Annotated in this window: 57 protein-coding genes (2 of these 57 running past the window's edge); 30 read left to right on the plus strand and 27 right to left on the minus strand. The window is 52.7% G+C overall.

Annotated features, from left to right (window positions below; all coding sequences use genetic code 11):
• Positions 1–276, plus strand: the end of a protein-coding gene (locus UNDYM_RS25915) for a reverse transcriptase family protein (RefSeq protein ID WP_162043717.1). Its footprint begins 1,068 nt before the window's first position; only the last 276 of its 1,344 coding nucleotides appear in the window; the start codon falls outside the window, past its left edge; it ends in the stop codon at positions 274–276.
• Positions 277–283: 7 nt separating this feature from the next.
• Here the strand turns inward: UNDYM_RS25915 and UNDYM_RS25920 are convergent, their stop codons facing one another.
• A complete protein-coding gene (locus UNDYM_RS25920; protein ID WP_162043718.1) occupies positions 284–655 on the minus strand; it encodes a DUF423 domain-containing protein in 372 nt (123 codons plus the stop codon).
• Positions 656–792: 137 nt separating this feature from the next.
• Between UNDYM_RS25920 and UNDYM_RS25925 the strand changes: the two genes are divergently transcribed.
• Both UNDYM_RS25925 and UNDYM_RS25930 read left to right on the plus strand, forming a co-directional pair.
• Entirely contained in the window at positions 793–1,251 is a 459-nt protein-coding gene (locus tag UNDYM_RS25925; protein WP_162043719.1) for a MarR family winged helix-turn-helix transcriptional regulator, read from the plus strand.
• Entirely contained in the window at positions 1,248–1,742 is a 495-nt protein-coding gene (locus UNDYM_RS25930; RefSeq protein WP_162043720.1) for an SRPBCC family protein, read from the plus strand. The genes UNDYM_RS25925 and UNDYM_RS25930 overlap by 4 nt, the downstream gene beginning before the upstream one ends.
• Before the next feature lie 73 nt (positions 1,743–1,815).
• On the opposite strand, the gene UNDYM_RS25935 is transcribed toward UNDYM_RS25930, so the two are convergent.
• A complete protein-coding gene (locus UNDYM_RS25935; RefSeq protein ID WP_162043721.1) occupies positions 1,816–5,400 on the minus strand; it encodes an indolepyruvate ferredoxin oxidoreductase family protein in 3,585 nt (1,194 codons plus the stop codon).
• 391 nt (positions 5,401–5,791) lie between these two features.
• On the opposite strand from UNDYM_RS25935, the gene UNDYM_RS25940 reads away from it, so the two are divergent.
• Genes UNDYM_RS25940 through xerC form a run of 4 tightly spaced genes read left to right on the plus strand, consistent with a single transcriptional unit; the run spans position 5,792 to position 10,625 of the window.
• Positions 5,792–8,122: a methyl-accepting chemotaxis protein gene (locus UNDYM_RS25940; RefSeq protein WP_162043722.1), complete on the plus strand. Its 2,331-nt coding sequence runs from the start codon at positions 5,792–5,794 to the stop codon at positions 8,120–8,122.
• A 46-nt stretch (positions 8,123–8,168) separates the two neighbouring features.
• The gene (gene dapF, locus UNDYM_RS25945) at positions 8,169–9,029 is read left to right on the plus strand and encodes a diaminopimelate epimerase (RefSeq protein ID WP_162043723.1); all 861 of its coding nucleotides are present in this window, start codon (positions 8,169–8,171) and stop codon (positions 9,027–9,029) included.
• A complete protein-coding gene (locus UNDYM_RS25950; protein ID WP_162043724.1) occupies positions 9,029–9,688 on the plus strand; it encodes a DUF484 family protein in 660 nt (219 codons plus the stop codon). Before dapF ends, UNDYM_RS25950 begins: the two co-directional genes overlap by 1 nt.
• Before the next feature lie 7 nt (positions 9,689–9,695).
• A complete protein-coding gene (gene xerC, locus UNDYM_RS25955; RefSeq protein ID WP_162043725.1) occupies positions 9,696–10,625 on the plus strand; it encodes a tyrosine recombinase XerC in 930 nt (309 codons plus the stop codon).
• A gap of 12 nt (positions 10,626–10,637) precedes the next feature.
• On the opposite strand, the gene UNDYM_RS25960 is transcribed toward xerC, so the two are convergent.
• The gene (locus UNDYM_RS25960; RefSeq protein ID WP_162043726.1) at positions 10,638–11,699 is read right to left on the minus strand and encodes an OmpA family protein; all 1,062 of its coding nucleotides are present in this window, start codon (positions 11,697–11,699) and stop codon (positions 10,638–10,640) included.
• 176 nt (positions 11,700–11,875) lie between these two features.
• Positions 11,876–13,852 (minus strand): PhoX family phosphatase, encoded by a 1,977-nt coding sequence (locus UNDYM_RS25965; protein WP_162043727.1) that lies wholly within the window; start codon positions 13,850–13,852, stop codon positions 11,876–11,878.
• Positions 13,853–14,272: 420 nt separating this feature from the next.
• On the opposite strand from UNDYM_RS25965, the gene UNDYM_RS25970 reads away from it, so the two are divergent.
• The 11 genes from UNDYM_RS25970 to UNDYM_RS26020 all read left to right on the plus strand — a co-directional run bounded on the left by UNDYM_RS25970 (position 14,273) and on the right by UNDYM_RS26020 (position 24,230).
• Positions 14,273–14,773, plus strand: a complete 501-nt coding sequence (locus UNDYM_RS25970; RefSeq protein ID WP_232063597.1) for a Fur family transcriptional regulator — start codon at positions 14,273–14,275, stop codon at positions 14,771–14,773.
• Positions 14,774–14,826: 53 nt separating this feature from the next.
• Positions 14,827–15,915 (plus strand): GTP-binding protein, encoded by a 1,089-nt coding sequence (locus UNDYM_RS25975; protein WP_162043729.1) that lies wholly within the window; start codon positions 14,827–14,829, stop codon positions 15,913–15,915.
• Between the two features lie 205 nt (positions 15,916–16,120).
• Positions 16,121–16,525, plus strand: a complete 405-nt coding sequence (gene dksA / locus UNDYM_RS25980; RefSeq protein WP_110256573.1) for an RNA polymerase-binding protein DksA — start codon at positions 16,121–16,123, stop codon at positions 16,523–16,525.
• Between the two features lie 273 nt (positions 16,526–16,798).
• Complete coding sequence (locus tag UNDYM_RS25985) at positions 16,799–17,173, plus strand: hypothetical protein (protein WP_162043730.1); 375 nt, start codon at positions 16,799–16,801, stop codon at positions 17,171–17,173.
• Between the two features lie 110 nt (positions 17,174–17,283).
• Positions 17,284–19,323 carry a TonB-dependent receptor gene (locus UNDYM_RS25990; RefSeq protein ID WP_162043731.1) on the plus strand — a complete coding sequence of 680 codons (2,040 nt, stop codon included), beginning with the start codon at positions 17,284–17,286 and terminating at the stop codon, positions 19,321–19,323.
• Between the two features lie 296 nt (positions 19,324–19,619).
• Positions 19,620–21,011, plus strand: a complete 1,392-nt coding sequence (locus UNDYM_RS25995) for a hypothetical protein (RefSeq protein WP_162043732.1) — start codon at positions 19,620–19,622, stop codon at positions 21,009–21,011.
• A 177-nt stretch (positions 21,012–21,188) separates the two neighbouring features.
• A complete protein-coding gene (gene hslV, locus UNDYM_RS26000) occupies positions 21,189–21,725 on the plus strand; it encodes an ATP-dependent protease subunit HslV (protein ID WP_162043733.1) in 537 nt (178 codons plus the stop codon).
• Between the two features lie 13 nt (positions 21,726–21,738).
• The gene (hslU, locus tag UNDYM_RS26005; protein ID WP_162043734.1) at positions 21,739–23,076 is read left to right on the plus strand and encodes an ATP-dependent protease ATPase subunit HslU; all 1,338 of its coding nucleotides are present in this window, start codon (positions 21,739–21,741) and stop codon (positions 23,074–23,076) included.
• Between the two features lie 32 nt (positions 23,077–23,108).
• On the plus strand, positions 23,109–23,300 hold the full coding sequence (locus UNDYM_RS26010) for a hypothetical protein (protein WP_162039170.1): 192 nt from the start codon (positions 23,109–23,111) through the stop codon (positions 23,298–23,300).
• 19 nt (positions 23,301–23,319) lie between these two features.
• The gene (locus UNDYM_RS26015) at positions 23,320–23,829 is read left to right on the plus strand and encodes a GAF domain-containing protein (protein WP_162043735.1); all 510 of its coding nucleotides are present in this window, start codon (positions 23,320–23,322) and stop codon (positions 23,827–23,829) included.
• Between the two features lie 221 nt (positions 23,830–24,050).
• Complete coding sequence (locus UNDYM_RS26020) at positions 24,051–24,230, plus strand: hypothetical protein (protein WP_162043736.1); 180 nt, start codon at positions 24,051–24,053, stop codon at positions 24,228–24,230.
• 18 nt (positions 24,231–24,248) lie between these two features.
• Here UNDYM_RS26020 and UNDYM_RS26025 read toward each other — a convergent pair whose 3' ends face one another.
• The 5 genes from UNDYM_RS26025 to UNDYM_RS26045 form a co-directional block, all read right to left on the minus strand.
• The gene (locus UNDYM_RS26025) at positions 24,249–25,253 is read right to left on the minus strand and encodes an NAD(P)H-dependent glycerol-3-phosphate dehydrogenase (RefSeq protein ID WP_162043737.1); all 1,005 of its coding nucleotides are present in this window, start codon (positions 25,251–25,253) and stop codon (positions 24,249–24,251) included.
• 117 nt (positions 25,254–25,370) lie between these two features.
• Positions 25,371–25,820 (minus strand): SH3 domain-containing protein, encoded by a 450-nt coding sequence (locus UNDYM_RS26030; protein ID WP_162043738.1) that lies wholly within the window; start codon positions 25,818–25,820, stop codon positions 25,371–25,373.
• Between the two features lie 61 nt (positions 25,821–25,881).
• Positions 25,882–26,358: a protein-export chaperone SecB gene (gene secB / locus UNDYM_RS26035; protein WP_162043739.1), complete on the minus strand. Its 477-nt coding sequence runs from the start codon at positions 26,356–26,358 to the stop codon at positions 25,882–25,884.
• Positions 26,359–26,521: 163 nt separating this feature from the next.
• Entirely contained in the window at positions 26,522–26,788 is a 267-nt protein-coding gene (gene grxC / locus UNDYM_RS26040) for a glutaredoxin 3 (protein WP_162043740.1), read from the minus strand.
• A 14-nt stretch (positions 26,789–26,802) separates the two neighbouring features.
• Positions 26,803–27,210 carry a rhodanese-like domain-containing protein gene (locus UNDYM_RS26045; RefSeq protein ID WP_162043741.1) on the minus strand — a complete coding sequence of 136 codons (408 nt, stop codon included), beginning with the start codon at positions 27,208–27,210 and terminating at the stop codon, positions 26,803–26,805.
• Positions 27,211–27,307: 97 nt separating this feature from the next.
• Here UNDYM_RS26045 and gpmA point away from each other — a divergent pair, with 97 nt between their 5' ends.
• From gpmA to UNDYM_RS26075, 6 genes are all read left to right on the plus strand, one after another.
• The gene (gpmA, locus tag UNDYM_RS26050) at positions 27,308–28,054 is read left to right on the plus strand and encodes a 2,3-diphosphoglycerate-dependent phosphoglycerate mutase (RefSeq protein ID WP_162043742.1); all 747 of its coding nucleotides are present in this window, start codon (positions 27,308–27,310) and stop codon (positions 28,052–28,054) included.
• Between the two features lie 10 nt (positions 28,055–28,064).
• Positions 28,065–29,408: a murein hydrolase activator EnvC gene (locus tag UNDYM_RS26055; RefSeq protein WP_162043743.1), complete on the plus strand. Its 1,344-nt coding sequence runs from the start codon at positions 28,065–28,067 to the stop codon at positions 29,406–29,408.
• 14 nt (positions 29,409–29,422) lie between these two features.
• The gene (locus UNDYM_RS26060; RefSeq protein WP_162043744.1) at positions 29,423–30,943 is read left to right on the plus strand and encodes a S41 family peptidase; all 1,521 of its coding nucleotides are present in this window, start codon (positions 29,423–29,425) and stop codon (positions 30,941–30,943) included.
• A 60-nt stretch (positions 30,944–31,003) separates the two neighbouring features.
• Entirely contained in the window at positions 31,004–31,762 is a 759-nt protein-coding gene (locus UNDYM_RS26065; protein WP_162043745.1) for a HesA/MoeB/ThiF family protein, read from the plus strand.
• Between the two features lie 69 nt (positions 31,763–31,831).
• A complete protein-coding gene (locus UNDYM_RS26070; RefSeq protein ID WP_162043746.1) occupies positions 31,832–32,476 on the plus strand; it encodes a glutathione S-transferase family protein in 645 nt (214 codons plus the stop codon).
• A gap of 9 nt (positions 32,477–32,485) precedes the next feature.
• Positions 32,486–33,280 carry a spermidine synthase gene (locus UNDYM_RS26075; RefSeq protein WP_232063598.1) on the plus strand — a complete coding sequence of 265 codons (795 nt, stop codon included), beginning with the start codon at positions 32,486–32,488 and terminating at the stop codon, positions 33,278–33,280.
• On the opposite strand, the gene UNDYM_RS26080 is transcribed toward UNDYM_RS26075, so the two are convergent.
• The 12 genes from UNDYM_RS26080 to pabB form a co-directional block, all read right to left on the minus strand.
• Complete coding sequence (locus UNDYM_RS26080) at positions 33,277–34,482, minus strand: VWA domain-containing protein (RefSeq protein ID WP_162043747.1); 1,206 nt, start codon at positions 34,480–34,482, stop codon at positions 33,277–33,279. The two genes, UNDYM_RS26075 and UNDYM_RS26080, sit on opposite strands and share 4 nt — an antisense overlap.
• Entirely contained in the window at positions 34,479–36,788 is a 2,310-nt protein-coding gene (locus UNDYM_RS26085; protein WP_162043748.1) for a DUF5682 family protein, read from the minus strand. Before UNDYM_RS26085 ends, UNDYM_RS26080 begins: the two co-directional genes overlap by 4 nt.
• Before the next feature lie 54 nt (positions 36,789–36,842).
• Complete coding sequence (locus UNDYM_RS26090) at positions 36,843–37,934, minus strand: AAA family ATPase (RefSeq protein WP_162043749.1); 1,092 nt, start codon at positions 37,932–37,934, stop codon at positions 36,843–36,845.
• A complete protein-coding gene (locus UNDYM_RS26095) occupies positions 37,931–39,538 on the minus strand; it encodes a DUF5691 domain-containing protein (protein ID WP_162043750.1) in 1,608 nt (535 codons plus the stop codon). Before UNDYM_RS26095 ends, UNDYM_RS26090 begins: the two co-directional genes overlap by 4 nt.
• A complete protein-coding gene (locus tag UNDYM_RS26100; RefSeq protein WP_162043751.1) occupies positions 39,535–40,893 on the minus strand; it encodes an SWIM zinc finger family protein in 1,359 nt (452 codons plus the stop codon). The genes UNDYM_RS26095 and UNDYM_RS26100 overlap by 4 nt, the downstream gene beginning before the upstream one ends.
• Positions 40,894–41,102: 209 nt before the next feature.
• On the minus strand, positions 41,103–41,507 hold the full coding sequence (locus UNDYM_RS26105; RefSeq protein ID WP_162043752.1) for a VOC family protein: 405 nt from the start codon (positions 41,505–41,507) through the stop codon (positions 41,103–41,105).
• Positions 41,508–41,534: 27 nt separating this feature from the next.
• Positions 41,535–41,900 carry an SLOG family protein gene (locus UNDYM_RS26110; protein WP_162043753.1) on the minus strand — a complete coding sequence of 122 codons (366 nt, stop codon included), beginning with the start codon at positions 41,898–41,900 and terminating at the stop codon, positions 41,535–41,537.
• Between the two features lie 24 nt (positions 41,901–41,924).
• Complete coding sequence (locus UNDYM_RS26115; RefSeq protein ID WP_162043754.1) at positions 41,925–42,728, minus strand: ABC transporter ATP-binding protein; 804 nt, start codon at positions 42,726–42,728, stop codon at positions 41,925–41,927.
• Positions 42,728–44,557, minus strand: coding sequence for an ATP-binding cassette domain-containing protein (locus UNDYM_RS26120; protein ID WP_162043755.1), 1,830 nt, complete (start codon positions 44,555–44,557; stop codon positions 42,728–42,730). Before UNDYM_RS26120 ends, UNDYM_RS26115 begins: the two co-directional genes overlap by 1 nt.
• Positions 44,557–45,606 (minus strand): branched-chain amino acid ABC transporter permease, encoded by a 1,050-nt coding sequence (locus UNDYM_RS26125; protein WP_162043756.1) that lies wholly within the window; start codon positions 45,604–45,606, stop codon positions 44,557–44,559. The genes UNDYM_RS26120 and UNDYM_RS26125 overlap by 1 nt, the downstream gene beginning before the upstream one ends.
• 97 nt (positions 45,607–45,703) lie before the next feature.
• Positions 45,704–46,867: an ABC transporter substrate-binding protein gene (locus UNDYM_RS26130; protein WP_162043757.1), complete on the minus strand. Its 1,164-nt coding sequence runs from the start codon at positions 46,865–46,867 to the stop codon at positions 45,704–45,706.
• A gap of 248 nt (positions 46,868–47,115) precedes the next feature.
• Positions 47,116–48,996 carry an aminodeoxychorismate synthase component I gene (gene pabB, locus UNDYM_RS26135; RefSeq protein WP_232063599.1) on the minus strand — a complete coding sequence of 627 codons (1,881 nt, stop codon included), beginning with the start codon at positions 48,994–48,996 and terminating at the stop codon, positions 47,116–47,118.
• 227 nt (positions 48,997–49,223) lie between these two features.
• Between pabB and UNDYM_RS26140 the strand changes: the two genes are divergently transcribed.
• Positions 49,224–50,507, plus strand: coding sequence for a sensor domain-containing diguanylate cyclase (locus UNDYM_RS26140; RefSeq protein WP_162043758.1), 1,284 nt, complete (start codon positions 49,224–49,226; stop codon positions 50,505–50,507).
• 36 nt (positions 50,508–50,543) lie between these two features.
• Here UNDYM_RS26140 and UNDYM_RS26145 read toward each other — a convergent pair whose 3' ends face one another.
• From UNDYM_RS26145 to argB, 5 genes are all read right to left on the minus strand, one after another.
• A complete protein-coding gene (locus UNDYM_RS26145; protein WP_162043759.1) occupies positions 50,544–50,987 on the minus strand; it encodes a DUF962 domain-containing protein in 444 nt (147 codons plus the stop codon).
• A 40-nt stretch (positions 50,988–51,027) separates the two neighbouring features.
• A complete protein-coding gene (locus UNDYM_RS26150; protein ID WP_162043760.1) occupies positions 51,028–51,801 on the minus strand; it encodes a helix-turn-helix transcriptional regulator in 774 nt (257 codons plus the stop codon).
• 81 nt (positions 51,802–51,882) lie between these two features.
• Positions 51,883–52,458 carry a nucleoid occlusion factor SlmA gene (gene slmA / locus UNDYM_RS26155; protein WP_162043761.1) on the minus strand — a complete coding sequence of 192 codons (576 nt, stop codon included), beginning with the start codon at positions 52,456–52,458 and terminating at the stop codon, positions 51,883–51,885.
• A 121-nt stretch (positions 52,459–52,579) separates the two neighbouring features.
• Complete coding sequence (locus UNDYM_RS26160; RefSeq protein WP_162043762.1) at positions 52,580–53,278, minus strand: pyrimidine 5'-nucleotidase; 699 nt, start codon at positions 53,276–53,278, stop codon at positions 52,580–52,582.
• A 33-nt stretch (positions 53,279–53,311) separates the two neighbouring features.
• Positions 53,312–54,244, minus strand: coding sequence for an acetylglutamate kinase (gene argB / locus UNDYM_RS26165; RefSeq protein ID WP_232063121.1), 933 nt, complete (start codon positions 54,242–54,244; stop codon positions 53,312–53,314).
• Between the two features lie 100 nt (positions 54,245–54,344).
• On the opposite strand from argB, the gene UNDYM_RS26170 reads away from it, so the two are divergent.
• From UNDYM_RS26170 to UNDYM_RS26190, 5 genes are all read left to right on the plus strand, one after another.
• Positions 54,345–54,929: a sigma-70 family RNA polymerase sigma factor gene (locus tag UNDYM_RS26170; RefSeq protein WP_162043763.1), complete on the plus strand. Its 585-nt coding sequence runs from the start codon at positions 54,345–54,347 to the stop codon at positions 54,927–54,929.
• Positions 54,926–55,156 (plus strand): zf-HC2 domain-containing protein, encoded by a 231-nt coding sequence (locus tag UNDYM_RS26175; RefSeq protein ID WP_162043764.1) that lies wholly within the window; start codon positions 54,926–54,928, stop codon positions 55,154–55,156. Before UNDYM_RS26170 ends, UNDYM_RS26175 begins: the two co-directional genes overlap by 4 nt.
• Complete coding sequence (locus UNDYM_RS26180; RefSeq protein ID WP_162043765.1) at positions 55,153–55,374, plus strand: cysteine-rich CWC family protein; 222 nt, start codon at positions 55,153–55,155, stop codon at positions 55,372–55,374. Before UNDYM_RS26175 ends, UNDYM_RS26180 begins: the two co-directional genes overlap by 4 nt.
• A gap of 81 nt (positions 55,375–55,455) precedes the next feature.
• Complete coding sequence (gene folE, locus UNDYM_RS26185) at positions 55,456–56,163, plus strand: GTP cyclohydrolase I (protein WP_162043766.1); 708 nt, start codon at positions 55,456–55,458, stop codon at positions 56,161–56,163.
• A 12-nt stretch (positions 56,164–56,175) separates the two neighbouring features.
• Positions 56,176–56,601 (plus strand): BLUF domain-containing protein, encoded by a 426-nt coding sequence (locus UNDYM_RS26190; RefSeq protein ID WP_162043767.1) that lies wholly within the window; start codon positions 56,176–56,178, stop codon positions 56,599–56,601.
• Between the two features lie 23 nt (positions 56,602–56,624).
• Here the strand turns inward: UNDYM_RS26190 and UNDYM_RS26195 are convergent, their stop codons facing one another.
• Positions 56,625–56,938 carry the 3' portion of a DinB family protein gene (locus UNDYM_RS26195; protein ID WP_162043768.1) on the minus strand. Its footprint extends 196 nt past the window's final position, so only the last 314 of its 510 coding nucleotides appear in the window; its start codon lies beyond the right edge, outside the window; the stop codon is at positions 56,625–56,627.

Consider the following 56,938-nt stretch of genomic DNA (forward strand, 5'->3'; position numbering starts at 1 on the left):
CGCATCATGCGGGCCTCAACCAGACAGCAAGTCACCGGCATCGTCGTCAACAACCACTGCAATATCAAACGCAGCGATTTTGATACCCTGAAAGCTACACTGACTAACTGCCTGCGCCACAATCCAGCGTCACAAAACCGTGAAGGCCATGCCGATTTTCGCGCTCATCTGGCAGGCAAGCTGGCCTATATGCGCATGATCAATCCGGCGCGCACGGCGAAACTGCAAGCCCTGTTTGAACAGATCAACTGGTCAGACACGCCAGTGATGACTTGACTTTGGCTTAGCGACGGATTGCCGCCCAGGCAAGCATCGCCCATCCTGCCAGGAATGCCACCCCACCTATGGGTGTAACCGCCCCCAGTATGCGTATGCCAGTTAGTGCCAGCGCATACAGGCTACCACTGAAAATGATGACTCCTGCCAGCATGGCCCAGGCCGCCTTGCGCAACAGGGTATTATCCTGTTGCTGCAACATGATGCCCAGCGCCAGCATGCCCAGGCCATGCACCATCTGGTAAGTCACTGCCGTTTGCCAGATAGCCAGCATATCGGCACTCAGCATTTGCTTCAAACCATGGGCACCGAAGGCACCGGCAGCAACGCCTGTGAACATGAGGATGGCAGAAATGGCGATGAGGGAACGTGCCTGCATGATGTGCGTCCAGAGAATTCAGTAATGCACAATTGTAAGTCAAGATGAAATATGCTGATGCCAGCGCACTTTTTACACTTGAAATGGTTCGTTTTGACGAACCTGCATTTTGTTAACTAGACTGGGACTTGTTGACCATGGACAAAGCCGAATTCATCTATCGCATACAGTCAGCGTATCCGCGCATCTACCACGCCTGCCACGCAGACCACCAGCCAACACCGGCCAGCGGAGTGGCGATATCGCAGCGGGATGCAACGATACTGGCGCATTTGAATTCGACGGAAGCCATGACCCAGGCGCAACTGGCCAGGCATCTGGGGATCACCAAGTCAACCATGTCAGAAGCGGTTAAATACCTGATGGCTCAGGGCTTGCTGGAAATGGAGGTCGCAACAGACAGGCGTGCCCATCTGTTGCGGCTGACAGAAAAAGGCAAAGACGTAATGAGTAAAAGTTCAGTGCTGGAAACAGACAAACTGGCTGCCGTATTGGCTGAAATGACGGCAAAAGAAATGGAACAGGCGATTGCCGGGCTGGAATTGCTGGCGCAAGCCTGTTTCAGATTAACGACAAAGAGAGAGGATACCGGATGAAGTTTGCAATGATTGCTATCAGCGTCATCGTCGTGATCGGACTGATCGTATTCACCATGGGCATGCTGGCACCTAAAGACCACAAGCTGAGACTGAGTCGGGATTACCCGATTCCTGTCACCAGCCTGTATCAACTGGTACGTGATTACGAAGCCTACCCAGGCTGGCGCACGGGTATCAAATCCATGCAAAAAGATGGGGAGCTGCGCTACATAGAAGAATCAGGTCACGGCAAAATCCCTTACCGGATTATTGAAGACACAAGCAATCAGTTGATTATATCGAAGATCGATGACCCGAGCTTGCCGTTTTCCGGCACCTGGACATTTGAGTTTAGCGACAAGAATGGCCATAGCCAGTTGCGCATCACTGAAGCTGGCAGTGTGCCCAATCCCTTGATGCGCTTCTTTGCCACCTATGTGTTTTCGCATGAGAAAACCATGCAGACTTATCTGGACGATGTAGAAAGAAAATTCAAACAAAAAACCTGATCATTGCTGCAAATAAAACGGGCCGCCCGAAGGAGACCCGTTTTATCTTCATGCAAATTTAAATCAACCTACATCAGGCAGCTTTTTGCGCTGACTGTGCCGTATTGAATTCAGCAATCAGCGTTGCCTCTTTGGCCTTGGCAGCTTTGAAATGCCTTTCCTTGACATGACCATAACCGCGTATGTCTTCAGGGATGCTGGCGATTGCTACTGCCTTGGACAAATTATCGGCATTCAGCAAAGGCAGCAATTTGTTCAGGGTTTGTTTGTACTCGACTGGCAAAGCGCGTTCCATCTTGCGTTCATCGGTGTAACCGAAGATATCAAATGTGCCGCCACGCAGGGACTTGAACTTGGCCAGTACGCCAAAAGCTTTCATCATCCACGGGCCAAACTGCTGCTTGATCAAATGGCCCTTGTCATCACGCTTGGCCAACAGTGGCGGCGCGAGGTGGAAGTTGATGGCGTAGTCGCCTTCAAACATGTCGGCAATTTTCTTTTGGAATTTGCCGTCAGTGTACAGACGCGCGACTTCATATTCGTCTTTGTAAGCCATCAGTTTGAACAGATATTTTGCTACCGCTTCTGTCAGGCGCAAAGGCTTGTTGCCATCGACGATTTTGCTTTCTGCGGCTTTGACTTGCGCAACAAACTCTCTGTACTGGCTGGCGTAAGCGGCGTCCTGATAATCAGTCAGGAAAGCCACGCGCTTGTTGATGGTGTCATCCAGTGTAGGTGCGCGTTTCAGTTCTATGACTTGTGCTGGTGTCACCAGACGCTGTACGGCTGCCAGGTCATGCGCAGCCAGACGGCCCCAGTTGAATGCCTGTTTGTTGAAGTCGATAGATACGCCATTGAGTTCAATCGCACGCATCAGGGCGACTTCTTCCAGCGGTACCCAGCCTTTTTGCCAGGAATAACCAAGGATGAACATATTCGTCGCAATATTGTCACCCATCAGCGCAGTAGCAATTGACGCGGCATCGATCAGATCGACACGGTCGGCACCGCAGGCTTTGCGGATATCGCCTTCGGCTGATTCAGCCGGGAATTGCCAGTTAGGATTCTTGATGAAGGTCGAAGTTGGCGAACCATTGGCATTGATGGCGGCGTGGGTACGGCCCTCCCCCATGCGTGACAAGGCATCCTTGCCAGCCGTCACGATCAGGTCACAGCCTATGACCAGATCAGCCATGCCTGTGCCTACGCGTGTCGATTGTATGTCGTCCGCATGGTCAGCCAGACGCACGTGTGACATCACCGCGCCGCCTTTTTGCGCCAGGCCTGTCATGTCCAGCACGGAACAGGCTTTGCCCTGCAAATGCGCCGCCATGGCCATGATCTGGCCGATGGTGATAACGCCAGTACCACCGACACCGGTAACCAGTACACCGAAAGGTGTCTTGGTATCAGGCAGGGCTGGATAAGGCAGTGTATTCACATCGAGTGCATTACCTGGTTCAATTTTTGTTTTTGCCGGTTTCTTCAGTTTGCCACCTTCGACGGTGACAAAGCTGGGGCAGAAACCTGTGACGCAGGAAAAGTCCTTGTTGCAGGAAGACTGGTTGATCTGGCGCTTGCGACCGAATTCGGTTTCCAGCGGCTCGACTGACAGGCAGTTGGATTGCACCGAGCAATCGCCACAACCTTCACAAACGGCTTCATTGATGACTGCACGTTTGGCAGGGTCAGGGAAGCCAGGTTTGCCATCCTTGTCTATCTTTTTCCTGCGGCGGCGTTTTTCAGACGCGCAGGTCTGATCATAGATCATCGCAGATACACCCTTGGCCACGCGCAGTTCGCGCTGTACGGCATCGAGTTCGCTGCGGTGGCGCACGGTCACACCAGCAGCCCATGGATAATTCGCGCCATATTTTTCTGGCTCATCAGTGACGACGATGATGGGGCTGACGCCTTCCGCCGCGATCTGGCGCGAGATCATGCCAGGGTCCAGTGGGCCATCGAATTCCTGGCCACCTGTCATGGCAACGGCATCATTGAACAATATCTTGTAAGTGATATTGACTTCACCGGATACCGCAGCACGTATCGCCAGCAAACCCGAGTGATAGTAAGTACCATCACCCAGATTACAGAACACATGATTCTCAGTCGTGAATGGTGCCTGACCTACCCAGGTCACGCCTTCAGCGCCCATGTGGGTGAAGGTGGAGGTTTCGCGGTCCATCCAGGTCACCATGTAATGGCAACCGATACCGGCCAGAGCACGGCTGCCCTCAGGTACTTTGGTGGAGGTGTTATGCGGGCAGCCGGAACAGAAATGCGGCACGCGGTCTTTGTTGGGATCAGGCTTGGAAACGGTATTGAGCATCGCCTCCTTGGCTTCCAGATAAGCCACGCGTTCTTTCACGCGTTGCTCTACCGGGTGACCGGCGAAGTAGCGGCTGATACGCGAGGCAATCGCACGGGCGATTTGCGCCGGGCTCAGTTCATAAGTCGCGGGCAGCAGCCATTCACCATGGCCAGAACCATGCAGGTTGCTCCACTCGCCACTGTCATCGAACTTGCCAACCACGCGTGGGCGGACTTTGTCTTCCCAGTTGTACAGCTCTTCTTTCAAAGCGTATTCAAGGATCTGGCGTTTTTCTTCAACCACCAGGATTTCTTCGAGGCCGGTAGCGAATTCGCGTACGCCTTCAGATTCCAGCGGCCAAGTCAGGCCTATCTTGTACAGGCGTATGCCTATGTCCTTGGCAACCTGTTCATCGATGCCCAGGTCGGCCAGTGCCTGACGGGTGTCGAGGTAGGATTTACCGGCAGTGATGATGCCTATCCTGGCATGTGGACTGTCCCAGATGATTTTATTGAGCTTGTTGGCACGCGCATAGGCCAGCGCCGCATACCATTTGTAGTTATTCATGCGGATTTCTTGCGCCAGCACCGGGTCTGGTGTGCGTATGTTCACGCCATCGGCGGGCAAGACAAAATCCTCAGGAATAATCGGTTTTACGCGGTCAGGGTCGATATCGACGACAGCACCAGATTCGACGATGTCAGTCACGCATTTCATCGATACCCACAGGCCGGTGTAACGCGACATGGCGATGCCGTGCAGGCCATAGTCCAGATACTCTTGCACGGTGGATGGATACAAGACCGGAATACCACAGGCTTTGAGGATATGTTCACTCTGATGCGCTGCTGTGGAAGACTTGGCAGCATGGTCATCACCGGCCACGACCAGTACACCACCGTGTTTTGAAGTACCTGCCAGATTCGCATGCTTGAACACGTCACCACAACGGTCCACACCCGGGCCCTTGCCATACCACATGGCAAACACACCATCATATTTAGCGCCAGGGAACATATTCACCTGTTGCGTACCCCAGACTGTCGTGGCCGCTAGGTCTTCATTCACGCCCGGGTGAAATTTGACGTGGTGTTTGGCCAGATGTTTTTTTGCCTTGGCGGCAGTCAAATCGACATTGCCCAAAGGTGAACCGCGATAACCGCTAATATAGCCGCCAGTATTGAGGCCAGCTTTTTCATCGGCCTGACGCTGCAACATCATCAGACGTATCAGGGCCTGGGTGCCAGTCATGAAGGCGCGACCGCGCTCCAGCGTGAATTTATCGTCCAGGGAAATATTGTTGTCGATCAGCGCCTGCTGCTCGGCTTTGAGGGGTGCATTCATGGGGTCTCCGTGCTTTTTTATCGTTTGGCAATGGTGTGCGCAACAAAACAGAATCACCTTGTGAGTGAATCATATACTTATTAGTGTAGCTTGGTATTGTAATGGGTATGCGATCTCAAGCTACCATGATACGGGTCGCACATTAACATGCTGTATTGCCAGTCCCAATGGACAGTACCTCACAAAAAGACCAGTACAGTATGACTGACACTTTCCAAAAGTGTACTGGCCGGTCTGGATACAATCAAAATTTTGCTTTTTATGCATTTGATTTCTATCGTATCAATGACTGGAATCTGGGAGAATAGGTTTTATTAAAAGCAGCCACAAGATAGACGGGGACTGCGCCGCAGGAGCGGTTTTGCGTCAGACCACAAAGGCAAGGAAAATCATGTCCGGGAACAAAGCAACACTGATAGATAAGATCATGTATCCCTGCACAGTCTTGATGAGCAAACTCAGTTTGCGCACCAAGTTGCTGGGTATATTTATTATTTTGCTACTACCTTTGTTGTTTTTTGCCAGCCTTTCCCTGAACCAGATACGAATTGATGCCATCAATGCCCACAGCGGCCTGGCCGGTGTGGAGGCAAATGGCCTGGTCATGAACGTAGTCATCCAGACCCAAAAGCACCGTGGCCAGGTCAATCTCAAGCTTGCCGGAGATAAGCTGGATGATGATCTGGCAAAAACCCGGACTGAGCTGAAAAACAGCCTGGCCCAGCTCGACCAGTTCTTGCTTAATCATGCAGACCTGGGCCTGCAAGGTCCATGGAAAGCCAGTGCCGATGAACTGCAGCAACTGGCTGCGGGCCAGACTGCCGCCAATGTCAAAGACAGTGTCGCCCAGCACAGCCGCCTGATCAGGCAAAGCCTGCAATTCTCTGCCCTGCTCAGTGAAAAAACTGGCTTGCTGACGGATACCCAGAGCGCTAACTTTCTTTTGCTGGATATCTCCCTGCGCAAGTTGCCTGTATGGATAGAGCATGTGGCGCTGTTGCGCGGCCTGGGTGCCAGTTATATCAAGACAGGGACTATGGAGTTCCCGGAAAAAGCGGGCGTAATCTCTCGCCTTGATGCCTTGCAGGCAGCAATGAATGGAGTGACCGATCTCGATGAGGCAATGAAACGGGCGGGTGTCGATGTCAGCACTGCAGAACAGGCAGCTATCGAAGCAGCCCAGTCCTTTGCCGCACTCGCCAGGAAAAACCTGCTGGCAGAAAGCATCAGTGGTGATGCCAGTGCCTATTTTGCCCAAGGCACGCAAGCCATAGAGAAAACCCTGGCATTACAAACCCAGATGCAGGCCAAACTGGCAGGCATATTAAGAGACCGCAGCAGCCAGATGGACTTGTATCAGAACCTGGTCAGCCTGGGCACGGGGGTAATCGTCATCCTCAGTTGCTATCTGGCGCTGGGGTTTTACCGTGGCTTCATGTCTGCCCTGAACCAGGTCGGGCGCTCTGCCCATGCAGTAGCCGCTGGTGACCTGACCAATCATATACGTATCACCGGCAAGGATGAACTGGCAAAAACCGGTAACTTGCTCGATAGCATGAATGGCAACTTGTCCAGACTGGTGGCGAATGTGCGCAGCAATGCCAGCATGGTGGCGCAACTCGGTGAGGGCCTGGCGACCAATATCAATGACCTGACCGTCAGGACTGAGCAACAGGCATCGAGCCTGGAAGAAACATCGGCCAGCGTCGATGACCTCGCCGATACCGTCAAAAAGAATGCCGACAGCGCCAGGGCGGTCGATAACCTGGCAGCAAATCTGCGCCTGATCACAGAATCGACAGGTGACGACATGCGCGCCGCCGTCGATTCCATGAATGGCATACACCAGAGCGCCCGCAAGGTGCAGGAAATTGTCAGCCTTATCGATGGCATTTCTTTCCAGACCGATATCCTGGCCCTGAATGCGGCGGTGGAAGCCTCGCGCGCGGGTGAGCATGGCCGTGGTTTTGCCGTTGTTGCCAGCGAAGTGCGCAGTCTCGCACAACGCAGTGCCGACTCTGCGCGTCAGATCAGGCGCCTGATTGATGATTCTGTGCAAAGGGTGGATCAGGGTGTGAACCAGATCAGCAATGTCAACCAGACCCTGAGCGAGATAGTCACCGGCATCCGTGACCTGGCAAATAACATCAATGCCATCTCTGTAGCATCAAGCGAGCAAAGCAATGGCCTGTCACAAATCTCAGAAGCCTTGCGCCATCTGGATGATATTACACAAAGCAATGCGCAGATGGCGGAGCAGGCCAAACATGCTTCCATCAGTCTGGAAGAGAGAGCGCAGGCACTCACCAGGTCCGTCTCTGCCTTCAAACTGCTGCAAGGGACGGCAGATGAAGCTTATGCCCTGGTCAAAAAAGCTGTACCTCTTTACCATTCCAGGGGCAGACCTGCCCTGCAAATCATCACAGCCGATGCTGAAAAGCAGTATGCAGACCGCGACATGTATGTGTTTGCCTTTGACCGTAATGGTCAATATCTGGCTTTTGCAGGTAATGCCGCCAAACTCAAGGTCAACCTGTTTCATGTCGATGGCCTGGATGGCCGCAAGCTTGTCAGTGATGCATTTTCCCTCCCCGCAACTGGCGGCTGGGTCAGTTACACCATTGTCAATCCCGTCTCCAAAAAGACGGAAGCAAAGATCTCTTATATAGAGGCAGTAGAGGATAATCTGGTGCTTGGCTGTGGCGTGTATCAGGTTGAGTAATGCATGGAATGCCATGACCTGTGCTGTCTGAGGCTATAATCGCAGCATGAAACTCAAATTCACCAAAATGCATGGCGCCGGTAATGATTTTGTCGTTATCGATGCGATTAACCAGCACATCAATTTCACTCCTGCCCAGTGGCGGCTGATTGCTGACCGCCGCTTTGGCATAGGAGCAGACCAGATCCTGGTGGTAGAACGACCAGAAAGCCAGGACGTCGATTTTCGCTACCGTATCTATAACGCCGATGGTGGCGAGGTCGAACAATGTGGCAATGGCTCGCGCGCTTTTGTGCAGTTTGTCATCGAAAAAGGCCTGACCGACAAATCGACCATACGTGTGCAGACCATGTCCGGCATCATAGAGCCGCGCATGGGGGCAGATGGCAAAATCACGGTCAATATGGGCGCCCCCATACTGGAAGCAGCGCAGGTGCCATTCAATGCCGAAGGTCTGGAGTCCAGGCCTGAAGGACATGACAGCTTGTGGCCACTGGACATCAATGGCAAACAGGTCTGGATCTCTGCCGTTTCCATGGGTAATCCGCATGCAGTGCAGGTGGTAGCCTCGGTCGATGACTTCCCGGTCGCTGTCGATGGCCCGCTGATAGAGCACCATCCCCGCTTCCCACGCCGCGTCAATGCTGGCTTCATGGAGGTTGTGGATCGCCAGCACATACGCCTGCGCGTGTTTGAACGCGGTGCCGGAGAAACCCTGGCTTGTGGTACCGGTGCCTGTGCCGCTGCTGTAGCTGGCCTGCGCCGGGGCTTGCTGGATAGCCCGGTACGTGTCAGCATGCGCGGTGGTGAACTTTCCATCGCCTGGGAGGGTGAAGGCCAGCCAGTATTCCTCAGCGGTCCGGCAGTGACCGTCTTTGAAGGCGAAATTAATTTAACAGAAACATAATGAATTCCACTGATATCGCCACCTACCTGATACAGCATCCGCATTTTTTTGAAGAACATGCAGAATTGCTGGGTTCCATCAAACTGACCAGCCCTGTCATGGGTCGCGCCATTTCCTTGCAGGAAAGGCAAATGGAAGTCGTACGCGAAAAATATCGCAGTCTGGAATTGCGCATGGCAGATTTGCTGCGCATCGCCGAAGAAAACCATGACATCAGCCAAAAGTTCCAGAGCTGGACGCGCGCTCTGCTGCTGGCCCGCAATGACGTCGATTTACCCCATGTACTGACCCAGGGTTTGCAGGATATTTTCGACCTGCCGCATGCCACCCTGCGCCTGTGGGGTGTGGCTGAGGATTTTGCCCATACCTGGTTTGCCAGCACCACCAGCGATGATGCACAGTTGTTTGCCAAGGGCCTGACCACGCCTTATTGTGGCAAGAACCATGATTTTGAAGCTGCTGGCTGGATAGAGACAGACCAGCCGGTTGAGTCACTGGCCATGCTGCCCCTGCGTTTGTCTGGCAATGGCCCGACTTTTGGTTTGCTGGTACTGGGCTCACCCGACCCCAACCGCTATACCAAGGACATGGCAACGGATTTCCTTAGCAAGATTGCCGACACCAGCAGCGCTGCGCTGAGCTGCCTGGTGGATATCTAAGCATGACATGAATACGCAAGACGATTATCTGAGTCTTTATCTGGAAGTCTTGCGTAGTCAAAGACAATTATCGCAACACACGCTGGACAGTTACCTGCTGGATTTACGCGAGCTTATCAAACTCGCTGACCAGGCCGGGAAAACCGACCTGGCCAGCCTGACTACCCATCATATACGCCGCTTCGCTGCCCAAATGCATGCGGGTGGGCAAAACGCCCGCAGCATTGCACGCAAACTGTCGAGCTGGCGCGGCTTTTACCGCTGGCTGACAGAAGAACGCGATCTGGCCGCCAACCCGGTTGAAGGCGTGCGCGCTCCCAAGAAAAGCAAACCTCTGCCCAAAGCCCTGGGGGCAGATGATGCGGTGCGCCTGGTGGCCCACAAGGGCGGTGACCAGCCTACCGCACGCGCCAACCGTGCGATGTTCGAACTCTTGTATTCCAGTGGTTTACGGGTATCTGAGCTGGCCAGCCTGGATGTCGCGGCTGTCACAGAATCAGGCTATAGCTCGGCGGGCTGGGTAGATATGCAGGAAGCCGAAGTCCGCGTCACCGGCAAAGGCGGCAAGCAACGCATAGTCCCGGTAGGCAAACCCGCGCTGGATGCATTGCATGACTGGCTGGCGATACGCGCAAGCCTGGTCAAGGCTGACCCGCACCCGCTGTTTTTAACAGAACGCGGCACCCGCATTTCCACTCGCCTGATACAACTGCGCCTGAAAGCACATGCGCAAAGCCTGGATATCCCGGCGAATGTGCATCCACACATGTTGCGGCACTCATTTGCCTCACATGTCTTGCAATCTTCCGGTGATTTGCGCGCCGTCCAGGAAATGCTGGGCCACAGCTCTATCGCAGCAACCCAGGTGTATACTTCTCTGGATTTCCAGCATCTGGCCAAGGTCTACGACCAGACGCATCCACGTGCCAAGAAATAAGCGGTAATTAGCTTAACGTAACACCATTTCTACACGCCTGTTTTTGGCACGGCCAGCATCTGCAGCATTGGAAGCACGCGGTGCCAGTGGGCCTACGCCTTTGGCAATCAGACGCGCATCGGCAATGCCATAGCCTTTGAGAGCATCGACCACCGCCTGAGCGCGCTTGCCTGACAGCGTCATATTGTAGTCAAGCACACCCTGGGTGTCGGTATGGCCGACGATATACACGGCAGCGCTATTGGCTTTCAGGTATTTAGCCATCTCATCAAGCTGGAGTTTGGATTCTGGTTTGATGACGGCTTTGTCGGTATCAAAATACAGGCCATAGAAACTGACTGCACCATTTGCGGCCAGTTCCTTGCTGATGGCGTCGGCATCAACGGTGACTATATTCTGTTCCATGGCTTTTGGTTCCAGCACTTCTACCAGCACAGTAACCCTGTCATTGAGGCTTTCACTCAGGTCCCCCATGCTGCCACCAGAATTGAGTGCAGCATACACCCCTACATAAGTCGTCGCTGCACCAGTTCCCTTTTGCAGCAGTGCATAACGGATGTCCTTGGCGCCATCGAAAACGCCCTGAACATAGCGATTCCGATTTACATCATAACCCTCGCCCTGCACATGGGTACGTTTCTCATTCCAGTTGTATTTCAGGCTCTTGAAGGATGGGCCGCAGCTATCGTTATCACATTGGAATATGGGTTTGAAGCCTTTGCTGCTGAGGCTATCACTAAAATTACGGAACACTTCCAGCGAAGACCGTCCTTTGGGAGAAACATAGACAGTACGCGTCAGCGCACCCTCAGCTTTTTGTACCTTGGAAAATTTCTTGTTGCTGCTGTAATCTGGCTCCGTCGCCGGGCCAGCCGCAAAGGCAATCTCATCATAGGCTTTTTGCGTCTGCAGCAAAATACTGGAGCCCTGGTAACGGCCAGTCAGGGGATGGTCCTTGGCATTCGGTGCATCCTTCGTCAAGACTTTTTCATAGGCAGGATTGACGGCTGCCAACACCATGGAACTGGCAAACAGGGAAAGGACCAGCAGGGATGACTTCAGCGCATTGTGCATGATATTCCAGGCTCCTGAGAAATGACATTTTCAACAATAGCTTGTTAATGTAGCACAGGATTTTTCTGGAAAGTGGGTAGTGATACCTGCCAGCAAACTTAGTTACAAATTCAGCGCCAGGAAAAGAAAAAGCAGCGAATCCGCTGCTTTTCCTGATTCAACAACAAGACTCTTTTTTATGCTTTAGCCAGCTTGACACTGCTGACATCCGCTGTCAGGTAACCGACTGCAGAAGCGAAACGGTCTTTGTAGTTGGCGCGTACCAGTGGGTCCAGCGTCGGTTTGACGATGGAATGGATCGCCAGCCAGTCACCTGCGTGCTGGAAGTTGCTTGTGATATAAGTCCAGCCATTCAGGTCATCGACAACTGACAAACCAGTTGCTTCAGCGCCCGAAGGCATGGAGGCAACACGTGACAACTTCTTGGTATCGACGTTATAAGCCCAAAGGAAGTTATTCACGTGGTAGCTGCTGTCTTCACCGATAAACAAAGTACGCAGTTTTTCTGAGAACTTCAGATTGTCAGGTGCACCGATCTTGTCTGGATTAGCCAGGTTACCCAAGGCATCGGCAGCGATATCCTCACCGATCAGCAGGGTCTTGGTCACGGTTGGTACCCATTCACTATTGATGGCAGTGCCAGCCGTATCTTTCTGACCGCCAGCCAGGGTGTGCGCCAATACTGCACCGGCATTTACGGCTTTTTCCAGTGTCACGCCAAACGCTTCATTCCAGGCGGCATTGCCACGTACCATGGAGCTTTGCATGTTTTGCAAAGCTGAGTAAGCGATCTTGTCCTTGGCATTGACTGTCGTGCCTTCAAGCTTGGTCAGGGCCATGCTGCCACCCATGTAAGCTGCGTAGCGGTGGGTTTCCAGGAAGGCTGCTGCTTTTTCCATGCCTGGTTTGATCTTGATCCACTGCACTTTGCCACTGTAGTAAATCTTGGTGAAGCTCGCATCTTTAGGATCGGCTGTTGCCACTTCCATGATGTCGGCAGGCTTCAGGGTGTTGGCCATGGCTTCGATTTCTGCACTGGTGGCAGAGCCGAGCTTGATCCAGGTCAGAGCAGCACCAGCAGCAGCTGGGTCGATAGAGAAACCGGCACCGATTTTGGCAACATACAGGGAACCGGAAGACAGGTCTTTTTCTTTGTCGGCCACGAAAATGAAGATGGCACCGTTAGTCGCATCATCACCCATCAGTGCAGTACGGTTGTCAGGCATGACTTGTACCAGTTCATGCGACAGGCGGCCCATGCAGTAATGTTTTTTCGCTGTGCCAGTACCGTCAGGATTGACAGTGATTTCTGGCATGTGACCATAGTGGTAAGGATTAGCCTTATTCTCGTCACCAAACAAGTTCGCGCTATAGGCCTTGAACTGGGTATTGGTGGAAATCGTGAATGCGTCCGGCTCATATTCTTCACTCGACAGATGAGTGCCCCATGGGGACAAGCTCGCACCGCAAGTGATCCACAGGCCGTTGACCTTGGACATATCGACATTGTGATATTTCACAAGGGACAGTTTGCCGGTAGCCTGGTCTTGATCCAGTGTCAGTACGGCGATAGGGGAAGGCAGTTTGCCGTACATGTCGGTCGTACCATCTTGTGCCCAGGTGGTGTATTCAAACTGCACGACAGCGAATACTGCCTTGCCCTTGATACCTGTGACTGTCGGGTTTGCTACTGACAGCAGCGATGTACCATCAGGAGAGTCAGAGAAGAACTGGCGTTCTTTGCCTGGCACTGTTTTGTCGATGATAGGTTTGTTATTGATATCGTAGTAGCCGCCCGCCAGGATAGTGCCGCCGCTGCCATTTGGCACCAGGTCGCCAGTCAGGAAGAAAGGCTGGTAAGCCAGTTTGAAAGTTTGCGAACTGTTGTCGCTGAAATTGACGCTCAGTGTCGAACCCACAGTCGTGGTCGCCATTGCTGCTGCGTTTGCCAGAGATGGTGCTGGCATCGCAGTAAATTCTGCACCAACAAAATTCGCTGCGACTGGCGTTACCGTCGCAGGAGTTGCTGCTGTCGAGCTACCGCCACATGCACTCAGCAATGAGGCCGTGGAAAATGCGCCCAGCGGCAGCAAAGGAGCGCCAGCGAGGAATTTAAGTGCCTGACGGCGACCGGCTTGAGGTTGATCTGACATGATTCGAATTCCAAAAGTTGATTGCGACAAAATGAGCCAACCGGAGACTACTGGTCACCAATTGCGCGCCTGAATTTGCGATTAAAACCTTGCTATGGGTATGGGCAAGTTCGGGCAGGAGTATAAGAAGTGAATATGACAGGCAAGTGAAACGCGGGATTTTTTCTTTACAACACTTGCGCCAGGCACCCAAATCGCTTGCTACTCCTGGCCGGAAAATTCTTTGCACAAATCCCGCGCTGCTCTCTTCCGGCATCGCTGGCCAACACTTTTGCAACTGAATTGCATTTTTGAGGCATAATAAGCATATATAGAAGGCAGACGAGAGACGGTGTGTGGACTTTACTTAGACAGTAATTAGACCGTACTTAAACCGTAAGCAGCACGTTCTTGTCCCTGCCAGCAAACGATGGAATGACTATGAAATCACCCTCTACCAGAGCCAAACCGGCAACAACTGCCCATCATCATGGCGCAGCCTCGACACTGTTGTCGGGGGCTGGCGTGCGCGTAACCGATGCGCGCCTGAATGTCTTGTCTGAACTCTTGTCCAGCCACCGCGCACTGTCGCATCTGGAAGTGCAGGATGCCTTGCCCGACATGGACAGGGTCACCCTGTACCGCGCACTGGATTGCCTGACCGATGCCGGGCTGGCACATAAAATTTCTGGCGATGACAGGGTATTCCGCTACAGCACGGGTAGTGAGACTGCGGGCAACAAGGACCATCCAGCCCAGCATCAGCACGGACATTTCAAATGCACCCGTTGTGCCAGAGTATTTTGTCTGGATGATGCCAAACAGCCGCCAGGCTTGCGCGAGCAATTGCAGGCAACCTTGCAGACGACCCTGGGGCGCGGCTTTCAAAGTCACGATATAGAGCTGACCATCAAAGGCTGGTGCGCCGACTGCGCCAAATAGGCGAGCTTACGTAAATCTGTAGATCAACTATATTGAAGTATTAGAGAAAAATCATGGCACTAATCCCTACCACTATCCTGACCGGCTTTCTGGGTGCAGGTAAAACCACGCTGCTGAACCGTATCCTGCAGGAAGATCACGGATACAAGATTGCCGTCATCGAGAATGAATTTGGCCAGGAAAACATAGACAATGAAATCCTGGTTCAGGACAGCAATGAGCAGATCGTGGAAATGAATAATGGTTGCGTCTGCTGCACGGTGCGCGGTGACCTGATCGTTGCGCTGAGCAAGCTGATACAGCAAAAGAATGAAGGCAAACTGAGTTTTGACCGCGTCATCATAGAAACCACAGGCCTGGCCAACCCTGGCCCGGTAGCACAGACTTTTTTTGTCGATGAAGAAGTCGGCACCTATTACATGCTTGATGCGGTGGTCACGGTGGTTGATGCCCGCCATGGCATGCAGCAACTCGATGAACATGAAGAAGCCCAGCGCCAGGTTGGCTTTGCCGACAAAATCCTGTTATCGAAAACTGATCTGGTTGATGGCGGAACAGTGGCTGCACTGCGCGCCCGTCTGACCCGCATGAACCCGCGTGCACCGATTACCGTTGTCGACTTTGGCAAGATCGCCATCAGCGAAGTGCTGGACCTGAAGGGCTTCAACCTGAATGCCAAGCTGGATCTCGACCCCGACTTCCTGCGTGCTGAAGAAGCAGAACATGAGCACGATCATGAAGCTTGCGATGCAGATTGCACGCATGAACACCATCATCATAAAGAACATACTGAGCACGGTGACCATGCCCCGCAGGTACATAACCACCATCACGCCCATCATTCTGACGATATCGCCGCCTTTGTGTTCAAGAGCACGCGCCCTTTCAATACGGGGCAGCTTGATGAATTCCTCGGTGGTCTGGTGCAAGTCTTTGGCCCACGCATGTTGCGCTATAAAGGTGTATTACTGATGGAAGGCGCAGACCGCAAGGTCATTTTCCAGGGGGTGCATCAAATCATGGGGACCGATGTGGGTGCCAAGTGGGGAGAAAACGAATTACGTGAAAGCAAGATGGTATTTATTGGCAAAAATCTACCTAAAGACATATTTATTCAAGGTTTGGAGCATTGTTTGGTATAAACTAGCGGGCTATTGAAGTCAGACCTTGTCTGTCGTGCAAGTGGCATTCATGCAAATGTCATTTACTTTATCAATAAGGGGAGGATAATTGTCTGGGGCAAACTTGTTTCAGATTTGTTCTATGTATTAACCCGTCGTATCGAAAGTTAGCGAAGTGGCAACTAAATCATCTAAATCGACTGCTACAGTCAGCGCACCCGAAGCTCTGCTCACCGAGGAAGAAATCCTCAAGATGGGCGAGAAGGACTATATGAACGCTGCACAACTGGCATTTTTCAAGGCCCGTTTGCAGCAGCTTGAGAAGGATTTATTGAAGAACGCCGACGAAACCACCGAGCATCTTCGTGAAACCGTATTAGTACCAGACCCGGCAGACCGTGCCACGATAGAGGAAGAACATGCGCTGGAATTGCGCACCCGCGATCGTGAACGCAAGCTGCTGAAAAAAGTACAGCAATCCATCAATAGTATTGATGAAGGCGATTACGGCTGGTGCGAAGAAACCGGTGAACCAATTGGCGTACCACGCCTGCTGGCGCGTCCAACAGCGACCCTGTCTCTGGAAGCACAGCAAAGACGTGAAATGAAACAAAAGCTGTACGGTGACTGAGCTTTAGCATCAATCTCCAGCGCTTCTGATTCGCAAAAGCGTGCGGTGGCAACTGCGCGCTTTTTTATTGGAATTGAATGCAACCATGTTGCATGCGATTGAACTTTTATCAGATAATTGTTTCCAAGCCATGCAAGACCGTGCCATCCGGCTGTCATAATGCGGGTGTATTGTCGGTTTTTTGCTACAGATATTGATTAATTTTTGACCTGAATTTGACCCGGTATTTACTGGAAATGTAATCCCAAGATGTTACGCCCCACCCAGAACAGTATGAAAAACAGCAAACGATGGTTGCTGTGTGTTCTGCTGCCTGCGCTGTTATTTACGCAATGGCTGGGGCTGGCACATCGTATCTCGCATGCGGGCGGTGCCAGCAGCCAGGTAGTTACTGGTGTCTTGCCACAAACTGCACAACTGGGGACCTTCCTTTTCCAGTCCGGCAGCCAGGATGAGAATGGCAACACCCTGCACTCCTGCGCCTTGTACGATGCCGTCAGTGCCGCTGAATTCCTGCAACATATACCAGATGCCATAGAGCTGCTGGCTGGTAAGGCTGTCCTTGGCCCCAGCCCTGCGATGCTGAGCTGGCATGCCCTGCTCCAAGTCTCTTTTTCTTCGCGCGCCCCGCCTTCCCTGTTTGCCTGACCAGCGCCAGAACGGACTGAACTGTGCATCTGGCTATCCGGTTTTCCAGATGCTTTTGGCGTCTGGAATATCGCTGCTCTTTGTTTTTTATATCGCAAACAGGAAATAACATGGTTTTTCAACGCACTCTGATCACCAGCGCAGTGCTGGCACTTTTGACGCCTGTACTGACACCCGCCTCTCAGGCATATGCCCAGACAAGCCCCACCAGCGACTCCGCATCTGGCACCATCAATACAGTTACCGTCACTTCCAACCCGATCAGCTCTGACGAGAATATGCAAGTGCTCACTCCAGCCAAGATATTGTCAGGCCCAGAGCTCAGGGCCAAGGTTGGCACTTCACTCGGAGACACCCTGGGGGCTGAACTCGGCGTATCTGCATCCGGGTTTGGTGCCGGTGCCTCCCGCCCCATCATCCGTGGCCTGGAAGGCCCACGTGTCAAGATCCTGCAAAATGGCATGGGTGTGGCTGACGTATCGAGCTTGTCGAATGATCATGCGGTCGCCAGCGAAAGCGCGACTGCCCAGCAGATAGAAGTCTTGCGCGGCCCTGCTGCCTTGCTGTACGGCAGTGGTGCGATTGGTGGCCTGGTGAATGTCATCGACAACCGCATACCAACTATCCTGAACAGGAAAATGACAGGTGAAGGCGAAGTTCGCTTCGGCAGTGTCAATTCGGAAAAGAGCCTGTCATTCTCGCTGGATGGTTCCAGCGGCGTGATCGGCCTGCATGCAGACGGTGCCAGCCGTGAAACGGGCAACTATAAAATACCGGGCAATATCTCTTTGAGCGACCCGGGCTCAGGCAGTGGCCGAGTGCCATCCAGCTTCACCCGTGAATCTTCACTGGCTTTGGGTGCGTCTGTCATACAGTCCTGGGGTTATGTCGGTGCCGCAGTCCAAACCCTGAATGACCATTACGGCATACCAACGGCAGAACGCTCCTTCATCGACTTGAAGCAAAACCGCCTCGACATTGATGGTTTGCTCAATTCGCCATTGAGCGGTTTCGATACGCTCAAATACAAATTTAGTGCCACCGACTATAAGCACACAGAAAAAGCCGAGGACGGCACACCCGTCACCGACTTCAAGAACCAGATGCTGGAAAGCCGCATTTTGCTGTCCCACCCATCCTGGGCGGGCTGGCAGGGTAGCTGGGGCCTGCAGACTGAGCAGGTGAAATTCTCTGCCTTGTCTGCCACGACTGGCCGCGCCGATACGGTGCCAAGTACCAAGTCCAATTCAGTTGCCCTGTTCTTTGTCGAGCAAAAGCAGATTGCCGATGTCATGGCCAGCACAGGTATGCGCTTTGAAAATGTGAAGCGCACACCGGATGCAAGTACAGGCCTGAAGGCGCGTGAATTCAATTTATTCTCGGCTTCTGTTGGTGGCTTGTGGCAATTCGACAAATCTTATGGTGCGGGCCTGAGCCTGTCATGGGCGCAACGTGCCCCGGCGACAGAAGAATTGTATTCCGCCGGGCCACATGAATCGACTGCCACTTTTGATATCGGCAACGCCGACATGAAAAAAGAGGCCTCGCGCAATCTGGAGTTCAGCATACAAAAAACCCATGGCGTGCTGCGCTGGAAGATCAATGCCTTCCTGAACAAGGTCAATAATTACATCTATGGCCATACCAATGGCATCAAGGTGGATGAAGCAGGCATCCCTGATGCTGACGCAGAATTTACCTTGCGCAACTGGTCGCAGGCATCTGCCACCATACGTGGCGGTGAAGCCGAGATCAGTTACAACTTGCTGGGCGAAGGCTGGTCGGGCCGCGCTTTTGCCGATTATTCGCGTGGCAGCCTCGACAATATGGGCAACCTGCCATTACAACCAGCTACACGTGCCGGTTTTGATCTCGGTTACCGCACTGGTGCATGGCGTGCTGGCGTGGATGTCCTGCATGCCTTGCGTCAGGACAGGTTGGCCAGTTTTGAAGGTTTTGTTACACCGGCGTATACCAAGGTCGATGCCAGTCTGACTTATACCCATCCTTACCAGAATATGCAGCTGACCTGGTTTCTGATGGCGAAGAATTTGCTGAACCAGGATATCCGTCTTTCTACTTCAGTTTTGAAAGAAACCCTGCCTCAGCCCGGCAGAAATGTGCTGGCGGGACTGCGTGTCAGCTTTTAATGTTAAAAAATCAGCTAAGAATTGCAAGAAAAATGTAAGCAGATGTAATTGACGTTTAGGTTATTAATTCATAAGCTGTAGGTATGGGAGGCGGCATCCGCCCCCATTTCCTGCAAAAAAGCTGCTTTTTTGCAAGGTTTTCACCGATCTTGCGTAGCAATTAAAAGAACATTTGAAGAAAAACTGCCTGGAGTAGTTGAGCCCAGTCAACCATTGGAACGGAAATCAGAATATACTAAGCACTCGTCAAATTCGCTACCGGGTGGTCAGCGCTTCTATTCTTATTTGGGAACAAAGTGGGGATTTTTTCTCTTTTCGGTAAAAAAGGTGTCAAGCAAGAAGATCGCTCCACCGAGAAATCTTCTTCGAGAAAGACGCGCTCCAAGAATGGTAATACCGTCATTGGCGGTTTCCAGGACAGTGAGGTCTTTAGCAATTCGATTATTGCTCAGCGCCATATCGCCCGTGCTACCGAGAGAAAAATTGACGCCATAGAATTTGAAATGTCGCGTGACATCGTCAAGACCCGTCCGCCGACCATCACCAAAACCGATTTGGGTGCCCCCACCCAGCCGCTGGAAAGAAAAGCGCCGCCGGTAGAATTCCAGACCACGTTGCCGATGATGATGCCTACAGATTATCTGTTAGGGCAAAACTCGGAAATGTCGGCCTCTGCCCTCGCCTACAGCGAAACCGTGCCGGTACTCGAAGAAGCAGCCATCCTGTTTGCCAGTGGCCAGAATGAAGTCGCTGAACAGATGCTGGCGTCTGCCGTCCATAACCATGAACTCGGTGGTGCCACCGAAATCGGCTGGCAAATGCTGTTTGACCTGTACCGCATCACGAACGACCAGCACAAGTTTGAAAGCCTGTCGCTTGATTACGCCAACAAGTTTGAGACCTCGCCCCCTTTGTGGCCCGAGAACCAGGCTGGCAATGACAATGATGCCGAGTCACAGGGCGATACCACGGTAGCAAATGTCAGCTTCCCGGCCAAGCTCGATAGCAGCACCATCAAATCACTGGAAAAACTGCAGATAGCGGCAGGCAAGAGCAAAAGCCTGCGCCTGGACTTTTCCCGCGTCAAGGAAGTCGATCCCATAGGTTGCGGCCTGTTATTGCGCGCACTCAAGGGTTTGAAAAAATCCGGCCATGATTTGTTGCTGGTGGGTGCCAAAGACCTGGCAGATAAAATCCGCAGCATCTTGCTGGTAGGCCGCCGCGATGAGACCGAAGCGCCATGGCTGTTATTGCTGGAAATTTTGCAATTGCTGCATTTCGAGCAAGCCTTCGAAGAAGTCAGTATGGATTACTGTATTACTTTTGAAGTGTCGCCGCCTTCGTTTGAAGCACCAAAGAATAATATCACCAGTGCCCTGCCTGAAACCCCGGCACAGGAAGAAGCATCCGACCGCTACATGATGCCAAAAGTGGTTGAAGGCAAAACAGAATTCCTGATTTCCAATATTGCCATGCAGGCAGAACAGCACAACCCGCTGATCCTTGATTGCACCCGTCTGGAACGTGTGGAATTTGGTGCCTCTGCGCAATTATTGAATGGCCTGGCACCTATCGCCAGCAAAGCCGGCATGAATATACGCTTTGAAGGCGTCAATTACTTGGTCATGATGCTGTTCAATGCCATGGGCCTGAAAAACATCGCCAGCATTATCCCCCGCAAGCACTAAACTTTAGCAAGGTGGCCTTTTGTCATCATTCTGATGGTGATATGTACCCGCTTTGTTCACGCTTGCAATTCAGAAAAAACACCCCATTTTCTACAAATCAGGCAATCTGGCCTGCTTATACTGCCCGTTCATGACCCATGTTCGCGTGCAGGAATGGCACTATTTTTTGAGGTTCATATGGAACAATTTCACGGCACCACGATTTTGACGGTGCGACGCGGCAACCTGGTTGCCCTGGGCGGCGACGGTCAGGTAACGCTGGGCAATATCGTCATGAAGGGCACTGCCCGCAAGGTGCGCAAGCTGTACCACAACAAGGTGCTGGCTGGTTTTGCTGGCGGCACGGCAGACGCTTTCACCCTGATAGAACGTTTTGAATCCAAGCTGGAAAAACACCAGGGCCACCTGATGCGCGCATCGGTAGAACTGGCCAAGGACTGGCGTACCGACCGCATGCTGCGCCGCCTGGAAGCCATGTTGCTGGTAGCTGACAAGGATACGACACTGGTGATTACCGGTAATGGTGATGTGCTGGAACCTAACCAGGGCATAGGTGCGATAGGCTCGGGCGGCACCTTTGCCCAGTCCGCTGCGATTGCCCTGTTTGAGAATACCGACCTGTCGCCTGTTGATATCGTCAAAAAATCCCTGACTATTGCTGGCGAGTTGTGCATATATACCAACTTGTCGCACACCATAGAAACACTGGAATGAATTGGAATATGCAATGAACATGACCCCGCAAGAGATCGTCTCTGAACTTGACAAGCATGTGGTTGGCCAGTCCAAGGCCAAGCGCGCCGTTGCGATTGCCCTGCGTAACCGCTGGCGCCGTCAACAGGTGCAAGAGCCACTGCGCCATGAAATCACACCCAAGAATATCCTGATGATAGGCCCTACAGGCGTAGGTAAAACCGAGATTGCCCGTCGCCTGGCCAAACTGGCGGATGCACCCTTCATCAAGATAGAAGCGACCAAATTCACTGAAGTTGGTTATGTAGGCCGTGATGTCGATACCATCATCCGCGACCTCGTCGATATCGGCATCAAGCAAACCCGCGAGACAGCTACCCGCAAAGTACGTGCCCGTGCTGAAGATGCAGCAGAAGACCGCGTACTCGATATCCTTTTGCCACCAGCGCGCGACTTTGGTTTCCATCCTAGTGAAACCGAGGCGGCACCGGCTGACAATACAACGCGCCAGACTTTCCGCAAGCGCCTGCGTGAAGGTGCACTCGATGACAAGGAAATTGAAATCGAAGTGGCTGAAGGCGTGACCCATATGGAAATCATGGCACCGCCGGGCATGGAAGAAATGACCGAACAGATCAAGACCATGTTCTCCGGCATGGGCAATGGCCGCAAGAAGTCGCGCAAGCTCAAAATCAAGGAAGCGATGAAGCTGCTGATAGAAGAAGAAGCAGGCAAGCTCGTCAATGAAGAAGAACTGAAGCAGGATGCGATTCGCAATGTAGAGCAGAACGGCATCGTCTTTCTCGATGAAATCGACAAGATCGCTTCACGCTCAGAAACTGGCGGCGCAGAAGTCTCACGCGCTGGCGTGCAGCGTGACTTGCTGCCACTGGTAGAAGGTACGACCGTCAATACCAAGTATGGCATGGTCAAGACTGACCATATCCTGTTCATTGCGTCTGGTGCCTTCCATCTGGCCAAGCCGTCTGATCTGATACCTGAGTTGCAGGGCCGTTTCCCTATCCGCGTGGAACTGGAATCTTTGTCCATCGCTGATTTTGAACGTATCCTGACAGGCACCGATGCCTGCCTGACACGTCAATACCAAGCCTTGCTGGCAACCGAAGACGTGCAGATAGACTTCACGCCTGAAGGCGTTGAGCGCCTGGCTGGCATCGCTTATTCAGTCAATGAAACAACAGAAAATATCGGTGCCCGCCGTCTGTATACCGTCATGGAAAAGCTGCTGGAAGAAATTTCTTTCGATGCTCACCAGAATAGTGGCAAGACAGTCACCATCGATGCTGCCTACGTCAATGAACGTCTGGAGGCCTTGTCGGTGAATGAAGATCTGTCACGCTACGTGCTGTAATTTGAATTTACATTTGCAATCCGGGATTCAAGATGGCTAACAAGGCGCTGGCGACAAGACAACGCATGCAGTTTCGCGTTGAGCCGTCTCAAATCCCGGCCAAAGGCAGGGCTAATCAGGCAAGGAAAGTCTTGCCTGATTACCTGATTGCGAAAAGAAAACCCAAGCCCCTATCTTCACCTGCTACTGCCGCCAAAAAAACGGACAGTCAGGAAGAAAATTAAACACTCTTCAGGAACGCCCATGTTTGATACCCCTGCCGCCAGCGATAAACCCGATTACCCCATGCTGGCGCGCCAGTTGGCCAGCGTACTTGAGGGTGAACGCAATCTGATCACCAATGCAGCGCAGTTTTCTGCCTTCATCTACAGCAGCATCAGTGACTTGAACTGGGCAGGTTTTTACCTGTGCGCGCCAGCCAGCAAGCCGGATGCAGAATTCCCCAATGATTTACTGCTAGGCCCCTTCCAGGGCAAGGTTGCCTGCACCCGCATCCCTTTCAAACGTGGAGTATGCGGAACGGCGGCAGCAGAACGACGTACCGTGCTGGTAGAAGACGTGCATGCATTCCCCGGTCACATCGCCTGTGATTCAGCATCCAACTCTGAAATAGTCATCCCTTTGATCAAGGATGGTGAGATTTATGGCGTGTTTGATATCGACAGCCCGCGCCTGAAACGCTTCGATGCAGAAGACCAGTTGGGTCTGGAGAACCTGCTCGCCATCTTTACAGCAGCGACAGATTTAAGATAATAGCAATACCAGTGCCCTGAGGAATCAGCCAGAATGTGGCAAAGGGCAGACAAAGACCATGCTAGCCATGGTCTTTTTTGTTAAGCTATGTCAAAACTGCCTAATTCCTGTCTTTGCCCGGTCTTTGTCGCTCTACACTGAGTTTATTGAAACTGAGCAAAACTCAGAAGACCCAGGGAGATGGCATCATGGCAGGGTGCAGACGCCGGAAAATGCTACACATGCACAAGCAGCCTTTGCGCAGGCGTGATGTGATGACGCGCTTCATGGTCGATCTCGGCATCCATTATCTTGAAGTACTGGGGCTGGCCAAGGCCGTGCACTTTTTGCGCAGGCACCATGTGCCTGAAACTGTCATCACCCGCGTCCTGCATTCGCCCGCGTACCGGCGGCGCTATTAAGCTGTTCTAATACGTTCCCTAATGTGTTTCCTGTTTTGCATCTCTGGCCAGCAAGCGGCCGATCATCTCTTGCAATGAAATCCCGTCAAACAGTACGCCAGCTACGGCATCGGTAATTGGCATCTGTATGCCCAGACCTTGTGCCAGCGAACGTACTGCCTGTGCACAACGCACGCCTTCAGCGACGTGACCCAGTTCCTGTACGATGATATCCAGGGATTTACCCTGTGCCAGCGCCAGCCCTACCTTGCGGTTACGGGATAAATCACCGGTACAGGTCAAGATCAAATCACCTACGCCAGTCAGCCCCATCAGAGTTTCTGAACGGCCACCAAGGGCAACACCAAGGCGGCTGATTTCTGCCAAACCGCGGGTAATCAGGGCAGCCCGCGCATTCAGGCCCAAGCCCAGGCCATCGGCCACACCAGTCGCAATCGCCAGGATATTTTTGACTGCACCACCGACTTCCACGCCAACCACATCATCACTGGAATAGACCCGCATGGCATTCACATGAAGGGCTTGTACCACCAACTGACTGAGGTCTTTCGACTTGGAAGCGATCGTCAATGCACAGGGCAGGCCCTTGGCGACTTCTTGCGCAAATGAAGGGCCAGACAAGGCACCGAAAGCCACGCCCTGTCCCAGTACCTGTTCTGCCACCTGATGCGGCAAGAGTTGCGTGGATTCTTCAAAACCCTTGCATAGCCAGATAATGTTTTTTGGCTGGTAAGCCCGGCAAGCTTCCAGCGTAGGACGCAAGCCAGAGACTGAGGTGGCAATCACCAGCAAGCCATCAGCATCAGCGCCAGCGGCATGTGCCATGGCAGCGGCAAAGTCTGCGGTCACCTGCAAGTTATCAGGAAAAGGGAAGCCACTTAAATAATCACTATTTTGCCTGTCTGTCTGCATGGCAGACATTGCAGCCTGATTACGCCCCCACAGCAAAACATTGTTTTTTGCAGCAAAGGCAATTGCCATGGCCGTGCCCCAGGCACCTGCGCCCAATACGCTGATATTCATGCTTGTCCCTGACTCCTGCTTATTTTAATAACCGGGGCAGATGTAAAAAAAGGACAGCAGGCTGTCCTTTTTTGCAAACTGTCATCTGCCTATATATTCAGCCCGGGCACTATAGCACTATAGACCCCAGACTTCATTGATTTTGACAAAGCCTAACTGGCCGTCACGGTGTTTCACCTTGACCCAGCCACCAGCAGCAGGCTCGGCCATTTCCAGCAAGACATGCTTGTCGGCACTAAAGACCAGCGGGGCAGATTCGTCTGCTGCTGCCCTGATCTTGGCATTCGCGGCCCGCACTACCAGGCTGCGGCGGGTGATCAAATCCTTGGATTCAACCCAGCTCATTTCACCGCTGACATCTCTTACCTTGCTCCATGCGCCAGAAGTAAATACCACTTCCAGCGGCATGCCACGCGGGGCCACTGCCAGTTTCGCACCTTTGGCAGACGGGGCATCGTACAGGATGACTGGCGAAGCGCCAACGGAACGGAATTCCAAAGCCTGCGCCGCACTACTCGCAAGCAGTGTCAATAACAGCAAAGGCAAAGGCGTCAGCAGGCGTCGCATGGATATCTTTCATCAGGCCGACCTGGCTATAACCAGATCAGGCCCGTAATAATGAAGCAAATTACTGAATAGTCGTAGGCGCTTCAGTATTGGCATTTGCCTGTTCAGCAGCCAGAGTCAGACGTTGCGCGTAGAACGCTTCGAAATTGATTTCTGACAAATGGATAGGAGGGAAGCCAGCACGTGTGATCGCATCTGCTACGTTGGAACGCAGGTACGGATAAACGATATTAGGGCAGCCGATACCCAGCAGAGGATCGAGTTGATCTTCAGGGATATTGCGCGCTTCGAAAATACCAGCTTGCTTGCCTTCAACCAGGAAAGCGACTTTTTCGCCGACTTTTGCAGTAACAGTCACTGTGACTGTGGCTTCATAGATGCCATCAGCCAGTTTTTCAGAGCCTACGTCGACAGAAACTTCGATGCCTGGGGCTTCTTGTTCCAGGAAAATAGCTGGGGAATTTGGCTGTTCAAGCGACAAATCTTTCAGATAAACGCGTTGAATTTGGAATACGGGCTGCAGATTTTCGTCAGACATGTGAAACTTTCTAAAATTCTAAAAGATTAATAATGAACAGCGAGTCTGGCAGATAGGGCCGTTTCCAGCCATTTCAAGATCGCAGCGCTCTATTGTAGCAAGTAGTCTGCAAAAACAGCAATTTTGCTGCAAAACCCGTAGAAAATCCGGCAAAAACCTGCTTTTAATCAACCGGATTCAGCAAAGGATCAAGTTTACCCGCCCTGTCGAGTGCAGACAGGTCATCAAAGCCGCCCACATGGGTCTCATCTACATAGATTTGCGGCACGGTACGGCGACCGGTCTTCTTCATCATCGCTTCGCGCACACCGGGTTCCAGATCAACGCGGATTTTTTCTATTTCCTCGACACCCTTGGATTTCAACAGGCGTTCTGCCATCGTGCAATAGGGGCACACGGCGGTGGTATACATGACTACATGGGCTTTCATGATGCTCTCCTGCTTTACTTTACTGTTGGCAAGCCTTGCGACTTCCAGGAATCTATACCACCGTCAAGGCTGAACACCTGGGTAAAACCGGCTTTGCTGAGCAAACCAGCGGCACTGGACGAGCGCACACCTGAAGCACACACAGTAATAACCACATTGCTTTTTGATTTTTCTATCTCTTTCAGACGGTCATTCAGTTCTGGCAGTGGGATATGTTTGGCATTTGGCAAATGTCCGGCAGCAAATTCCTCGGCGCTGCGCACATCCAGCACCAGGGTCTTGCCCTGATTCATGTATTGTGTGGCTTGAAAATGCGACACCTTGGCACCACGTCTTTGTAAAGCAGGTATTAACAATGCACCGCCGCTGATCAGGGCAAGGGCTAACCACACATAATTGTAGTTGGTAAGAATGAAATTCACAGGATTCCAGTAGTAAAAATGGTTATCAGAAGCGCGTCATTATAAAATAGATGCCGCAATCGCATACTAAATCACTCATCCCTACTTCTCGCACACTATGTACAAAATCGTTTTAATGCGCCACGGCGAATCTACCTGGAATCTGGACAACCGTTTTACCGGCTGGACTGATGTCGATCTGACAGCAAAAGGCGTGGCCGAAGCCACCCAGGCTGGCAAGCTATTGAAAGAAGCCGGTTTTACTTTTGACCTGGCCTATACCTCGGTATTGAAACGTGCCATCCGTACCCTGTGGGGCACACTCGATGAAATGGACTTGATGTGGTTACCAGTGATCCATGACTGGCGTCTGAATGAACGTCATTACGGCGCGCTGCAAGGCTTGAACAAGGCAGAGACTGCAGCCAAATATGGCGACGAGCAAGTGCTGGTATGGCGCCGCAGCTACGATACGCCACCTCTGCCACTGGCAGAAGATGATGACCGCACGTCCTTCAATGACCCGCGCTATGCTGGCCTGGAGCGCAGCCAGATCCCGCTGACAGAATGCCTGAAAAACACGGTTGCCCGCGTCATGCCAGCCTGGGACGACAGCATTGCACCAGCCATACGCGCTGGCAAACGCATCCTGATCTCTGCCCATGGCAACAGCCTGCGCGCCCTGATCAAGATGCTAGACGGTATCAGCGACGACGATATCGTCAACCTGAATATCCCGAATGGCCAGCCACTGGTGTATGAGCTTGATGCCGACCTGAAACCAATTAAACATTATTATCTGGGTGACCAGGAAGCCATCGCCGCGGCCTTGCAAGCTGTGGCCAGCCAGGGCAAGTCCAAATAATAAGTATTGAATGCCATTTAACACCAAGTCTTCACCGCTTTTAATAGCAAGTTTGCTGTGCCTGGCTCTGGCAGGCACAGCATCGTCTGCCATGGCCGCCAGCAATGCCCGCGCCCAGCAGAAAAACAAGGCAGAAGCAGACCGGGCCGAGTTGCAAAACCGCCTGAAGTCCTTGAAAAACGATATAAATAAAACCGAGACTGCCAAGGACAATGCCAGCGATGCCCTGGCTGAATCAGAAAAATCCATCTCTGAAGCCAACCGTTCGCTGCGCGACCTGCAGGCAGAACAAGCCCAGACTGAGGCCAAAGTCAAACAACTGACAGAGCAGCAGCAGGCCCTAGCTGATAAAGTTGAAAAACAAAAAACACAACTCTCGAATTTTTTACGCCGCCAGTACATGCGCGGCGACAGTGACCGCATCAAATTGCTGCTGTCGGGCGACAACCCCAACCGCATCAACCGCGAACTGCAGTACATGAGTTACGTCTCGCAGACCCAGGCCAAACTGATAGATGGTTTGCGCATCAGCCTGCTGGCTGTGGAAAAAAATGCCGAAGAAGCGAAAGAAGCCAAGGCAGAACTTGATGAAATAGCAGACGAAGAAAAAAGTCACAAGCTGGCGCTGGAAAAAGAGAAAAAACGACATGCCACATTGGTAAGTCAGTTGGCAGAAAAATTATATGTACAAAAAAAACAGGCTGATAGTCTCGAAAAAGATGAACAAAGACTCTCCAATCTGGTCTCACAATTAAATAAACTGATTGAAGAGCAAGCCAAGGCAGATGCAGCCAAAGCGGCATTGGAAGAAAAACAACGGCAGGAAAGAATTGCAGCAGCACAGAAAGAAAGAGCAAGACAGGCGGCACAGGGCAAGAAACCAGCGAAAATCACCAATCCTAATGCGATTGATGATGACGAACCGCCCAGGCAGGCCAAGGTGGCGACCCCACCAGCAGGTGAATTTGACAAGCTGAAAGGGCAATTACGCTTGCCGGTGAAAGGTGAAATTCTTGCCCGGTTTGGCAGCAAACGCGCTGATGGTCCCAGCTGGAAAGGCATGTTCATCAAGGCGAATGAAGGTGCAGAAATCAAGACCATCGCCCCCGGCAAAGTTATTTTTGCTGACTGGTGGAAGGGGTATGGAAATATGGTGATTGTTGATCATGGCGGCAGTTACTGGAGCCTGTATGGCAATAATCAGGCAGTATTGAAGCATGTCGGCGATGTGGTAAAAACCGGGGATGTCATTGCCAGTGCCGGAAACAGCGGCGGTAATGAAGAATCAGGTTTATACTTTGAAGTACGTCATCAAGGACGTGTATTTGATCCTCTCAACTGGATCTCTAAATAGGCATTAGGTGAATCATGGGCAGCAAATTCAAGAATTTCGGTTTAATTGGACTCGGCATGATTGCGGGCGTGGCAGTTTCCATGCAGTTTTCTGCAGTGGCACAAAAAGGCACTGCTGAAACACTCCCTTTCGACGAGCTAAAAGACCTGACTAACGTATTCGGATTGATCAAATCTGCCTATGTCGAGCCAGTCGAAGACAAAAAACTGATCAAGGATGCCATCTCCGGCATGGTCGGTTCACTAGACCCGCATTCAGTCTATCTGGACAAGAAAGCCTACAAGGAACTGAATGAAAGCACACAGGGCAAATTTGTCGGCCTGGGCATAGAAGTCGGCATGGAAGACGGCTATGTGAAAATCATTTCCCCAATTGAGGATTCTCCTGCCTATCGCGCGAATCTGAAATCCGGCGACTTGATTACCAAGCTCGATTCTGAACCGGTCAAAGGCCTGACGCTGGATGAAGCCGTCAAGAAAATGCGCGGTGAACCGCATACCAAGATTACGCTGACGATTTACCGCAAGAGCGAAGAAAAACCCATCGTCGTCACGATTACCCGTGAACTGATCAAACAGCAAAGCGTCAAGGCAAAAATCGTCGAGCCTGGCTATGCATGGATCAGGGTTTCCCAGTTCCAGGTACCCACCACCGACGACATGTCCAAGAAAATCCAGGGCCTGTATGCACAAGACCCGAATTTGAAGGGACTGGTACTCGATTTGCGCAATGACCCGGGTGGTGTGCTCGACAGCGCCATCGGCGTGTCAGCCGCCTTCCTGCCCAAGGAAGTGCCGGTGGTCTCCACCAATGGCCAGATGGCAGATCAAAAAGTAACTTATTTTGCCCGCCGTCAGGACTACGACAGGGCAACACTGAGCGACCCTCTGAGCAAATTGCCGGAAGCCGTCAAAAAAGTACCTATGGTCGTGCTGATCAACACCGGCTCTGCATCTGCCTCAGAAATCGTGGCGGGTGCCTTGCAAGACTATAAACGTGCAACCATCCTGGGCACGCAAAGTTTTGGCAAGGGATCGGTACAGTCCATCATCCGCTTCCCGTTCAATAGCAGCAATCCAGACTTTGCCGTCAAATTGACCACGGCACGTTACTACACACCGAATGGCCGCTCTATCCAGGCCAAAGGCATAGTCCCAGACCTGAACGTCGAAGAAACAGCAGATGGCGATGGTTTCAATGGCTTGCGTGCGCGTGAAGCTGACTTGCAAAAACATCTGACGAATGACAAGGAAAAAGAAGTCGCCCGTCCTAAGGTCGATGAAGCCGAAGAAGAGCAACGCCTGATCGCGCTGGCGAAAAAGAGCAAGCCTCTGGAATACGGCGGTGCCGAAGACTTCCAGCTGGCCCAGGCCCTGAACCACCTGAAAGGTTTGCCAGTCAAGGTCACTGAAGCCAAGGTCATCGATAAAGAAGGCAAGGAAGGCAAAGACAGCAGCAAGGAAGCTGACAAGCCAGCCAAAACTGACAAAGCCGACCACAAGACCGAGCACAAAACAGATAGCAAGAAAAAATAAACCCTAAAATTAACCTTCATAAAAAGGCCGCTTACTCCAACAGCGGCCTTTTTTACGACGATGAACGATCAGCAACTCTTACGCTATTCCCGTCACATCTTGCTGGACCAGATAGGTATAGAGGGTCAGCAAAAAATCACGGAAGCACATGCACTCATCATCGGTGCCGGTGGCCTGGGTTCACCTGCTGCCCTTTACCTGGCCAGCGCCGGTGTGGGTACGATCACCCTGGTCGATAATGACAGTGTCGATCTGACCAATCTGCAAAGACAGATCATGCACACCACGGCAGCCGTGGGCATGGCCAAGGTCAGTTCAGGCAAGCACACGCTGGAAGCGATCAACCCTGAAATACGCATCATTGCCTTGCAGGAGCGGGCTGCCGATGCACGCCTGGAAGAACTGGTCAGCCAGGTCAGCATCGTGCTCGACTGCTGTGACAATTTCGCTACCCGCCATGCCGTGAATGCTGCCTGTGTCAAATTTGGAGTACCGCTGGTATCTGGTGCAGCGATCAGTTTTGATGGCCAGATCAGCGTGTTTGATAGCCGCGATGAAGAATCTCCTTGCTATGCCTGCCTGTTCCCACCCGACCAGCCTTTTGAAGAAGTGCTGTGTTCCAGCATGGGCGTGTTTTCACCGCTGGTGGGCATCATAGGCAGCATGCAGGCCGCAGAAGCCCTGAAAGTCATCATGGGCATAGGCCAGGCACTGTCAGGCCGCCTGCTGTTGCTGGATGCCTTGCGCATGGAATGGAATAGCATAGGCATCAGCAAAAATAGCCAATGCTCTGTTTGCGGACAAACTCATCCAGGCTAAATCTGTACTTTACAACTGCAGCTTAAAACTACACCTCACAACTACACTTCAAAATTCATCAAGGACTATATGTATACTCTTTACTATTGCCCTGGCACCGCCAGCATGGTCGTTCATCTGGCACTACTGGAAATTGGCGCTGCCCATGAATTGAAACTCGTCGATGTAGAAAAAAACCAGCAAAAAGATCCCGATTATCTGCGTCTGAATCCAAATGGTGTCGTGCCTACCCTGGTCATCGATAACCGCCCTTATCTGGAATCCGCCGCCTTGTTGATGCTGCTGGCAGAGCGCCACCCGGAAGCTGGCCTTGCACCCGCCGCTGGCACCGTTGAACGCGATCTGTGGCGGCAGTGGATCATCTTCATCAGCGGCAGCCTGCAATCGGCATTCCGTGCCTGGTTTTATCCGGCTGAACTGGGTTTTACCGAGCATAGTGAAGCCAGCAAAGCGGCCTTGCAAAAACGTATCGCAGCCATCTGGGACCAGCTTGACCTGCACCTGAGCAAGAATGGCCCCTATCTGCTCGGCGAGACTTTTTCCGGCGCAGATTTGCAATTGACCATGCTGATGCGCTGGTCACGCAATATGCCACGTCCGGCAACGCAATGGCCAGCCTTGAACAAACTCGCGCAACTGATCATCGCCCGCCCTAGCTGGCAAAAGATGGTGCGCATCGAAGGCCTGGAAACCTGGCCTAAAACCAGTAATTAATTCCTCCGCATGCAAAAGACTGCTCTTAATCTGTACAAGGCGACTCAGGCAGCGACCATGGACTTGCCCGAGGTCACCATCGCCGAGCACCTTGGTGTACGCACCCTGCATCTGTCTTCTGATGCGATACAGGGTGCCATGCGCATGGCCGTGCCTGACCAGATAGAGCTGGAATATGTGCAGCAAATGATGATGTGGATGCTGTTCAAATATAAACCGCAGCACGTTGTGCAACTGGGCCTGGGTGCAGCCGCGCTGACCAAGTTCTGTTACCGCAATTTTCCACAGGCCAGGGTCACTGCGATAGAACTGAACCCCAAGGTCATCGCCACCTGCCACCAGCATTTCAAACTACCGGTCAACGATGAACGCCTGCAAGTGCTGTGCATGAATGCGCTGGACTATGTCAACAACAGCGCCAACCACGGCCAGGCTGATGTCTTGCAAATTGATTTGTATGATGCCGCTGCCGAAGCCCCGGCACTCGGCAGCGCCGCGTTCTACCAGGCCTGTGCCAATTGCCTCAGCGATGATGGCATGCTGACCGTGAACCTGTTTGGCAATCCACAAAATTACCGCGCCAACTGCAATGCCAATATTGCTGCCTTGCAAGAGGCTTTTGATGCCGTGGTCTGGCTGCCACTGGTGCACGATGCCAACACGGTGGCCATCGCCTTCAAACAAGCCCCGTCAGTCGATTTTGAAGACTTGTATGAACGCGCAACGGCAATACGCCTGGCCTGTAAATTACCGGCTGCAAAATGGGTGAATGGTTTGAAGGCCTGGATGGCGGAACACACCTAAGCCGCTCGCGTAGTAACTATGCCCGCCTCTGCCGCCCATTGCTCCAGGTTCTGGCGTTTGATGGCGGCTGCCATCAGGTCAGGGAATAAATCCGGCGTGCAGGCAAAGCAATGCGCCCCCATGGCCGTCAGTGTGGCGGCGTTGTGGTGGTCATAGGATGGTGCGCCATTATCATCAAGTGCCAGCAGGCAAATCACGCTGACGCCATTGCGTATCATGCTGGCTGCCCTTTGCAGCATTTCCTTGTTATTGCCGCCTTCATACAAATCACTGATGAGGACGAAGATGGTTTCCCTTGGTCTTTGCACCAGCCCCTGACAATAAGCCAGTGCCCGGTTGATATCGGTACCGCCACCGAGTTGCGTGCCAAATAAAACCTCTACCGGGTCACTCAATAAATGGCTTAAATCCATGACCACGGTATCGAATACCACGACAGAAGTGCTGACTGATTTGATACTGGCCAGCACCGCACCAAACACACTGGCATACACGACCGAGGGTGCCATGGAACCGCTCTGGTCTATGCACAGGACGATATCGCGCAAGGACTGGCCCTTGCGGCCAAAACCTATGCGCGTCTCAGGGATGATGGTCTGGTAGTCATGCTGGTAATGCCTGAGATTGGCCTTGATGGTACGCATCCAGTCTATCTCGTTGTGGCGTGGCCTCAGGTTACGTACCGCACGCTGCAGACTGCCGGCCACGGCCTGGCGCAATGGCGTGCCCAGCTTTTTCTCCAGTTCCTGCACCACCTTGGCAACCACCTGGCGCGCAGTCGCCTTGGTTTTGTTGGGCATGACACGGTTCAGGCTCAGCAGGGTGGCGACCAGATGCACATCCGCCTCTACGGCCTGCAACATTTCTGGCTCCAGCAGCATTTGCTGCAAACCCAGGCGATCCAATGCATCCCGCTGCATGACTTGCACGACAGAAGAAGGGAAATAATCACGGATATCTCCCAGCCAGCGTGCGACGCTGGGCGCGGATGAACCCAGGCCAGCACGCTTGCCTGACTGTTGCTCATTCGGCTCATAAAGAGCGTTTAAAGCACGGTCTATGGCCAGGTCTTGCTGCGACAGGTCTGAGCCAGCTTGCTCAGCCTCGCTGCCCAGTACCAGTCGCCAGCGACGCAGGTTTTCTGCTGAACTTACTGTTGCATTTTCTATTAAATTTTCTGTTAACTTCGGCTCATTACTCATGCATTTGCTCCCGGCTGATCATCATGCAAAGTCTTGCCTAATATAGCCTGTAATACCGGTATCACCAGTCTTGCCCTGCTCTGGTCAAGCGCAGTGTCGGTATGTAGCGTCACTGCTGCTGCGCCCTTGCTGGCGACAGCGCGCTCACCGAGTTGATAGCGCTCGGGTCCGGCAAAACTGGAGAAGGTACGGCGCAGCAAGGGCAAGAGTTCAATAAAGGTTTCTGCACCAAGACTGGCCATCCAGGAATTGATCAACTGCCATAGCATGTCATTGTGTATCAGCAAGGCACCGCTGCCTTGCAAGAAGCCTTCTATCCAGTGCGCAGTCAGCAGAGGCGTCTGCGCATGGGAACAATGTACCGCCAGTTGCTGGCCAGCCTGCTCTTCGCTCCACTGCCCTTGCTCAGTCAGTATGCGGGCACAGCGTCCAGCGATCAGGCCATGTGAACTCTCCTGCCTTGCAGTCTGTACCAGCGAGGCAAACCAGTTGTTCAGGTAATCCTCATTCTGCAGCATGCGCACAGCCTGGTCGGCGGCGATGAGGTCCTTGACCATTTGTGCTGCAGGTTCATCAGCCAGGCCTCTGGCACCAACTGGCAGGGCAATACAGATGCGGCTCAGCAGCTTGCTGACTACCAGTTCCATTGCCGCTGTATCGGTATTACGTACATTGCCATAACGCATGGCATTCGCCAGCGCTGGCAATGCCGCCAGCATATAGCCAAGATCAGGAGTCAGGGCACTGACCTCCTCTAGCCTGCGCATGACGTCATGCAGGGCCATGCCGAGATTGGCGAGCAATACCCGTTCTACCAGTTTGGTCAGTTCCGGCAAAGTCTGTGCCCGTCTTGCCATGTCGATGACATAGGCACTGGCTGCAGTTTCCAGCGTGCTGCCCCAGATATTCGCTTCTATGAGCTTGATCGCAAAATCAGGTTGCCATTCCAGCCGCCATGCTTCATGAAAGGTGCCGGTTTTGCCGCGCAAGTGCTGGCGCTTGCCCCAGTCTATGCCCAGCAGGGAAAGACGGTAGAGCAGATTACTTTTTTCCAGATGCGCCGCTTCGCGCAAATCCAGTTCAAGATCAGTGCTGTCTGCACGCACTGCCATGCGGAATTTCTTTTGCAGCAAGGCGACGTTTTGCGGCAGCGGCAAGTTCGGTGCATCTGCAGGCACGGCACCGAGCCTGTCATTGAGTAGCAACTCCCTGCGTATCAGGCGCAGCGGTGCATCACTGTCATAACAAAACACGGCACGCGTGGCTTCCATGATTTCATCAAGGCCAGGACGATGACGGTCACGCAGTGCTGCCAGCGTATCTGCCAGGCGTGTGGCCTCAATAATATGGGCCGATGAGGCATCAAGATCATGCTTGCGCAGCAAATTCGCCACGTCACTCAACCAGAATAAAACCGCCTGCTCTGGCTGATGCCATAAATGATGATACCAGCCAGGTGCCTCGACACCTGCACCATAGCCACTGGCAAATGCCAGCCTGCCATAGCTCCAAGGTGTCCAGGTGGCAGCAACTTTTACCTTGTCCAGCCCCTTGAGGATGTCAGCATCGTGTTTCGCGGTCGGCATCCTGGCCAGTGCAGGCACATGATACGCGCCACAAACAACGGCAATTTTTTGATAACCGGCTTTTTCCGCCTGACGCAGCATTTGCCGCATATAGGCTTCACGACGTACTTCAAGTTGATCCTGAAGTTGATCAGATGCCTGCGTGATTTCTGTACGCACGACTGTCATCATCTCAGCAATTGCGGCAAACAAATCCAGGCTGTCTGTGCGCTGCTCTACCAGATGATCCCACCAGGTTTCTGTATCGGCAAAGCCAGCAGCCTGTGCCAGTACCAACAAAGGATCGGCGCGCACCAGGCGAGCCTGCAGATCCAGCTCCTGAACGGACGCTACTTCTGCATTCTCTTCTTCATTCTCATCTTCTTCGCCTTCATCTTCCTCTGAAGCCTCGCTTTTTTCTGCAGGCAGCAGACGGAATGCCTGCGGCAAGTCACAGAACTGCACAGGGATATTCCCGGCCACGGCAAATTGCAATGCCTGCCATTCTGGCGAAAATGCGGCAAAAGGGTAATACACGGCATTTTGTGGTGCATCCGGCACATACAGTAAGAGCGCAACTGGCGGCTGCATTTCTGCACCGGCAACAAAGGGAATCAGATCATTCGCCTCCGGCGGGCCTTCTATCAGGATGCAATCCGGCTGCAGGGCGTGCAAAGCCTCTTTCAGGCTGCGTGCGCAACCCGGGCCATGATGGCGGATACCAAACAGGTGTGTGCTCATCGTTAAGCACCACCCATGCTGATATTGCTATACGTATTCTTGATACTCATTTTCTTAATGCATGACATCGCGGCAGGCACGATACAGGTCTTTCCAGCCTTCGCGCTCCTTGACCACGGTTTCCAGATATTCCAGCATGACGATCTTGTCCTGCACCGGGTCTTTGACTATCGCGCCTACCATACTGGCTGCGATATCCGCGCCGCGCAAAGTGCCGTCACCAAAATGTGCTGCCAGTGACATGCCATTGGCGATTACGGATATTGCCTCTGCCGCACTCAAGCTGCCGCTGGAATTTTTGAGCTTGGTCTTGCCATCTGCAGTGACGCCATCACGCAGTTCACGGAAGATGGTGACTACCCGGCGTATCTCTTCCAGCGCCGGGATCTCGCCCGGTAATTCCAGTGCACGGCCAAGGCTGGCAACGCGGGTGGCGACGATATTGACTTCTTCATCTGCTGTGCGTGGCAAGGGCAACACAACGGTATTGAAGCGGCGCTTGAGCGCACTCGACAATTCATTGACACCACGATCCCTGTCATTGGCGGTAGCGATAATATTAAAGCCTTTTTGTGCCTGCACTTCTTCATTCAATTCAGAAATCGGCAAGGATTTTTCTGAGAGTATGGTGATCAGGCTATCCTGCACTTCAGTCGGAATACGCGTTAATTCTTCTACCCTGCCTATCTTGCCATCACGCATGGCACGCATGATGGGGCTAGGCACCACAGCGTCCAACGATGGCCCTTTCGATAGCAGGTGGGCGTAATTCCAGCCATAGCGGACAGTCTCTTCACTGGTACCTGCCGTACCCTGTACGATCAGGGTAGAGTCACCGCTGATCGCAGCGGACAAATGCTCTGCTACCCAGGATTTTGCCGTACCGGGTACACCGAGCAATAGCAGCGCCCTGTCGGTTGCGAGTGTGGCTACCGCAATTTCTATGACCCTGGCATTGCCTATGTACTTGGGAGAAATGACGACACCATTATCCAGCGTGCCGCCGAGCAGATAAGTGGCAACAGCCCAGGGCGACAGTTTCCAGCGTGGTGGCCTCTGGCGCGTATCGACGGCAGCCAGGGCTTCCAGTTCATTCGCGTATTGTTCTTCAGCGTGTTGGCGAAGTATGCTGTCATTAGTACTCATTGCTGCTCCAGAAAAGTGTGCATCATTTCGCTACGGAAGCGAAGCAATGCGAGAAAATCATCTATTGTGGTTTGCCATTTATCCCAGTGCGGATCCGCTCGTGGCCAGTCACGTTCATAGTCATGTAATTGCGCTGGATCAATGACCAGCGCCAGAGTATTCAGCACTTGTTTCAGCGACCAGAATTCTGCTGTCAACTCATTCAGCTTATTGCGTACATGCGCCACAATCGCAATCGACAGGGCAGCAGGCAATCGCCTCTTTTGTGCTGCCACCTGCTGGAATAATTCCAGTATGGTCCACACAGAAAAATTCGATGAAGCCTGAGCTGGTGCCAGCAATTCCATGAAGAATTCATATACAAAACCGGATTGCACATTAGCCAGTATCTTATGGACAAAGGGCGACAGAATCGCCCTGTGCTTGCTGTCAGTGTGCATGCTCAGGCGGCTAAATTCCAGACACCAGCCTTCAAACTGCGGTGAGGTATTATCCTGCATGCCTGGTCTGGCAGACAGGGTTTGCAGTGCTGTCGCCCAGCCAGTCAGCAAGACTTGCTGGTAATCTGTCTTTGCTGCCAATGCGAATAATTGTACCGGGCTGAGCTGCCATTTTTCTGACCAGTACAAGGGCGAGACTGCTGCGAGCATGTCCAGCAACCAGCCAGCTTTTTCACCTGTGCCGTGATAAGTGGTGCTGCCCACACCATCACGCTGCATGGCTTTATCACGTTCGAGTGGCAGGCAGACTACCAGTTCAGTATCACCGGTAATGTCCGGTCTGATGCTCAGCAAAGTATCCAGTCTGGCGCGCATGCGCAGTTCAAGCAAAGAATCTGGCAGGCTCAATAACAAAGTTTGCGCGGTTGTGCGCACTTCCTTGCGTTTATCGTCGAGTGCGCGCTCCAGAAATTCCTGATCGGCTACGCTCAAATTTTCTTTCAAACACTGTATCAGGCGTATGCGATGCTCAGGTGGCTCGGTACTCCAGACTTCCTGCAGCATGGTGAGGCCCAGTTCCGGGTCTTTGCTACGGCTGAGTCGCAATACCTCCAGCCTTTGCTCCACCGTGCCGGTTTCCCATAGCTCATCCTCAACCAGCTCTGTATCTGCCTGCCAGTTCCAGGCCGGGTTCTGCCTTGCCAGCCATTTGCCACGCTCGCCCATGACTGCGGCGACATAGGGCCGGAAAACAGGCTGCGTGCGCCCAAGTTCCAGCATGGCAGGTAAAAATTTGTAGGGCAAATGACAGCCATACTGCCTTGCCAGGCTCAGCCATTCAAAACGCAGTTCGGGATAAGTGCCCTGCAATAATAAAGATAATTTTGTTTCTGCCTGTTGCGGGCAAGGCTGGAGTTTTTCATCGGCGGCTATTGCAGTGGCGCGGCTGGTGATTGCCAAAGTCTGTGCCCCGGCACGCGTCCATAAGTCCAGTGCCGCGATGCGTTCCCACAGATCCGATTCGGGCATATCAGCCTGCTTTGTTGCATCAGCAAAAACGCTATCCTGCAAGGCGGCAGGCAAGTCATTCTGCGCTTGCGCTCCGGCGCGTGAAGTGCCCAGCAACAGAGATTTTTTTATGCTGGCGGTAAGCATCGACGTCATAGGAGACAATCACTTTCAAGACTCAAGAATTGCCGATCTGTCTGTACCGAGAGTGGGGTAAAACAATAGCCATCCCATTCACCTACCAATGTCATGGGCTGACCACCACTGACGGCCTGCAATTGCCATCCATAGGCAAAGTTTTCTGGCAAGTGCAGGGCTTGCTGGTCAGGCAAAATGGCAAGCCCGCGTTCACCATCCAGTTGCAGGCGTAGCCCGGACAAACTCAGTGGCAGGCGTTCGATAAAGGGATTGGCGGCAATTGCCCTGGCATAGCTTTGCATACCTGCGTCAAATTGCGTAGCCGGGAATTGATATTCTTTAATGACGCTGACATTGCGCTGATCCTTGATCAAGGCACGCAGAGGAGCTGCCCCCGGATAAAACACCAGTTCGCCCTCAAATTCACTACCGACGGCGATAGGCCGGTCAAAGCCCTGGGTACCAACGGCATATTGCAAAAACATTGCCCACAGCCCGCTGCTCTTACCGCATAAATAGGTGATGCGTGTACGCACACGCTCGTCATCACGGGTTTTCTGCGCCACTACCTGCCAGCAATCGACTTGCCCGGCTTGCGCCAGCAAACTATCCTGACTCTGGTTCCAGCCCAGCATGCTGCGCACATCTTCCTGCAAATCGGGTGTCAGGCTTTCTATCTTTTGATAAGCCCTGATCAGCAGATAAATGGCGGCTATTTCACGTGCCAGTTGTTCTTCCCAATCGCTGATGCTGGTTTGAAAAGCCAGCCTGCCTGCGCGTGACAGACGGCCAGCCAACGGTGCCATCTGTGCATCAACCATACGTGCTGCGATGGCATCCCACTGAGCGGTACCGGCATTACGCAAGCTTGAAAAACCTTCCCTGGCGAGATCTTCCAGCCAGGTCTGCAATTCCTGCAAACCACGGGCAACTTTGGCCTCGCGTTTTTCTTCACGCTTTTGCGCCTGCTCTGCCTGCTGTGCAAGTTTTTCAGGCGTCAGGTTTTGCAGCTTTTCTTCTGCTGTTTCCTGTTTCTTCGTGGCGCGGGCTTCGCGGCTTTGCAACCAGTCCAGGTTCCATTGCGGTGCCGCTGTCGCAGCAAATAATTCTGCTTTTCCTGAGTACAGCAAAAACAGGCCCAGCCCATGCTTGCAAGGGAATTTACGGCTGGGGCAACTACATTTGAAAGCAGGCTCACGCAAATCTATCTGGGCGCGATAAGGGGTGGAGCCACTACCCTGGCATTCGCCCCAGACAGCAATGTCGGAATTGCCGAGATTACTCCATTTGGAGGCTGTTGCCAATGCACTGCCAGCTTTTGCTGAACTGGCATCAGGCGCGAGTGCAAGAATTTGATCGGTACTTAAAGTCACTTGTTTGAGCGTAACGTTTTACTGTGTAGATTGCTGTCTTAGTTTCTGACATTCATGATCAGGTCAAAGTGCTTGCAAGGCCCTGACAGGTTCCCGCATCAACAGCACTTTTCTTGGCTCAGCATTTAATCATACTTTTATGACAAGCGGAAAATTTCAGCTTCTTCTTGCCATTTTTTCTTCACAGTAGAACCGCAATGCACGGAAACTTACCCAGCGTCTGCTTCTTCATGATGACAGCAAACACACAACTTGTTGCCATCTGGGTCGCGGAAATAAGCGCCATAGTAATTTGGATGATACTGCGGACGCAAACCCGGTGGTCCTTCGCAAGTGCCGCCATGTGCCAGTGCTGCGTCGTAGGCACGCTGCACCGTTGCACGCGAGGCAGCCAGCAATGCCACCATCTGGCCATTGCCATGCTGTGCGGCTTCGCCGTTATAAGGTTTGCCTATGACAAACAAAGGGCGTGGCTGGTCTGCTGACATCCAGCCTGCCCAGGGCTTGCCTGCATCCTTGAATTTCAAGACCAGGCCCAACTCAGTCATGAGGGGAGAGTAGAACGAAAAAGATTTCTCAAAATCCTGTATACCTGTGAATACATGGGAGATCATGCTACATCCTTTGCGCTTATTGCGTCATTACTGTGTAAAAATCCTGACCGGTATCTGTGCCTGCTCAGCAAGTGTCACGGCATGTAGTGTACCGCGAGCGCAACCAGGTTTGCCATAGTCGGCATGAAAAGCCAGCACCAGGTCTATGCCTGTCGCCAGCATTCTGACATTCAGGCCCTTCCATCCTTCACCAGGAAATGCGCGGTAGTCAGCATTGGTTTTTTTCATCGCTTCGACTGCAAAACCAAATTCCAGTGCAACTGCTTTGGCGTGCGCATCTATGCCAGGCGTATCACCTGTGACGATGATGGTCGCAGGCGGTAGCTGAGCCAGTTCGCGGCGGATAGCGGCCTGGCCTTCCCACTGAGTGGCACCTGTAATCAATACTCTCATACAGCAAAGTCTAGCACGGCTAGCTCAATGATTCTTTTTGGCCAGACCCAGGTAGGTATCGATCACGCGCTGGTCATTTGCCAGTTCTGCGGCATCACCTTCGAGCGCAATCTGCCCGGTTTCCAGCACATAGGCATAGTCGGCCACCTGCAAGGCGGCGCGGGCATTTTGCTCTACCAGTAGAATCGCAACGCCGGTTTGCTTGAGACGCTGGATAATGTGAAAAATCTCCTTGACGATCAGTGGTGCAAGGCCAAGGCTAGGTTCATCGAGCATCAGCAATTGCGGCTTGGCCATGAGCGCACGGCCTACTGCCAGCATCTGGCGTTCACCGCCTGACAATGTCCCTGCTTCTTGTGTGCGTCTTTCTTTGAGGCGCGGGAACAGATCGAAGACGACATCGAGCTGGTCAGCATAATTTTTTTCACCGGCCTGGTAGCGGCGATAGCTGCCCAGCAAAAGATTGTCTTCGACCTTCATGCTGGCGAACAGCTCGCGTTTTTCTGGCACCAGTGACATGCCCTGGGCAACACGATTTTCTATACTGACGCTGGCGAGGTTTTTATCCGATAAAAGTATCTGACCGCGCATGCTGCCACTGGCAGGCAGGGCACCGGCGATGGCATTGAGCATCGTCGATTTTCCCGCACCATTCGGGCCGATGACGGTAACGATTTGCCCGACACCGACACGTATATTGGCAGGTTGCAAAGCCTCTACCTTGCCATAGAATACTTGCAGATCCTTGGTTTGCAATAGGGCCGGTTCAGACAAGGATGTCGTCGCCAGGATGACTGGCGTGGTGTCTGCAGAATTTGTAGTCGTCATCAATCTATCCCACCCAGATAAGCTTCCAGCACAGCCGGATGTTGTTGTACGTCTTGTGGCAAGCCTTCGGCAATCTTGGTGCCGAATTCCATGACCACCAGTTGATCTGTCAGATTCATGACGAAATCCATGTCATGCTCGACCAGCAGGATACTCATACCCTCTGCACGCAGCTTGCGCAAGAGCTCGGCCAGTTCCTGTTTTTCCTTATAACGCAAGCCGGCGGCTGGCTCATCTAGTAGCAGCAAACTAGGATCGCAGCACAGTGCCCTGGCGATTTCCAGTATGCGTTGCTGGCCCAGGGCCAGGCTGCCTGCTTCTTCATTGATCAGATGTGCCAAACCTACCCTTTCCAACTGCCTTTTTGCCTCTGCCAACAGTGAATTTTCTACCTTGCCGTCACGGCGCAAGATGCTGGCAATGACTTCCATGACATCACCACCCTTGGCACGCAAATGCGCACCTATCGCGACGTTTTCGAGTACTGTCATGCTGGCCAGCAAACGCACATGCTGGAAACTGCGGCCTATGCCCAGCTTGACGATTTCACGCGAAGGCAGGTTGGCGATGTCCTGCAATTTGCCATCACGGTAAAAACGCACGGCACCACTGGTCAAGGGCAAGACGCCGGTGACCAGGTTGAACATCGTTGATTTGCCTGCACCATTCGGGCCTATCAGGCCAACGATCTGCCCGGCGCTGACAGTGAACTGCATGTCATTCACGGCAACCAGGCCGCCAAATTGCTTGCGCGCCTTGTCGATTTCGAGGATGACGGTATCGACTGGCGGTTTGGCACGTACTGGCAATATTGCAGCATCTGCAGCGACCTGTATGCCCTTATCTTCTGGCAGCCATTTGGCAAACAGGCGCTTGCTCCAGCTGGCTAAATAAGGCCAGACACCATCACGTGCGCGTTGCAGCAACAAGACCAGCAAGACACCGAACACGATGACTTCAAAATTTCCATTTGCCCCCAGCAATGCAGGCAAGATGCTTTGCAGTTTGTCTTTCAGCAGCGTCAGCAGGGCTGAGCCCAACAAGGCTCCCCAGACATGACCAGCACCACCCACCACGGCCATGAACAGGTATTCAATACCGGCATTCAAGCCAAATGGCGTGGGATTGACGGCGCGTTGCAAGTGCGCATACAACCAGCCGGAAACACTGGCCAGCATGGCAGCGATGACGAAGATGATGACTTTCATGCGTGCAGTATTGACACCCATGGCTTCTGCCATGACGCCACCACCTTTTAGTGCGCGTATGGCACGGCCAGGACGTGATTGCAGCAGATTTTGTACCGCAACTATCGCCAGCAACAATATCACCCAGATCAGGCCAAACATGCTGCGTCCTGTATCGAGTTTAAGTCCCACGATTTCTATGGGAGGTATGCCATTCAGGCCATCATATTTGCCGAGGAATTCGAGGTTACCAAACAGGAAGAATAGCGACAGCCCCCAGGCGATAGTCCCCAGTGGCAGATAGTGGCCGGACAGGCGCATGGTAATCAGGCCTATCGCCAGTGCTGCCACCATGGTCAGCACCAGGCCAGCCAGCAAACCCAGCCACGGCGAATAACCCAGGGCCGTGCTCAGATAGGCCGTGGAGTAAGCACCGAGGCCAACAAAAGCTGCCTGGCCAAAAGAGGTCATGCCGCCTACCCCTGTCAGCAAGACCAGGCCCAGCGCGACGATCGCATACAGGCCTATGTAGTTGGCCAGAGTGATCCAGAATTCAGGTACCGGCACCAGGGGGAACAGCAAGACCAGCGCAAGCAATATCCATTTACCGTGTTTGATGCCGTTGGTGAGGAGTGCTTTCATTATTCTTCATCCTCATCAGTATGTTTGCTGGAGAGTGAACGCCACAGCAAGACCGGGATAATCAGGGTAAATACGATAACCTCCTTATAGGCACTGGCCCAGAAAGATGAATACGATTCCAGCAAGCCCACCAGCAAGGCACCGGCGGCGGCAACCGGATAAGACACCAGACCACCGACGATGGCACCAACGAAACCTTTGAGGCCGATCAAAAAGCCGCCATCGTAATACACCGTAGTCATCGGTGCGATCAAGACGCCGCACAAGGCGCCCATGGCCGCGGCAAGAGTAAATGCCAGACGACCAGCCTGCGTGGTACCTATGCCAACCAGTTGCGCACCCAGACGATTGACGGCAGTAGCACGCAAGGCCTTGCCGGACAGGCTGCGTTCAAAATAGAAATACAGCGCAGCGATCAACAGAGCAGAGACAGCAATCACCACCAGACTCTGGCCAGATATCTGCATGGCACCAAGTTCAAAACGGGCATCGCTGAACGCGGTCGTGCGTGAACCTTCAGCACCAAACATCACCAGGCCCATGCCCGTCAGGGCAAAGTGCACACCAACAGAAACGATGAGCAAGACCAGAGTGCTGGCTTCTGCAAGCGGTTGATAAGCCAGCCGGTAAATCATGGGGCCCATGGGCACGACTATTACCAGTGCCAATAAGACCTGGGCAAACAGCGGCCATTCCTGCGCGTTGACATTGCGTGCGAGCAGCCAGACAGCCAATGGAAACAGCAAGAGCTTGCCGGCAGATAAAGCCAGGGCCTTGGCATTCACAGGCTGCTTGCTGCGCAGTTGTGCATAAATTTCCTTGCCCAGGCATAGCAAGCCAAAAGCGAGTAACAGGCTGGCAGAATGCGGGAATTTGCCAGTCTGTATGGCAGCCAGGCTGAGTGCGCCGAAGGCGACAAATTCACCTTGCGGTATGAAAATAATCCGCGTGACGGAAAACACCAGTACCAGCGCCAATGCCAGCAAGGCATAGATGGCGCCACTGGTAATACCATCCTGAGCGAGGATGGCGGCAATTGAAAAATCCATGTAAACCTGACTTTCTTGCTTACTCGTGTGGCATAGCCTCAAATTATGGGCCGAACAAAAAGGGAGCCGCAGCTCCCTTGATTACTTCATCAATACATCAGTTAGCCTGACCGATCAATTTCCATTTGCCATTGACGATTTGCACCATGACGCGGGAACGCTGGTCGAAACCCAGATGGTCAGTGTCCGTCATATTGACGATGCCATGCGAGACCGGCAGATTGACAGTATTTTCCAGCGCGGTACGCAAGGCAGCGCGGAATTCCTTGCTGCCTGGCTGGGCTTTTTTCAAAGCCACAGTCGCGGCGGATTCCAGCAACAGACTGGCATCCCAGGCATGACCACCAAAGGTGGAGACAGAACCTGCGCCATATTCTTTTTCATACGCTTTGACATAGCGCATGGCAGATTTCTTGACTGGATTATCGTTAGGCAATTGCTCAGCCACCAGCAAGGGGCCCGCTGGTAACCAGGTGCCTTCGCAATCCTTGCCGCAGACGCGCAGGAAATCATTATTTGCAACGCCGTGGGTCTGGTAAATCTTGCCCTTGTAGCCGCGTTCTTTCAAGGTCTTTTGTGGCAGGGCCGCTGGCGTACCGGCACCGGCAATCAAGACTGCATCAGGATTGGTTGCCAGGATTTTGAGGATCTGGCCTGTGACTGAAGTATCACTGCGGGCAAAGCGCTCATTGGCAACCACTTTGAGCTTGCGCAATTCAGCAATCTTGGAAAATTCTTTGTACCAGCCTTCGCCATAGGCATCGGCAAAGCCAATAAATGCAACAGTCTTGACGCCGGCATCGTTCATGTGGCCGGTGATCGCCGTGGACATATGCGAATCATTTTGCGGCGTTTTGAATACCCAGTAACGCTTGGAATCAATAGGTGAAATAATCGCCGAAGATGCCGCCATCGAGATCATTGGCGTTTCATTTTCTGCTGCCACATCGACCATGGCCAGGGAATTAGGCGTGATGGTAGAACCGATGAGGATATCGACCTTGTCTTCGGCTATCAACTTGCGGGCATTTTTGACAGCGGTCGTGGTATCAGAGGCGTCATCCAGTACGATGTATTCCACCTTCTTGCCGGCGATTTCCTTGGGTAGCAGGGCAAAGGTATTTTTTTCAGGGATGCCCAGAGAAGCTGCGGGGCCGGTGGCCGACACATTGACGCCAACCTTGATCTGCGCATAAGCATTTGTTGCCAGTACCAGCGATAACATGGCGGGCAAGGCCGCCAGTAAAAACCGTTTCTTCATGGGTAGTCTCCTGTTTTGCGATTATCTGCAATATTAATCAATACCAAACAATATGAATAAGTATGCAATTTGCCGACCGCTTGGTCGGTTAATTTTTTTCCAGTGTAACCTTTCCTTCGTGCAGGCACAATATTTAAGCTGGATCAATTTTCCAGGTCCAAATCTGTGAGCGGAATTTATCTTTATACTTCAGATAGGCAAGTCATGTCAGCTTTCTTGCCTGCAGAGCAAGTCTTGCATGCACTTAGTTAATCCATTTTAATCAATTCAACAACAAAAGCACCGCGCAGGGAATTGCACAACATGATTTGTTCGGCAGCCAGCAGGTCTGCCATCGTCAGGACTTGCTCTGCCAGTTGATAACGCCTGTCTTCCAGCAATATCGCCCGCATGATACCGGGCAAGACACCATCTTCGAGTGGCGGTGTCAGCCATTTGCCATTAAGCTTCAGCAAGACTGTGCTGCGCCCGCCTTCGGTCAAATGCCCTTTTTCGTTAAAAAACAACATATCAAATGCACCCTGTTGCTCTGCTGCCTGCCAGGCCTGGTCATATTGCTGGCGCAAGCTACTCTTATGGCGCAGGAACAGATTGCGGCTATCACTGGCAGTTGCCGCCAACATGACTTTGGGCTGCTCTGGCATGCTGGTCAGCAGCGCAGTCCGTACATCCAGTTCGCAATCCGGCTTCAGTGCCAGGCGTAATCTGTGCGGCAGGCTGGCGGGCAGGGCATCACATGCTTGCTGCAATTTTTCACTGATTTGCTGCTGGTTCCAGGCAAAGCCAAAATACTGTGCCGATGCCTGCAGGCGCTGCAAATGCCGTGATTGATGGCGACAGCCTTCTTCCAGCGTTGCATGCATGGTTTCAAACAGTTCAAACTGGGGTGGCAAACCGGTCAGGAAACGCGCCTTCAAATGGCATTCTGCATATTCGTCCTGGGCCACACTGTCATACACGATACCAGCGCCTACCCCCAGTACACCACGGCGCAAGACTGGCTCTGCATTATTAACAGGGGCTTGCAGTTGCAGAGTGCGTATAGGTACAGACAGGCAAAAATCGCCCAATGCGCCTGGCTGTGCTGGCGGATCGAACCAACCTATGGCACCGGTATACAGACCACGCGGCTCTGTCTCCAGTTCACGGATGATCTGCATGGTGCGGTGCTTGGGTGCCCCGGTAATCGAGCCACAGGGGAACAGGGCCGTCAGTATCTGTTCCAGATTCAGGTTTTGCTGCAAATCGGCTTCGACAGTAGAAGTCATTTGCAGCACGCTGGAAAAGCGCTTGACCTCAAATAATTTGGGTACCCTGACGGTGCCGGTTTTGGCGATGCGCCCGAGGTCGTTACGCAGCAAATCAACGATCATGAGATTTTCTGCGCGGTTCTTGCTGTCGGCAGCAAGTTCTGCCGCCAGGCGCTGGTCTTGCTCTGTATCGCCAGTTGCCGCTGCCGTACCTTTCATGGGGCGAGCCAGCAATTTACCCTGTTGCTGGCGTACGAATAATTCTGGTGACAGCGAAACGACTGCCTCGCCATCAGGCAGGCAGATCAGCGCGCCGTAAGGCACGGGCTGGCGCTGGCGCAAGCGGCTGTAGAGTACGGCGGGCGGGCCATAGCTGTCAAAATGCAGACGGTATGTGTAGTTGACCTGGTAAGTGTCACCGGCAGCGATATATTCCCTGACCCTGGCTATGCCTTCTTCAAACTGGCTGGCATCGACACTAGGCTGTATACCTGCGATTCCGGCAATGGTGTGTGGCGCTTCCTGGGCCTGCAAAAAAGCAGTGACTTGCTGGCTATCCAGAATATGACATTGCCGGAACAGGAGTATGCGTGACACAGCCACTGCTGCGTGTCCGTCATGCTCAGCAATACCCTGCAATTGCGCACCGCTTTCATACGACAACAATGCCAGCGCAAAACTGCCCTGTTGCAAAGCCTGCTCTGCATCACGCCATAAGGCCGGCCACTGTTGCGCCGTGTTGCATGTCAGTACGACCTGCAAGTCATGGTAATAGCGCGATTGTGCCTGCTCCGAGTGAGCGTCATCAAGCAGGGCAAAGCATTCCCCAGGCTGAGGGAGAGGAAATGGCAGGACAGGATTGTTGGAAAAATCTGACACGCGGATTCAAGCTAACATAAAGATGTGCCGCAGTTTACCCGCAGATGCCTGCATCTGCATAAAGCGATGCACGAAGACGCCAATCAAGACAGAAGTATAGTGCCATGGCACTTTTTTATGACATGATTCTGGCACATAGGTATAGTCGCTGGTATTCACTACAGCCAATATTTTCCACAGGGCAATTCGCAATTTTTCTCATGCATAACACTTATTTCAGGCTACCAATGGCAAAACGCATCTTTCGCAAGAATTTGCAGGCAATCGCCCTGGCGATGCTGGCTGCCCTGATCTTGGGATTGATACTGTCTGCTTATCTTTTGCAAAGAAACCTGCGTGCAGAAGCCCTGTATAAATCTGACACTCTTGCCAGCAATATGGCAGACGCGATGATCGCCAATGATATGCGGCAATTGCAAAGTCTGTTGCTGAATGCCACCAATACGCCAGACATGCAGACTGCTAATGTCTATGACAGCCATGGCCAGCCCATACTGGCCTGGAACCCGCAGGGCCAGTTGATCAAGACCAGTGGTGTAGAAGCCACGACCTTGCTGCGGCGGCATGTGGTGGAATATCACCTGGGCAATTTCAGTGCCATTAGCCCGGTGCTGAGTGGCACCACGGTGATAGGTCAGGTGCAGTTGCAAATCAGTACCTGGCCGCTGTACCAGCACATCCTGTTGTTCTTGCTGATCGCCGGTTTCCTGTTTGTGTTTACCACTGTGTTGGCAGCTTACTGGCTAACAAACAATCAATTGCGCTCCATGCAACCCATCATGGAATTAAGCGTGATAGCAGAAAAAGTGGCAACACTGGGCGATTACAGCCTGCGCGCACCGCAAGACCCCGAGCATGAACTGGGCAGCCTGAACATGCATTTCAATCTCATGCTGGCAAGGATGGAAGCCTGGGAAAACGATATGCAAAGCGAAGCCAAGGAAAGGCGCGAAGCAGACAGCCGCCTGGCCATTTTGAACAACCATGACAGCCTGACCAAGCTGCCGAACCGCCACTATTTCCACCGGCTGCTCAGCAACTGCCTCGAAGATGCAGTTGCCAATGAAGAAATGGCAGCCCTGATGTTTATCGACCTCGACCACTTCAAGGGTCTCAGCGAAAGTTTTGGCTATGATGCCGGTGACCTGATTCTGGCGACCATGGCCAACCGCCTGTGCGGTGTCTTGCGCAGTACGGATACCCTATGCCGTGTCGATGGCGATGAATTTGCCGCCATTATGCCCAATGTGGGTAGTCTGGAAGTGGTAGAACAACTGGCAGACCGGCTGGTCAAGGCCATCAACCAGCCCATGACCTTGCGCGGCCAGCAAATATTGCTGAGCGCCAGTGTGGGCGTAGCCTGCTGTCCCCTGCATGCCAAAGAGCAGCGGCTATTTTTGCATCATGCTGATATTGCACTGAAAGCCGCCAAGGCCGCTGGCCGCAATACCTGGCGTCTGTATAGCAAAGACTTGCCCAAGACTTCTCAGGCAGTGCAACTCAGCATCTGATGCTCATCCAATGCTGCGTTGATGCTGATCGGATGCTCAATACGCGATATGCAGACGACGGTATAAAAAGCTGAGAACAAACAAGGGGCCTATCAGCAAATAGCGCAGGTCATCAAAGAAAGATGGTTTCTTGCCCTCTATCTTGTGGCCGATGAACTGGCCTATCCAGGCGACAACAAAAATACCGAGTGAAATTTGCCACATCAGGTGTTGTGGCAATTGCGAGAGTATCCACAGCATAGTGCCCGACATTCCCAGCATGCCTACGGCAAACGGCACCGAGAGTGTCGTGTAGTAAATCAGCGAAATAACAGTAACAGCAAGTGCCGCCATAGGATGGACTGCCCAGATCAGGCCAAGGAAGGACAGCACGATGACGGGCACACAGACAAAGTGGATCAGTTCATTGGTGGGGTTCAGGTGGCTTTCGCTGTATTTCGCCAGCAATTGCTCTATCTGTCTGGAATTGGCTTGTTGCATGAGGGTCTCCCGGATATTGTTATACCCTCAGAGTAATCCATCAAATGGCATCCTGCTTGAACGCAATCGCCATCCTATGCAATTCTGAGGGGGCCACCCCCATCATGCTGCGAAAGGTGCGACTCATGTGTGCCAGGTCGGCAAAGCCGGAGGCATGGGCAGCCGCCGTCATATTATTACCCTGTGCAACTGCCGCCACTGCATCCACCATGCGCGACCATAGCAGGTAGCGCGACAGCGACATACCGGTTTGCTGACGGAACAAGTGAGTGAAACGGCTTTCTGACAGGTGCACAAGCCTGGCCAGGTTCTCGCCATTACAATCTGCCCCATGACTGGCAGCAATCGCATCCAGTGCGGTCAGGATGCGGCTATCGAGTGAGGCACTGGTCTGGCTTTGTGGCAAGGCACAGGCTTGCCAGATTTGCCGTATATGCTGTGCTGCTTCCATGTCCAGTGACTGATGACGGTTGTCCGAAAGACTGGTGGCCAGTGCCTGAAACTCAGGCCACGTACCGAATGCAGCCCGCAAATCAGTTCCACTTAACTTCACCGCCTCCGGCATTTCCAGGAACAGATGCGCCAGCATGCCGCCATCGCTGTCTATCTGGTGAGCATCATGCGGTGCAAAACTGGCGCTGCGTGTTTCTGTCCAGTCATGGTCTGCCTGCAGGCGGGCGCGGAACGGACGCTCCAGGCCGTAAGTGAGTTGCAGCGCAAAATGGGTATGCAGGGACGAATCTATGCCTGGTGAAATCACCAGGGCGGCACCACGCCATAAAAATAAACGTCCGGGTTGCTGGGGCAGCTTCATCAGTGGCTGTCAAAATCCTGTGTGGTTAAAACACGGACTATGATGCGTCAGCCAGCGATGAAGTGCAATCGGGTCGGAAGATTAGCGCAACAGCAAGGCTACATGCATGGCCGCCTGCTCGGTTGGCAGCAATTTGAAACCGGTCTTGGCAAAGCGCAACCAGCGGCCCATGACAAAGCTGCACAAGAGGCTAGCACGTGCCTGCGCCTCTTCTTCGGCAAAATGGCCCTGGCTGGCTGCCAGGCGCAAAGACTGGCGGAAAGCCATTTCCAGTCTTTCTGCCAGTTGGTTCATGCGCAATTGCAGGCGTTCATCTTCATTGACCAGGGCGTCACCAATCAGCACGCGGGTCATGCCAGGATTGCGCTCGGCAAAATTGAGCAGCATCATGATGATGGACTGGGCTTGAACCATGCCATCTTCCTGGCTTTCATTGATCTGGTTGATGAGGCCAAAGATGGAAGACTCGATGAATTCAATCAGCCCCTCAAACATCTGCGCCTTGCTGGCGAAATGACGGTACAGCGCGGCCTCAGACACAGCCACCTTGGCCGCCAGCGCAGCGGTCGTGACCTTTTCACCTTTGGGATGCTCAAGCATCGCCGCCAGCGTCTGGAGTATCTGTAATTTACGTTCGCCGGGTTTGGTGCTGGCCATAGGTGTCAAATAAGTGAATTCAAAAAAGGAGAGCAGGCAATTCAGCCGCGCCGGGGCGAGATTCTAAAGACCAGCCGCCCAGTACGCAATCCCCCTTCACATTTTGCTACACTGCCTGGGCTCAGGCGCGCAGGCGATGGATGTGGCGGGCGAGTTGTATGACGGATTTTATTTTGACGTCGGCACAGGCGGCAGCTCTTTTACGCTGATGGACAGGAGTATAGCCTGTGACCCAGGCGGTGCGCAGACCTTCTTGCTTTGCAGCAAGCAAATTCTCTACACTATCTTCCACCAGGATACAGTCTCTTGCCTGTTTGCCATAAGTCGCCAGTAACTTGCGCAAATAGGAACGCGAAGGCTTGGGTTGCAATTGCCCATGCACGCGCATGGCCTCAACCGGGATATGTGCATCAAAATGTTTATGCAAACCCATGTGCCTGAGTACCCGGCCCGAATACACACGCGGCGCATTGGTCAGCAAAATCTTTTTACCGGGCAGACGGCTCAACAGTTTTTTCAAACCGCGTTCATACCTGATCATCGCACTGAGGTCATCAAAATGATGCACCTCTTGCAAAAACTCATCTGCCCTGACGCCATGGTGCCTGACCATGCCGAGCATGGTGACGCCATAGCGCGCATAGTATTGCTGACGGATGGCATTCACCCGCTCGGCATCTGCCGGCTTGCCATCTTCCCCCAGTACCCGCGCCAGGAAGGCATTCATGTTCTGGCTGATGACAGGGAAAATCGCATGTGAAGCATTGTGCAGCGTATTGTCCAGATCAAACAGCCACAAGGGCTCGGGGCGCCTACGCATGAGGCAGGCGCTCCACCAGCTGATATTGATTCATCAATGGCTGCGTATCATGGTACCGAAGGCTTGTTCGGTCAACACTTCCAGCAACAGGGAATGTTCTATGCGGCCATCGATGATATGCACGGTATTCACGCCAGACTTGGCAGCATCGAGTGCGGATGAAATTTTTGGCAACATGCCGCCGGAGATGGTGCCGTCAGCGAACATTTCATCAATCTCGCGCGCCGACAAATCGGTCACCAGATTGCCTTGCTTATCGAGCACGCCAGGGATGTTGGTCATCATGATGAGCTTTTCAGCCTTCAGGATTTCGGCAATCTTGCCTGCGACCAGATCGGCATTGATGTTGTAAGCCTGACCATCTTCACCAAAGCCTATAGGAGAAATGATAGGGATGAAGGCATCATCCTGCAGGGCTTTGACAACCGCCGGGTTGATGGCATCAATTTCACCCACGTAACCGATGTCAAGCATGGCACCCGGATTTTCACGGTCAGGCATCATCATCTTGCGGGCGCGAATCAGGCCGCCGTCTTTACCGGTCAGACCTACTGCCTGGCCACCGTAGTGGTTTATCAGCATGACGATATCCTGCTGGACTTCACCACCGAGTACCCATTCAACGACTTCCATGGTTTCTTCATCGGTGATGCGCATGCCCTGGATGAAAGTACCCTGCTTGCCCATTTTCTTGAGCGCATTATCAATTTGCGGGCCGCCGCCGTGCACCACGACCGGGTTCATGCCTACCAGTTTGAGCAAAATGACATCACGGGCAAAGCCGTGCTTCAGGCGTTCTTCTGTCATGGCATTGCCACCGTATTTGACGACGATGGTTTTGCCATGGAATTTACGGATGTAAGGCAGGGCTTCCGCCAGAATTTCCGCCTTGATGGCTGGTTCCACGCCTGCCAACCGGTCTTCCGGTGCAAGTTCTTCTGTCGTGTTTGCGTTCAAATCGCTCATAATGACGGTATATCCTGAAGGTATGATAGTGGGTTATTTCATCAAGCCTGAATTTTACAGGATTTGAGCCCAAAGCTTTTCCAATTCAGTCAGCAGACTTATGACATCGATTACAGATTTACATCAACAACTGGAAAACCTGCGCCCTGGCCTGTATCGCTTTGCACAATTGCAACTGCGCAATGAGTGTGCTGCGGAAGATGCCGTGCAGGAAACCTTGCTGGCCGTACTGGAAAAACCGGACAGTTTTGCCGGTAATTCTTCGCTGCGCACCTATGTGACAGGCATTTTGAAATTCAAGATCATCGATCACCTGCGTTCACTGAAAAAAGAAAAGCCGCTGGAAATCAAGGATGATGAATCTGAAGACGATTTGATAGACAGTTTATTTAATGCCAACGGCCACGTGATAGGTATGCCGACCGCCTGGGGTGCGCCTGAAGCAACATTACAACAAAAAGATTTTTTTCGCGTGCTGGAAGTCTGCCTGGAAAACCTGCCTGCCAAAACTGCCCGTGTTTTCATGATGCGTGAGTGGCTGGAACTGGAAACCGAAGAAATTTGTAAGGAATTGGAGTTGAGTACGTCTAATCTATGGGTGGTGCTCTATCGTGCGCGATTACGCCTGCGTGAATGCCTGGACCTGAACTGGTTTGGCAGGGTGTCATCAGGAGAAAAAATATGAGTGTCTTTATTGTTTGCAAACAAGCACATCAGCTTATTTCTGAGGGTTTGGACCGTCCGCTCAGCCTGTCTGAGCGCACCCAGTTAAAAATGCACCTGGCGATTTGCCGTGCCTGCACCGGCTTTGACGGGCAAATGTCATTCTTGCGCAAGGCAATGAAAAAGACTGCCAGTGAAGGCTTGCCAGCAGAGACCGATAATGCGGATGGCAAAGGTAGCGCGACATGAGTGTGTGTCCCCGCTGCCAGGCCGTGTTTACTTGTGCGATGGCAGATAATACTGGCCAAGCCTGCTGGTGCACTGCCCTGCCACCGATTGCCTTTAAAAAACTGCCAGATGGTGTATTGAAGATGGATGCGAGTTGCTTTTGCCCGCATTGCCTGCCACAGTGGAAGGCAGAACGCGAAGCCGAATACCAGCGTGACAACGTGCAGCCTGAGGCTTAGGCAACAATGCATGGACAAGCCATCCGCAACGCCAATTTGACAATTCAGTTACCATAGACTTTTTACATCCCGGTTTTCAGCATGTCTAACGATACGCCCTTAGCTTACAAAGCTGTCAATATTCCCGTCTCGCAGCGCATACGTGAACGCATCACGGCCAGCAAGACGCGTTTTCACGCGAATGACAATATCGCCCGTTTCATTGAAGCAGGCGAGATGGATGAATTGCAGGCAGAAGTCGAAGAAAAACTGCGTGCCGTGCTGGAAAGCCTGGTCATCGATACCGAGAGTGACCATAACACCCAGGATACTGGCCGCCGCGTCGCCAAGATGTTCATACAGGAAGTCTTCAAGGGCCGCTATGTGCCCATGCCTGCGGTCACTGAATTCCCGAATGCCTCGCACCTGAACGAATTGATGATCATCGGTCCTATAACGGTACGTAGCGCCTGCTCACATCATCTGTGCCCGATTATTGGCAAGGTCTGGATAGGTGTCATGCCGAATGAACATTCGAACCTGATCGGTCTGTCGAAATATGCGCGCATTGCTGAATGGGTCATGAGCCGTCCGCAGATACAGGAAGAAGCGGTCGTGCAACTGGCCGATACCCTGCAAGAAAAAATGCAGCCAGATGGTCTGGCAGTCGTCATGGAAGCTGACCACTTTTGCATGCATTGGCGTGGCGTGAAAGACATGGATGCTGCCATGATTAATAGTGTGATGCACGGCTCCTTTTTGAAGGATGCAAACCTGCGCCGTGAATTCTTATCCCTGATCAAACGCTAACCAGGACTTGCCATGCTAGTACGCTTACTTTACGCCAGCCGCGTCGTCGATGAAAAAATGTGCGACATCGTGCAATCCGTCGTCAGCCAGTCCCGTCAGCATAATCCGCAGCACGGCATCACCGGTGTGCTCTGCCATAGCGACCAGGTCTTCATGCAGGTGCTGGAAGGTGGCCGCGAAGCAGTGAATACCCTGTACAGCCACATTTTGCGTGACGAGCGTCATACTGACGTGATACTGCTTGATTATGAAGAAATACTGGAGCGCCGCTATGCAGGCTGGACCATGGGCCAGGCGAATATGAGCAAGATCAATCCTTCAATTTTGCTGAAATATTCACCCTTGCCGGTACTGGACCCGCACCGCATGTCAGGCAAGATATTGCTGGCCCTGATCGATGAACTGATGGCGACTGCGTCTATCGTTGGACGCACTTGAAACAACCGTTTGCCACCGTCAGTTTATTCGTGGTGAAGGCGTCGCTCAGGTTCATGCCTGTGCAAAAACTTTGTGAGGGAATCGGGCGGAGAACTGATACCCATGTCTTCCAGAATCTGCCCCACGCAACCACGGTGATAACCACCGTGGGTAATCACATGCAGCAACATCTCTTCGCATGACATGGTGCCCTTGTCGCCGTCAGTAAAGCTAAATTGCAGGCGCTGTTTCAGACGCTCTGTGCTGAGCCCGGATACAAAATCGAGGTACCAGTTATCGGTCGCACTGACGATCTCGCGCAATGCAGATAAGTCCGGTATTGTTTCGGAATTAGTCG

The organism is Undibacterium sp. YM2, assembly GCF_009937975.1.
Taxonomy (GTDB): Bacteria; Pseudomonadota; Gammaproteobacteria; order Burkholderiales; family Burkholderiaceae_D; genus Undibacterium.

What these genes read in the sequence shown, in the direction of transcription:
- folE (WP_162043766.1), top strand. Translation starts at nt 55,456, where the DNA reads ATGTCTAACGATACGCCCTTAGCTTACAAAGCTGTCAATATTCCCGTC.
- UNDYM_RS26065 (WP_162043745.1), top strand. Translation starts at nt 31,004, where the DNA reads ATGAACGATCAGCAACTCTTACGCTATTCCCGTCACATCTTGCTGGAC.
- gpmA (WP_162043742.1), top strand. Translation starts at nt 27,308, where the DNA reads ATGTACAAAATCGTTTTAATGCGCCACGGCGAATCTACCTGGAATCTG.
- UNDYM_RS26125 (WP_162043756.1), bottom strand. Translation starts at nt 45,606, where the DNA reads ATGGATTTTTCAATTGCCGCCATCCTCGCTCAGGATGGTATTACCAGT.
- hslU (WP_162043734.1), top strand. Translation starts at nt 21,739, where the DNA reads ATGAACATGACCCCGCAAGAGATCGTCTCTGAACTTGACAAGCATGTG.
- UNDYM_RS25970 (WP_232063597.1), top strand. Translation starts at nt 14,273, where the DNA reads ATGAAATCACCCTCTACCAGAGCCAAACCGGCAACAACTGCCCATCAT.
- UNDYM_RS25965 (WP_162043727.1), bottom strand. Translation starts at nt 13,852, where the DNA reads ATGTCAGATCAACCTCAAGCCGGTCGCCGTCAGGCACTTAAATTCCTC.
- UNDYM_RS26105 (WP_162043752.1), bottom strand. Translation starts at nt 41,507, where the DNA reads ATGATCTCCCATGTATTCACAGGTATACAGGATTTTGAGAAATCTTTT.
- UNDYM_RS26145 (WP_162043759.1), bottom strand. Translation starts at nt 50,987, where the DNA reads ATGCAACAAGCCAATTCCAGACAGATAGAGCAATTGCTGGCGAAATAC.
- hslV (WP_162043733.1), top strand. Translation starts at nt 21,189, where the DNA reads ATGGAACAATTTCACGGCACCACGATTTTGACGGTGCGACGCGGCAAC.
- UNDYM_RS26160 (WP_162043762.1), bottom strand. Translation starts at nt 53,278, where the DNA reads ATGCGTAGGCGCCCCGAGCCCTTGTGGCTGTTTGATCTGGACAATACG.
- UNDYM_RS26170 (WP_162043763.1), top strand. Translation starts at nt 54,345, where the DNA reads ATGACATCGATTACAGATTTACATCAACAACTGGAAAACCTGCGCCCT.
- UNDYM_RS26060 (WP_162043744.1), top strand. Translation starts at nt 29,423, where the DNA reads ATGGGCAGCAAATTCAAGAATTTCGGTTTAATTGGACTCGGCATGATT.
- UNDYM_RS26020 (WP_162043736.1), top strand. Translation starts at nt 24,051, where the DNA reads ATGCACAAGCAGCCTTTGCGCAGGCGTGATGTGATGACGCGCTTCATG.
- UNDYM_RS26180 (WP_162043765.1), top strand. Translation starts at nt 55,153, where the DNA reads ATGAGTGTGTGTCCCCGCTGCCAGGCCGTGTTTACTTGTGCGATGGCA.
- UNDYM_RS26015 (WP_162043735.1), top strand. Translation starts at nt 23,320, where the DNA reads ATGTTTGATACCCCTGCCGCCAGCGATAAACCCGATTACCCCATGCTG.
- UNDYM_RS25990 (WP_162043731.1), top strand. Translation starts at nt 17,284, where the DNA reads ATGGTTTTTCAACGCACTCTGATCACCAGCGCAGTGCTGGCACTTTTG.
- UNDYM_RS26150 (WP_162043760.1), bottom strand. Translation starts at nt 51,801, where the DNA reads ATGAAGCTGCCCCAGCAACCCGGACGTTTATTTTTATGGCGTGGTGCC.
- UNDYM_RS25950 (WP_162043724.1), top strand. Translation starts at nt 9,029, where the DNA reads ATGAATTCCACTGATATCGCCACCTACCTGATACAGCATCCGCATTTT.
- UNDYM_RS26010 (WP_162039170.1), top strand. Translation starts at nt 23,109, where the DNA reads ATGGCTAACAAGGCGCTGGCGACAAGACAACGCATGCAGTTTCGCGTT.
- UNDYM_RS26130 (WP_162043757.1), bottom strand. Translation starts at nt 46,867, where the DNA reads ATGAAGAAACGGTTTTTACTGGCGGCCTTGCCCGCCATGTTATCGCTG.
- UNDYM_RS26070 (WP_162043746.1), top strand. Translation starts at nt 31,832, where the DNA reads ATGTATACTCTTTACTATTGCCCTGGCACCGCCAGCATGGTCGTTCAT.
- UNDYM_RS26055 (WP_162043743.1), top strand. Translation starts at nt 28,065, where the DNA reads ATGCCATTTAACACCAAGTCTTCACCGCTTTTAATAGCAAGTTTGCTG.
- UNDYM_RS26090 (WP_162043749.1), bottom strand. Translation starts at nt 37,934, where the DNA reads ATGAGTACTAATGACAGCATACTTCGCCAACACGCTGAAGAACAATAC.
- grxC (WP_162043740.1), bottom strand. Translation starts at nt 26,788, where the DNA reads ATGAAAGCCCATGTAGTCATGTATACCACCGCCGTGTGCCCCTATTGC.
- UNDYM_RS26095 (WP_162043750.1), bottom strand. Translation starts at nt 39,538, where the DNA reads ATGACGTCGATGCTTACCGCCAGCATAAAAAAATCTCTGTTGCTGGGC.
- UNDYM_RS26080 (WP_162043747.1), bottom strand. Translation starts at nt 34,482, where the DNA reads ATGAGTAATGAGCCGAAGTTAACAGAAAATTTAATAGAAAATGCAACA.
- UNDYM_RS25920 (WP_162043718.1), bottom strand. Translation starts at nt 655, where the DNA reads ATGCAGGCACGTTCCCTCATCGCCATTTCTGCCATCCTCATGTTCACA.
- UNDYM_RS25975 (WP_162043729.1), top strand. Translation starts at nt 14,827, where the DNA reads ATGGCACTAATCCCTACCACTATCCTGACCGGCTTTCTGGGTGCAGGT.
- slmA (WP_162043761.1), bottom strand. Translation starts at nt 52,458, where the DNA reads ATGGCCAGCACCAAACCCGGCGAACGTAAATTACAGATACTCCAGACG.
- UNDYM_RS26115 (WP_162043754.1), bottom strand. Translation starts at nt 42,728, where the DNA reads ATGACGACTACAAATTCTGCAGACACCACGCCAGTCATCCTGGCGACG.
- argB (WP_232063121.1), bottom strand. Translation starts at nt 54,244, where the DNA reads ATGAGCGATTTGAACGCAAACACGACAGAAGAACTTGCACCGGAAGAC.
- UNDYM_RS25930 (WP_162043720.1), top strand. Translation starts at nt 1,248, where the DNA reads ATGAAGTTTGCAATGATTGCTATCAGCGTCATCGTCGTGATCGGACTG.
- UNDYM_RS26030 (WP_162043738.1), bottom strand. Translation starts at nt 25,820, where the DNA reads ATGCGACGCCTGCTGACGCCTTTGCCTTTGCTGTTATTGACACTGCTT.
- UNDYM_RS26110 (WP_162043753.1), bottom strand. Translation starts at nt 41,900, where the DNA reads ATGAGAGTATTGATTACAGGTGCCACTCAGTGGGAAGGCCAGGCCGCT.
- UNDYM_RS26175 (WP_162043764.1), top strand. Translation starts at nt 54,926, where the DNA reads ATGAGTGTCTTTATTGTTTGCAAACAAGCACATCAGCTTATTTCTGAG.
- UNDYM_RS26120 (WP_162043755.1), bottom strand. Translation starts at nt 44,557, where the DNA reads ATGAAAGCACTCCTCACCAACGGCATCAAACACGGTAAATGGATATTG.
- UNDYM_RS25960 (WP_162043726.1), bottom strand. Translation starts at nt 11,699, where the DNA reads ATGCACAATGCGCTGAAGTCATCCCTGCTGGTCCTTTCCCTGTTTGCC.
- UNDYM_RS26025 (WP_162043737.1), bottom strand. Translation starts at nt 25,253, where the DNA reads ATGAATATCAGCGTATTGGGCGCAGGTGCCTGGGGCACGGCCATGGCA.
- UNDYM_RS26190 (WP_162043767.1), top strand. Translation starts at nt 56,176, where the DNA reads ATGCTAGTACGCTTACTTTACGCCAGCCGCGTCGTCGATGAAAAAATG.
- UNDYM_RS26140 (WP_162043758.1), top strand. Translation starts at nt 49,224, where the DNA reads ATGGCAAAACGCATCTTTCGCAAGAATTTGCAGGCAATCGCCCTGGCG.
- UNDYM_RS25985 (WP_162043730.1), top strand. Translation starts at nt 16,799, where the DNA reads ATGAAAAACAGCAAACGATGGTTGCTGTGTGTTCTGCTGCCTGCGCTG.
- UNDYM_RS26075 (WP_232063598.1), top strand. Translation starts at nt 32,486, where the DNA reads ATGCAAAAGACTGCTCTTAATCTGTACAAGGCGACTCAGGCAGCGACC.
- UNDYM_RS25925 (WP_162043719.1), top strand. Translation starts at nt 793, where the DNA reads ATGGACAAAGCCGAATTCATCTATCGCATACAGTCAGCGTATCCGCGC.
- UNDYM_RS25940 (WP_162043722.1), top strand. Translation starts at nt 5,792, where the DNA reads ATGTCCGGGAACAAAGCAACACTGATAGATAAGATCATGTATCCCTGC.
- xerC (WP_162043725.1), top strand. Translation starts at nt 9,696, where the DNA reads ATGAATACGCAAGACGATTATCTGAGTCTTTATCTGGAAGTCTTGCGT.
- secB (WP_162043739.1), bottom strand. Translation starts at nt 26,358, where the DNA reads ATGTCTGACGAAAATCTGCAGCCCGTATTCCAAATTCAACGCGTTTAT.
- UNDYM_RS25935 (WP_162043721.1), bottom strand. Translation starts at nt 5,400, where the DNA reads ATGAATGCACCCCTCAAAGCCGAGCAGCAGGCGCTGATCGACAACAAT.
- dapF (WP_162043723.1), top strand. Translation starts at nt 8,169, where the DNA reads ATGAAACTCAAATTCACCAAAATGCATGGCGCCGGTAATGATTTTGTC.
- UNDYM_RS26085 (WP_162043748.1), bottom strand. Translation starts at nt 36,788, where the DNA reads ATGAGCACACACCTGTTTGGTATCCGCCATCATGGCCCGGGTTGCGCA.